The organism is Clostridia bacterium (genome assembly GCA_017394805.1).
Lineage (GTDB): Bacteria > Bacillota > Clostridia > Christensenellales > CAG-1252 > RUG14300.
On the sequence record JAFPXC010000003.1, the window covers coordinates 57,672 to 113,973 of the forward strand.

Here is a 56,302-nt window from a genome sequence, read left to right on the forward strand (position 1 = left end):
GCTTCGGCCGCTGCTTTTGCCAATTCGATGGCCATACGCATATATTTTTCGTCCATATTACTCCTTGTACGCCGCCATATACGACGCAACGTCTTTGTGCGCCGCGACGAGGGCGGGCAGTTCCCCGTAGGGGAATGGGTGTGCGAAGTCGTCCGAGCCTATCTCCACCGTCAAGGCTATGCCTTGGGGGTAGTTCAGGGCATACCAGTCCTTGTATCCGCCCGCACTACCGACGCTACGCGAATAGGCGTACCCCAGCCGCTCGGCGAGATAGCGGGCCGCGCCTTGGCTATGCGCCGCCGCTTCCCCTTCGCCGAACCCGTAGTAGATCACTTCGCCCTTGCAATGGTAGCTGAGCGTCAGGCGGTATCGTCTATTCCTCGTCAGGCGTACCAAGCACCGCGCCTCGGGCGAGGACAGCGGATAGGGGCCGACGTAGTTCGCGGGTGCGGGACGGCGGACGTTTTGTTTGCCCGTACCCCACCGCGCGTCGAAGTTGACGTTGACGTCCACCCCTTCGCCGTTGGCTTTCCACAAAGCGAAGTCTTCTCCGCCGTTCAGGGCGAGCAACCGTTCGCGGGCGAGGAGCGGCGCGGACGATACGCCCTTGGCGCACAGTTCCACCCCGTCGGGGTTGACCATGGGCACGAAGTCGCAAGGGGGCAGTCCGCCCACGGCGTAGGCCTCCCGATAGGCGCGCGCCATCGCCACTACGACGGGCGCCGTAATATGTTCGCGCGCGTGGATGGCGCCGTGTATCAGCATACCGCCGCCACGGCCTACCGCGATGACGTAGATAGGCCGTCCAAACGCCGAACGCCCCGCCGTGTACACGGTGGGGAAATCTTGTATATCTCGTCGCAAACTGTCGTAATCGTATATGGTCATACGACAGTATATGCCGTGGTCAGTCGCTACGCAAAGGTATGGTGGCCACGGCGTCCAGCGTGTTGGGCGCAAAGGGCGCACCCGCGCGGATCTGCACCAAAGCCTCCATGCCGATCATCGAAGCATTGTCCGTGCAGAAGCGCTTGGGCGGGAATAGGGTAGCGATACCCTTGGGATAGGCGTAGTTGTTGAGCACCTCGCGCAAGCGACCGTTGGCGCCCACGCCGCCCGCAACGGCTATGGTACGTATACCCCTTTCTTCGGCCAAAGCCACCGCGTGTTCGGCCAAAACCGATACGGCCGCGTCTTGGAAAGAGGCCGCCACGTCCGCTTTGGAATAGGGCTCTCCTTTTTGCTCCTTGGTGTGTACGTAGTTGATGACGGCGGTTTTGAGACCGCTGTAACTGAAGTCGTATTTGCCCGCCATCTTCGCCTGCGGCAGGGGAATGCACGCTTTGCCTTCGCGCGCCGCTTTTTCTATTTCGGGGCCGCCGGGGTAGGGCAGTCCCAGCACCCGCGCCACTTTGTCGAAGGCTTCGCCCACGGCGTCGTCCGCCGTAGAGCCGTAGATTTTTAAGTGGGTGTAGTCGGTCACTTCGGCCACCGCCGTGTGTCCGCCCGATACGATGAGTGCCACGTAGGGGGGCCTCAGCTCGGGGTGCGCCAGGTAGTTGGCGGCGATGTGCCCGCGAATGTGATTGACGGCCACGAGGGGCTTGCCGTAGGCGAACGCGAGGCCTTTTGCGTAGGATACGCCGACCAACAGAGCGCCGATGAGTCCCGCACCGTAGGTGACGGCGACCGCGTCCACGTCGGGGATGGCGAGGCCGCTTTGGCGTAGCGCATCGTCGACCACCGCGTTGATATTGACGGCGTGATTGCGCGAGGCTATCTCGGGCACGACGCCGCCGAACGCGCGATGGATGGGTATTTGGGTGGAAATGCTTTCGCCCAAAACCACGCCGTCCCGCACGATGGCGCAGGCGGTTTCGTCGCAACTCGATTCGATGGCGAGTACTGTCAGATTGGTCTTGTTTTGCAAAGCATTCATGCTATCCTTCTTGCGCCCCGTTATAGGGCGGCTTACTTTATGATTTCCGCAGATATTCGGTGATGAAGGGATCCAAGTCCCCGTCCATCACGGCTTGCACGTTGCCGGTCTCGTACCCCGTGCGGTGGTCTTTGACCATCGTGTAGGGGCAAAAGACGTAACTGCGAATCTGGCTGCCCCATTCGATGCGCTTCAGTTCGCCCTTGATTTCGTTGGCTTTTTCCAACTGTTCGCGCTCTTTCTTCTCGGCGAGGCGTGCGCGCAGCATGGTCATGGCCACTTCGCGGTTTTGTATTTGCGAGCGCTCGTTTTGGCATTGTACCACGATGCCCGTAGGCAGGTGTGTGATACGTACGGCGCTGTCGGTACGGTTGACGTGCTGGCCGCCCGCGCCGCCCGAGCGATAAGTGTCGATTTTGAGGTCTTCGGGGTTGATGACGATGGCGCCGTCGTCGGGTATGACGGGCATGACCTCGAGGGAGGCGAAAGAGGTATGACGGCGGCTGTTGGCGTCGAAAGGCGATATACGTACCAGCCTATGCACGCCCTTTTCGGCTTTCATGTAGCCGTAAACGTTGTCGCCCGAGAGCTCGAACGTCACGGATTTAATGCCCGCTTCGTCGCCCGCTAAGTAGTCGATGGTCTTGCATTGATACCCCTTCTTTTCGGCGTAGCGCGTGTACATACGATAGAGCATACTCACCCAATCCTGCGCCTCGGTGCCGCCCGCGCCCGCGTGCAAGGTGAGAATGGCGTCGCACGCGTCGTATTCGCCTTTGAGTAGCGCCGCCAAGCGCATTTCTTCGATGTCGGCGGACAGTCTAGTCAGTTCGGCGCTCAGTCCGTCCAACTCTTCCACGGCTTCCATTTCGTCCGCCATGTCCAGTAGGACCAAAGCGTCCGCTATCCCCGTTTGCAGTTTGCGATAGGCGTTCAACTTGTTGTTGATTTTCTTGGCTTCCTGCGCGATTGCTTGGGCTTTGGTCATATCCGTCCACAGATTTTGGTCGTCGAGTTTCGCCTGCAATTCGGCGCTCTTCTTCTCCAACTCCTCTATGCCCAAAGACACGCCCACACCGTCAAGTATGCGCTGCTGCTCGTTGAATTTGGCTTTCAGTTCTTCGAATGCGATCATGTCGTACTCCTTGCCGCTATTGAAGCGGCGCCGTGCGGGGCTTGTTGCCTCCGCGCGGATATTGCGAGGGGGTGGCGGCGGTTTTTTCGTATACCAACAGACACCGCGCCGCGTCCTCTATGGTGTAGTCGAAGGTTTCGACGAGCGCAAGGTGCAGCAGTTCGGCGGCTTTGCGCCCCGAGGTCGCTTCTTCTTCCGCGTTCGTCTTATATACTACCACACGTCCGCCCGTTTTGGCAAGCGGCGAGAGGTATTCCAGCAGGGTGGCGATGGGGGCGACCGCGCGCGCCGTCACCACGTCGAACGCGCCACGGTACGCGCCTTTGCCCGCGTCTTCCGCGCGGATATGCACGGCCTTGGCGTTTCGCAAGCCCAAATCCTCAATGACCGCCGTCTGGAAGGTCACCTTCTTGTTGACGCTGTCCAAAAGCGTGAATTCCACGTCGTTTGCGGCGATGGCGAGGGGCAGAGAGGGAAATCCCGCGCCCGCGCCCACGTCGCACACCTTGCCGCGCATATACCGTAACCCAGCCAGACTGTCGGCGAAGTGCTTTTGATACACGGCGTCGCGCTCGGTGACCGCGGTCAGGTTGAAGCGCTCGTTCCATTCGGTAAGAAGCGCGTAATATCGCTCGAATCGTTCGAGTTGCGCTTCGGTCGGCACGAAGCCCCATTCGGATAGTTGTCGTACGAAATCCATAGCGTTCGGGTTCTATTGCTTGGTTTGGCGCAATAGGTAGATGATGAGCACGTTGATATCGGCGGGGGATATGCCGCTGATACGCGCGGCCTGCCCCAAGGTGAGCGGGCGCACGGCGTTGAGTTTTTGTCGCGCTTCCAATCGTAGATTGTCCAGAGTCGCGTAGTCGACGTCGGCGGGCAACGCCTTGTCTTCCAAGGCCATCGCCTCTTCGCGCATCGTCGCCTCTTGTTGCAGATAGCCCTCGTACTTGCAGTCGATGGCCGCCTCTTGCATGACGGCGGGCGAAAACGCCTCGAACGGCGACAGGGCGTACACGTCCCGCCAAGTGACCTTGGCGTGTTTGAAGAGGTCTTTTGCGCGGATGCCCGATTTGGGCTCCTGCTCGCCGCCTTTAAGGAGAATGGGCTTCGTTACCGAGGGCGGCAGAATGGTCTCCAACGCCTCGTCCAATGCGGCCCGTTCTTGCTGTTTGGCTTGAAAAGCCGCCCAACGTACCCCGTCTACGAGGCCTATTTCGCGCCCTAACGGCGTTAAACGGCGGTCGGCGTTGTCCTGTCTTAGTGTGATGCGGTATTCGGCTCTCGCCGTCATCATGCGGTAGGGCTCGTTAGTGCCTCGCGTCACCAAATCGTCTATCAAAACGCCTATATAAGCCTGGTCGCGGCGAAGCACGACGGGCGGCTTCCCTTCGAGCGTTCGCGCCGCGTTGACGCCCGCCATCAGGCCTTGCGCCGCCGCTTCTTCGTAGCCCGAACTGCCGTTGACCTGTCCCGCGAAGAACAGCCCTTTGACGACTTTGCTCTCCAAGGTGGGATACAGCGACAAAGGGTCGATGCAGTCGTACTCGATGGCGTAGGCGTATTTGAGGAAGCGGCAATGCCGCAATCCCGGCAGGGTGCGGTACATGGCTTCCTGCACGTCGCGCGGCAGGCTGCTGCTCATACCCTGTATATACATACTTTCGCCGCCCAAGGTCTCGGGTTCGACGAAGATTTGATGCCGTTTGTGGTCGGGGAAGCGCACGACCTTGTCCTCTATGGAGGGGCAGTAGCGCGGCCCGACGCCTTTGATGTTGCCGTTGTACATGGGCGCACGGTGCAGGTTGTCCAGTATAATGCGGTGCGTCTCCTCGTTGGTGTAGGTGAGGTAGCACGGCTCTTCCTCGAACACCCGTTTTTCGGTCAGGAAGGAGAAACTGTAGACGTCCTCGTCCCCCTTTTCCACTTCCATCTCGTCGAAATCTATACTGTCGCGCGCGATACGTGCGGGCGTGCCCGTCTTGAATCGGCGGATGGGAATGCCCGCGGCCACCAGCGACGCCGTCAGCCGTTCGGCCCTTGCGAAGCCCGACGGCCCCTCGAAATACTCCTCTTCGCCGCGAATGATACGCGCGTTGAGGTATACGCCCGACGCGATCACCACCACGGCGGCGGTATATAATACGTCCCCTACGTACACCCCTTTTATGCGACCGCCCTCGATGAGAAGCGCGGTCGCTTCCCCTTCCGCGAGGGTAAGGCGGGGCGTTTGCCGCAGGGTATCCAGCATATTGCGGTGATAGACCGCTTTATCCGTCTGACCTCGCAGGCTTTGCACGGCGGCGCCTTTGGTGGCGTTGAGCATCTTGATTTGCAGTAGGCTACGGTCGGCGTTCAACGCCATCTGCCCGCCCAAAGCGTCGATCTCGCGCACCAGATGTCCCTTGCCCGTGCCACCCACGTTGGGATTGCAGGCCATATAGGCCACCGAGTCTATACTGATGGCCAATAGCAGGGTTTCGTGCCCCAATCGCGCGAGGGCCAATGCGCTTTCCACCCCCGCGTGTCCCGCGCCGATTACGATTGCGTCGAATGCGGTATTCATATCACTTCCCCACGCAGAAGGACGCGAAAACGCGGTCTATCACGTCTTCGGTGGCGGTGGCGCCGTCCACTTCGCCCAGCGCCTGATAGGCGGCGCGCAAGTCTACCAATACGCAGTCGAGGGGCATATTTTCATAGGCCTCGGCTGCTCGCTTCAAGTGGTCGAGCGCGCGCTTGACCGCCTCGATGTGCCTGTCCTCGGACAGCATACCGCCGTAGGCGCGATCCACCTTGGCGATGGCGGCCACTTCGTGCAGAAGCGCCTCTACGCCCGCGCCCGTTTTGGCGCTCACCGAGGGGTGATCCGCCGTCGGCGCTTCGGCCACGTCCGTCTTGTTGTAGACCACGAATAGGTGCTTCTTTTTGAAACGGCGTAGCCACGCGGGGTTGGGCGTTTCGCCCCGTTCCGCGTCCAAGAGGTAGACCACGGCGTCGGCCTTATCCGCGGCCGAGTAGGCGCGTTCCACGCCCATTTTCTCCACCGCGTCCTCGGTTTCGCGCAGGCCCGCGGTATCCAAAAGGTTCAGACGTACCCCGTCTATCGATACACTTTCGCACAGCGTGTCTCTCGTCGTACCCGCGATGGGCGTGACGATGGCTCTGTCCTCGTGCAGAATGCAATTCAAAAGGCTACTCTTGCCCGCGTTGGGCGTGCCGATGAGGGCGACGGATACGCCGTGCCGCACCAGCTTGCCGTTTTCCGCTCCCTCGTCGAGCGCGGTCAATTCGGCTATGAGGGTTTGCATGGTCGGCGCAAAATCCCGTTCGATCTCGTCCGCCATCTCGTCGGGGTAGTCCAACCCCGCCTCCAACGTGGCCGTCAACGCCGCGAGAGAGGCCAAGGTGGGGGCGAGCCTTGCGCCCAAACTGCCCGCCATCATTTGATAGGACAGGTTGACTTCGGCGCGGCTCTCGGCGTTGATAACGCCCAATATGCCCTCGGCTTGGCTCAACGTCACCTTGCCGTTGAGGAAAGCGCGCCGCGTAAATTCGCCCGCCTTGGCGAGCCTCGCGCCGTCCGCCAAAAGGGTGCGCAGCACCAAGTCGGCGAGGGTGACGCCCCCGTGGATCTGAAACTCCACGATATCTTCGCCCGTGTAGCTTTTGGGCGCGGCGAAGTAGACCATCATACATTGTTCCTCGAATCCGTCGCCCGCGAAGCGTCCCAAATACATACGGTTGGGTTGCGGCGCGGCGGGCATAGCGCGCGAAGAAAAGCGCCGTAGAGCATAGGATAGACTATCCTCTCCCGACAAGCGGACGATGCCGATGGCGCCCACGCCTATGGCTGTTGAAATGGCTACGATGGTTTGCATACCTGTCTTAATATGTCAATAGCCGATTTGCTGGTACAAATCGGCTATCGGTTTTCGGCTGTTTGCCGTAGTGGTCAGAATCTTCTCTTTTTGCCGCCGAAAGAGCGGGTTTTCATACCGCCCGTGCGGAAAGACTTGTTGGTGCCGTAGGTGATTTCCTTTTCCTTGGGAATGATGACCACGTAGCGGTTGGGCTCGTCCCCGAAGGATTCGGTGCGCACGCGCTCGTCGTCGGCTAAGGCCTCGTGAATGACCTTGCGGTCCTGGTTGTTCATGGGCTCCAACTCCACCTGTTTCCCTTCGCGCACCGCTTTGTCCGCCAAGCGCAACGCCAAGGCGTGCAAGGTATCGGTGCGTCTCGCGCGGTAGCCCTCCACGTCGATGGTGACGCGGGTATAGGACGCGTCGTCTTTGTTGATATGGATGGTGGTGAGGTATTGAATGGCGTCCAACACTTCCCCGCGGTAGCCGATGACCGCGGCGCTGTCCTTGCCGCTCACTTGGGCCAGGAAGCCGCCCTCCACGTCTTCGACCGTTACGTCGCAGTCCAATCCCATACGCTCAAGTAGCCCCGCGATGAAGTCGCACACCTCGTCTTTTGGGGTGCTCTTGACGGTCAAGCGCACTTTGGCGCCGGCGAACAAGCCGCCTTTTTTGAGGACTTCGATTTCCACCTCGTCCTCGGTCATTCCCAACTGTTCCAAACCGATGGCGATGGCCTCTTCTACGGTTTTGGCTTCTTTCTCTATGGATATCATATCGTCTCCTTTTCGTTTAGGCGTTGCCCTTGGCTTCTTCCATAGCGTCTTTCTTCTTCGTGACCGCGTTGTAAATAAGGTTTATCGCAACCGTTATGAACGAGTTGGTAAACATATAGATACAAAACGCGGCGCTGTAGAAGAGCGAAAACACGCCTATCATAATGGGCATCAGCCACATCATATATTTCATACTGTTAGCCGCACCGCCGCCGACGGGCTTGCCGTTCTGGTCGTATTGGGTGGGCGTTTCGGGTTGGTTGCCCTTGGTGAGTCGGGTGCTGATGATAGAGAGCGCCAAGCTCAAGATGGGCAGGATGAGGTAGCCGTTCCAATGCTTCATATCGAAGAAGGTCTTGAACGCGCTGCCCTTGTCGACCTTGTTGTACTTTTGCATCGCGGGCATCAAAATGGCGTCGTAGGCGTTGCCGTACTTGGAACTGTAGGGGAAGTTGACGTCGGTCAACACCGCGTTGAGTTTGCCCATACCCGTACCGGCGTAGGTGCCGATGTCGGGCACGACGTCCGCCCAGGTGTCGGGCATAAAGACGTTGTCGATCCACAGCCATTTCCACTTTTCGCTGCCGTCCTCGTTGACTTTGAGTTTCTCGTAGGACTCCAACATAATGGCGTCGATCTCGTCGTCCGTCTTGGTGTCGAGGTAGCCCGTGTCCACTATTTCCGCTTTGTAGGTCTGCGTCAACTCGTACACCATCATCTGGTTTTCGTACTTGACGCAGGCGTTGAAGCCCGAGAAGACCACCAAGAAGATGACCAAGGTCAGTAGAGAAGGCAAGCAAGCGCCCCACATCGAGTAGCCGTATTGCTTGTACAACTCCATTTGCTTCTTTTGAATGACTTGGGGATTGCCGGCGTAGGCCTCGTTGATGCGGTCCAATTCGGGCTTCATCAACTTCATCGCCTTGTTGTTCTTGCGGGTGGCGGCCTTTTGCCACAAGTCGAAAGGAGAAACTATCGCCTTGAGAATCAAGGTAAAAATAACGACCGTCCAACCGAAATTGCCGATTTGGTGATACAATAGGTCCACCAATTTGCCTATCCAGTTGGTCAGTTCGGGTTTCGCCAAAAATAAGAGACTCAAATCAACCATTTTGCCTTTCCTCTATAATTTTCGCGCACGGGATCGAACCCGCCTTTTGCCCACGGATTACACCGCAATATGCGGCACCCACCTAAAAAGCATCCTATGCAAAAGCCGTACTTCTCTATGGCCTGATAGGTATAAGAGGAACAAGTGGGTACGTAAATACAATGCGCCGCGATTGCCGGCGATAAGTATTTTTTGTAAAAGCGCAACAAAGCGCGTGCTAACCATTTCATTCGCGACGCAACTTGTCTGCTTTGACCAAGAGCGCGGTCAAAGAACGGCGCAATTCGTCAAAACTTCGCTGGGAGGACAGACTGCGTGCCACCACTACGTACGAGGTATGCCCTTTCACGTCGGGCAGAAGAGCGCGGAATATCTCGCGAAGACGGCGCTTGACCTTGTTGCGCACGACGGCTTTGCCCACCTTTTTGCCGACCACGAAGCCGACTTTCGGCAGGGGAAGTTTGCCGTCCAAGCACAAAAGCACCAAATTGTCGTCCGAATAACTCTTTCCTCGTCTGTAGATGACGTCGAAACTGCTTCTTCTACGCAGTCTGTACACCTTTTGCATCATTAGGCGGACAACTTCTTTCTACCTTTCGCTCTGCGGCGGGCCAACACGTTGCGGCCGCCCTTGGTCGCCATACGCGCACGGAAACCGTGCACTTTGCTTCTGTGTCTTTTCTTGGGTTGATACGTTCTGAACATTGCCATACATCTATCCTCACTTTGTAGTTTTTCAATCAAAAAGCACTATTCATGCGGTGAACAGTCTTCCCTATTATAACCAACCCGTCCCCGCTTGTCAATTATTTTTTGGCCTATTATTCTCTATTAATATTCTCGGCGCGTGGGTATATGTGCGCGTGTGCCGTCATACAGTAGAGAGAACGAATGGTCAAAGGAGTGTAAACGATGGATTTCGGAACGGACGGAATACGGATGCAAAACGTAGAAGAACTATGCCGAGTGGGCTACGGTATGGGCGTCGCACAGCGCGGCAAGAGCAAGATAGTTTTGGCCGAGGACAATCGCCCGACTTCGCGGCGCGTCGCGGCGGCGGTGGCGGCGGGGCTGGAAAAGGCGGGGTGCGACGTGCTCTATGCGGGCGTGGCGCCCATCGCGGCCCTGCAATACGCCGTGCGCTATTTCACGGCGGACGGGGGTATTATGGTGACCGCCTCGCACAATCCGCCCAAGTACAACGGGTTGAAGTACGTCGACGCGGAGGGGCGAAAACCGTCCGACGAGGAGTTGTCCGCCCTTGCCGCGGCGATGGAAGGAGTGCCCTATGCGGGCGAGGAAGTCGCGCTCTCGCCCTCGGACGTCGTGGCCAAGGCCTATCTCGGCAAATTCCGCGCTATGGGCGAGATCCCTCTGCGCGTGGCCGTGGATTGTGCCAACGGCGCGGCCTATCCCACCGTCAAACGCGTCTTCGTGGGCAAGGTGCGGGACGCCGTCTTTTTGCACCACGGCGAGGGCAAGTTCATCAACCGCGACTGCGGCGCTTTGCACCCCGAAACGCTTTTGGCGGTCGAAGACGCGGATATGGGGTTCGCCTTGGACGGCGACGGGGACAGGTGCGTGGCCGTCACGCGCGGACGGCGTATCGTGCGCGGCGACGAAATACTGTACCTCTTGGCCAAGTACTATCGGCTGCGGCATATGGATTTGGGCGCGGGGCTGGCGTCTACCGTGATGGCCAACGGCGCGTTGAGCAAAGCGCTGTCCGCCTTGGGACTGCGGCTGTACCGCACGGACGTGGGCGACCGCAATGTGTGGGAACTAATGCAGGCGCGGGGTTGCGTGCTGGGCGGCGAGCCGTCGGGGCATATCCTCGCGGCGGACGGCGTGTCGGACGGCATTATGACGGGGTTGACCTTGGCGGGCATCGCCGCCGAGATGGACTTGGACGAGGCGTTGGCGGACTATCGTCCGTGGCCGCAGTATCACACTGAGATTCCGTTGACGCCTACGGCGTTGCGCTACGCCAAGGCCGCCGAATCCAAGTGGCAGGACTATCTCGGCGAAACGGGCAGGGTGGTGGTGCGCCCCTCGGGCACCGAACCCGTGGTACGCGTCATGGTCGAGTGCGAAAGTATGCATTTAGCCGAAAATATCGCGGTATCCATCGTCCAAGCCGCAAAAAAACAAGGGCAGTCGTAGACGCCCTCTTTTTTCGTTTCGTACCGAGCGGGGCGGTTGCGGCGCGGCACGCTGCGATTACGGTTAAAAAACGCCGCGAAGTACCTCGGAGCGCGTCGCGGCGGCAAATTATTTTTCGATTGCGGCGTTACAGATATTTGCGCACGTCTTCGAGAACGGCCTCGGGCGTCATGCGGTTCGCCTCGATTTGTTGCTCGTAGGTCTTGCGGTCGACGAAGGTCTTGGGTGCGCCCCGCAACAGCACTTTGCAGTCCTTGTCGGCGAGATACGCCGCGACTTTTTGACCGAAGCCGCCCGAAAGTATGCCGTTTTCGAGGGTGACGAATAGGTCGTGCGTCGGCAGCAAAGCGTCCAGCGCTTTTTCGTCCACGTCCGAGTAGCGGTCGCACGCCACCAATGTGGGCTCTACGCCGTTTTGGCGCAAATAGGCGCATACGTCCACGGCTTTTTCGGCCATATCGCCCAAAGCGAGCAGGGCGACACGGGCGCCCGTTTGCCATACCTGCCAACGGTTAAAGCCGTCCGACGGGCGGGTGCTATCGGCGTAAGCGTAGGGTACGCGAATGACGACGGGCGTTTCGGTTTGGTCTATCGCCCAGTCGAGCGTATCGAGTAGTTGCGCTTTCGAGGTGGGCGCCAGGCACAGCAGTCCCGGCACGTTGGACATCATGGCCATATCGTACAACCCCGCGTGCGTGGGATCGTAGTAGCCCATACCGCCGTTGTACACCAACACGACGGCGGGATTGCCGTTCAAAGCCAAGTCCTGCATCAGTTGGTCGTAGGTGCGCTGTACGAAGGAACTCAACACCGCCCACACGGGTTTCGCGCCGCGCCGCGCCAACCCAGAAGCCAACGCCACGGCGTGTTCTTCGGCGATGCCCACGTCCACGAAGCGGTCACCCACGCGTTTACGCCAAGCGGGCGTCAGTCCCGCGGCGCCGGGCGTGGCGGCGTTGACCACGACGATATTCTCGCCCCGTTCTATTTTTTCGGCCAGACGGTCGGCGATTTGTACGCTGAGGGGCGCCTCTTTCGGCGGCACCCACGAAGCGGCCGATATCCAATGGCCGCGCTCTTTGTCGCGTTCGGCCCAAGCGAGGCCTTTGCCTTTTTGGGTATGCACGTGCACGACGATGGGGTGGTCGCAGTCCTTTACCCGCTCGAAAGCGTCTATGAGCGCGCCCACGTCGTTGCCGTCCTCTACGTAGACGTAGTCCAGCCCCAACGCGCGGAAGAGATTGGGTTCGCCCTTTCCCTTCGTGCGGCGCAAGACGGCCAACCCTTCGTACAGACCGCCTTTGTTTTCGGCGATGGACATTTCGTTGTCGTTGAAGAGCACGATCAGGTTGCCCTTGACCGTGGCCGCGTTATTGAGCCCCTCGAATGCTTCGCCGCCCGACAGGCTGCCGTCGCCCAATACGGCGACCACGCGCTCGGTGCCGCCCAACACGTTGCGGCCCGTGGCAAGCCCAACCGCCAAACTGACGGCGGTGGACGTGTGCCCGACCATGAATTGGTCGTGCTCGCTTTCGTTGGGGTTGGTGTAGCCCGACGTCTTGCCCGCCATAAAGTCCTCGTAGCGGCCGGTGATCATCTTGTGCACGTAGCTTTGGTGGGATACGTCTAAGACGAACTTGTCCCGCGGCGAATCGAACACATAGTGCAAGGCCACGGTGGCCTCGACGAGCCCCAGATTGGAGCCTATATGGCCGCCCGTGCGGGTGACGCGCTCTATGAGGTCTTGCCGAATCATGGCGCACAAGTCTTTGAGCGCCGCAAGGTCGAGTGATTTGATATATCGTGGGGTGAGGTCTTTTGCCGAAATGGTCATACGCGCTCCTATCGGATGAGTTTGCCTTCCATATAATAGCGTTTTTCTTCCGCTTCGCCCAAACTGAAGGCCTTTTTGGGTAATACGCCGTGCGCTTGCACGTAGGGGAACAGGTCGCTTTTTTGCATACAGGGCATCACGACGCCGATACCGTCGGTCGCCGCGCATACCGTGTTGAGGTGTTCTTCGCCGTGGATATAATCCACCGATACGGCGGGATGCCGCGCCAGATAATCGGCAATAAACGCCGCCATCTTTTCTATGACGGCGGTGGCGTCGCGGTCGCAATCGACGGTGTACGTACCCCCCTTATACAGTACGTTCAGCTTGCCTTCGCCGTGGAAAGCGCCCTTCATTTCGCGCAAGAAATCCTCGAAGTCCGCGCCCGTCACCACGCGGTGAATGGGGTGGAAGGTCAGCCCATCCGAATGCAGGTTGATGAGCTCTACGGTGGCGTATCTCGCGGGGTGCGTCAGCCTTTCTTCGGGCGAAAGCCCCGCCTTGATCTTTTCCCAGTACTTTTTGGCCGAAGCGATGGAGTGATTGCCGTCGCCCACGGCGAATTGGAAGTCTTTGCCTTGGGTAATCGCCGTCAGTTGAGACAGCACTGCTTCGCTGTCGGTCACGCGGTATCCGCGAAGGTGTCCGCCCCCCATGTTGAGTTCGAAGTCGTAGAGGAGAGGCAGATCGTTGCGCCTTGCGTACACCCGTTCGACCACGCCCTCTCGGCGGTCGTCCACCAATAGTAGAGCGTGCGTAAATTCCAACCGTGCGCCGTCGCGTATGCGCACCCGAATGGGCAGGCGCGATTCAACCGTGGCTTCGGTGGCGCGGATATGCGCCGCGGCCTCGGGGCGGTAGTCATATTCTTCCAGGTCGATGGCCACCACGAGCCCTATGCGCACGCCGCCCGTAGGCAGGGTACGCTCGACCAGCACGAAGTCGTCCACCTCGTCGAAGACCGCGCTATGAACGTAGTCGTTCATACGGGCGTGAATGGCCGCGATGCGCGCCGCGATCTGCTCCTCGTTCGAGACGGACAGATAGTATTCGGGAAAGATGAGCCGCAAAGTGGACGTGTCGCCCGAGATGGCGTCCAACTTCTCCCAATAATCCTTTTGCGAGGTGAATTGGTCGCAGGCGATTACCGCCCATTTGCGATAATCGTATTCCTTTTTGGGTACGAGTAAGCGGGGTACGTTGACGATAGCCATAAATCCTCCAATGAGCGCTCGCCCGTATTCGGGCGCACGCGATACAATGATTATACCCCAAATGTACGGGCATTGTCAATGAGGATATTGACTTTGAAAAAAGAGTAGTATATAATGAATATATCACGAAATTACGGAGATATCGATGATGGGTACTATCAAAATGATGATTAAGTTGATGAAATCCACCGACGAGAAGCGGTTCGCCGTTATCAACGCGGCGGAGGGCGTGGCGGTCACCCCCAACGTCCCTTATATAGACGACGGCAATCCCTTGCACACGCTCACCGTCTACCGTGCCGAGGACGCCGTCGGCCCCCAACCCGTGATGGTGGAGGTGCACGGCGGCAGTTGGGTGTACGGCGACAGCCAACTCAACCGCTATTCCAACCATTGGGTGGCCAAGCGCGGCTTCACGGTGTTTTCGCTGGGGTATAGAATTTGCCCCGAGGTCAACTACGCGGGCGGGTTGGAAGATATTTTCCAAGCCTTTCAATGGGTGTACGAGCACGGCGCCGAGTACGGCGGCGATATGAACAACGTCTACCTTTGCGGAGACAGTTCGGGCGGGCACTTGTCTTCGTTGGCCGTGGAGTGTATGGCCGACGCGGACAAAGCCGAGGCCTTCGGCGGGCTCAAAACCGACCTTCGATTCAACGCCGTCAACTTTTCCTGCGGCGCGTTCTATCTGCGCGATATGTGCGAGATCCCCTGCGCCCGTGCCTATTTCGGCAAGATTATCGGCAAGGGGTGGAAAAAGAGCAAGTATTACGACCTCGCCAACTTCGACCTGAAACCCGGTCTCGAGGTGCCGCCCATGCTGTTTTCTTCCTGCTACAAGGACTTTTTGCGCAAATACGTGCTCAAAGCCTACGAGGCGGTCAAAGCGGCGGGCTACACCTGCAAGTTGATTTACCGCGACGCCAAGACCGAGAACGAGCTCGAGCACGTCTACAACGTGCACTGGCCCGATTGGCCCGAGTCGGAAGAGACCAATCAAGGTATGCTCGACTGGTTTTTGCAGTACAAGAAGTAACTAAGCATACGGAATGCTGTTTGAAATACAATCTTTACAATTCGGTTACGACGACTTCGTCCTATTGGAAGACGTCAATGCGGTCATGAACGAAGGGGACCGTATAGGTCTTATCGGCGCCAACGGCGTGGGTAAGACCACTTTATTACGCCTTCTTTTGGGTGAATTGACGCCGGACAAAGGCACCATCGTCAAGCGGCGCGGCCTGCGCGTGGGCGTTTTGCGCCAGCACGATGCCTTGTTGGGCGAGGGCACCGTGTGGGACGAGATGCAGTCGGCGTTCGGCGAAGTCGTCGCCGCCGAAAAGGAAATGCGCCGCATCGAGGGCGAATTGCAGACCGTCAAAGAGGGCGACTCTGCGTATCGCGCGCTTGCGCAGGAGCACGACCGTTTGGAGAAATATATTTTGTCCCGCGACGGCTACCACCGCGACGTGCGCGTCAAGACCGTCCTCAACGGCATGGGCTTCGCGGATTACGATATGCCCGTCGCGCACCTTTCGGGCGGGGAGAAGACGCGGCTCGCTCTGTCCAAACTGCTCTTGTCCGACCTCGAATTGCTCGTGTTGGACGAGCCGACCAATCACTTGGACGTGGACACGGTGGAGTGGTTGGAGAAGTATTTGGAAGGGTACAAGCAAGGGTTGCTCATCGTGTCGCACGACCGTTATTTTTTGGACAAAACAGTCGGGAAGATATGGGATATCGAGGGAAAAACCCTCTTCGAGTGGCGCGGCAACTATACCAAAGCCGTGGCCACCAAGCGCGACGTGGCGGCCTACCAAGCCAAGCAGTACGAGCGTCAGCAGGCGCAGATCGCCGAAATGCGCGAGTACGCCGAGCGCAATATATGCCGCGCTTCCACGTCCAAAAGCGCCAAGAGCCGCCTCAAACGCATAGAGGGTATGGACTTGGTGGACAAGCCCCTTCCCCCCATTCGGTCGCCGCACATCGCCTTCGACGTGGTGGGCGAGAGCAACCGCGACGTGCTCAAGGTCTCGGATTTGTGTCTCAAAGCGGGGGATACCGTCCTCGTACCGCACCTTTCTTTTGAGGTGCGCAAGGGGGAACGCGTCGCCGTCGTGGGCAAAAACGGCATAGGCAAGAGCACCCTCATCAAAACGCTTTTGGGGCTCGTCAACGCCGAGACCGACCACTACAACGTGTTGCCCGATCCGCAGAGCAGTTGCCAAGTGGGCGGCGCCAACGCCGTCCGCAACGTCAACGGCGCCGTGTGGTACGGCAAAAATCTGCGGGTGAGTTATTACGACCAAGAAAACCTCAACCTGTCCCCCAACGCCGAGGTGTTGGGCGAGTTGTGGTTCCGCTTCCCCTCTATGACGCAGACCTACGCGCGTAGCAAGTTGGCCAATCTTTTGTTCTCCGCCGAGGATATGGACAAGACGGTGGGCAGTCTTTCGGGCGGCGAAAAGGCCAAGTTGGGCGTGGCCATCGTCACCTGCGAGGGGAGCAATCTGCTGTTTTTCGACGAGCCGACCAATCACTTGGACCTCGCTTGCCGCGAGGCGTTGGAAACGGCGCTCAAGCGCTACCAAGGCACCGTCTTTTTCGTATCGCACGACCGCTATTTCGTCAACGCCGTAGCCACCAAAGTGTTGGAATTGACGCCCACGGGCGCGAGGACGTACGAGGGCGGTTACGACGCCTATCTCGCCGCAAAAGAAAAGGAAAAAACCCTCGTCAAAGAGGCCGTCAAGGACGCCCCCGTCGAGAAGACGGCGGGCGGCAATTATCGCAGCAAAGAGGAACGCAAAAAAGAGGCGCAGCGCCGAGAGGCCGTCGCCCGCACCGAGAAACGGTTGGAGGCGTTGGCGGTGCAGATCGCCGACCTGACCGCAAAACTGTCCGCGGGCGGCAGCGATTGGCAACAGCTTGCCGAATGGGACAAGCAACTCGCGGCGGCCCAACAAGAGGAAGAAGAACTGTACGCCTTGCTGGAAACGCTTTTGACCGATTGAGATAAAGGGCGAACGATTGACAAGCGCCCCCTTTCGTGCTATAATCAAACTACAACCGAATATCCGCCTTGGTTTAGAAGCGCGGGGCAACCTCGCGCAAGCTATCAACAGTGGGAATGGTGGTGCAAATCCACCGCAACAGCCATTACCGTAAACGCGAATTTTCGCAAAGTCGGAAGACCTGCCTTGGCGGCAAACCGCAACGATTTTTTTGGGGCAAGAGCAAAAAAACGGTGCAAAAACGTGGGGTACGTGCCCCAAGTTTTGCGTCATTTTGCCTTTTCCGTTGTGAAAAGGCTTTTTTCTCTTTGCCCGCCACGGCGGGCTTTTTGTTTGCTCCGTCCCAAAAAGCACAATGCGGTTTCGCTTTTCCCCCGCCGTATGCTTGCGCGAGTCTAACGCGGCTTCGGCGTCGAAAGAAAGACAAAATAACGTCGAAAGACGAAAAAGGAGAACATTATGAAAAACTTCAAGAAATTAGCAATCGTACTGATGGTACTCGTCCTCGCCGCCTCTTTGGTGGTCGGCGCTGTCGCTTGCGCAAAGAAAATCGGTGACAAAGGCACCGTAACCGTCGTGGTCGAGTCGGGGAAAGAAGGCGTGGCCGCAACCGAATACGTGGTGGATTTGTCCAAACTGTCCGGCAACAAGGGGCTTGTCACCGTACTGGATTATCTCAAAGAAAACGAGTCTCTTACTTATGCCATTTCGGGCGGCATGTTGACGGAAGTCAACAATTTGAAAAACGCCAGCGACTGGAATCCTTATATCTCGTTGTGGACGTCGGTAGAGGCGGATAAAGCGCCTGCGGAAGACGAATATGCTACCAACAAAGAATACAAAAAATATGCGTTGCGTTCTTCCAATTTGGGCGCGCTCAGCATGACCATCGACGACGGTGCGGTCATATACATCGGATATGCCTATATGAGTTAGTGGATATGTCCGCAAATCTTGCTCGAGCGCGTACGCAAAAGGGTGCTTTACGAGTGGCCTTGATCGCCGTGATGGCGGCGACCGTAGAGGCCGGCAAATGGGCGTTGGCGGCCATCCCGAACGTGGAGATCGTCACGCTCTTTACCGCACTCTACGGCTACGTGTTCGGGTGGATGGGCATGGCGGCCACGCTCGTCTTCGTATGGCTCGAGAGTATGATATGGGGCTTCAATACTTGGGTGTTGGAGTATATCGTGCATTGGTCGGCGGTATGCGGCGCGTTTTGGCTCTTGGGCAGAATGCGCGTCAAAAATCGCGTGGTGCTGACGGCGGTCGCGGTGATTTTGACCATCGCTTTCGGCGTCCAGAGTTCCCTCGTCGACGTGCTTTTGTATATGCGTGACGGTACTTTTATCGTCAAAACCACCAACTACTGGAGACGGTTTGCCGTCTATTATATGAACGGCATATGGTTTTATGTGGCGCAGGTTGTTACCAACCTGGTGGTCTTCCCCTTGCTCTTTATCCCCATGCAGCGGCTGTTGCACCGATTGGGCGGCCGCTACGAGATATGCGTGGGCAGGCGCAAAGACGACGAGCCGCGCGAGCCTGCGGATTTGCCTTTCGACGCCGCCCCGGCGGACGAGCCTGTCGGCGGAGAAGACGCGCAATAATCGTCGTTATGCCAAAAAAAGAGGGACGCGTCGTGCGTCCCTCTTTCTATAACCCGCATATCACCAATCGTCGTAGGGGCTGGTCTTGATATCGTCGTAAAACTGCAAATATTTATTTTTGAACGCGGCGGCGTCCTCGTCCCCTTGGGGCAACAAGTCCTCGGGGGCGAAGTCGGCGAGGGACACGGCGTCCTCGTCCATCATATCCGCCAATTTGCTCAGTTCGTAGTCGTTCATAATTTCCGTAGATATTATAGTCCTTCCTTTCGCTTTTGTCAAGAAGTGTGCGTGTTGACAATTCGACTTTATCATATTATAATATGGGTATGAAACGCTCGATATGGATGATAACGATAGTAGTGGTTTTGGCGGCTGTGGCCGCTTGCCTCTTCGCCTGCGAAAAGGTCAAGGTGACCGGCGTCGAGGTGGACCAAATGCCGCAGAAGACCAAGTATTATACGGGAGAGCAGCTGGATTTGACGGGATGCACCTTGAGCGTCCTGTATTCCGACCATTCGGTCAAGACCGTGGATGTCACCGCGGATATGGCTTCGGCCTTGGACACCAAGAACGTAGGCGTCAAGACGGTCATTCTCACCTACACCGAGGGCGGGCTCAACTACACCGCGTCCATGACGCTGCACGTCATTTCCCGTCCGCCCGCTTCGTTGCGCGTGGCCACCCCGCCCGCCAAGACCGAGTACGTGGAGGGGCAAACGATCGACCTCACGGGGTTGACGGTCGAGGTGGTGTACACCGCCGAGCAGAGTATGATCGTCACCGAGCGTGATTTGACTTACGCCAAAGGCGCGGCGGTTTTGGGCGAAAACGGCGTGCAAGTGTCCTTCGCGGGGCTTACGCTCACGGTGCCCGTTCGCGTGGTGCCTTTGGCCGTGGTCGGGTTGGAGGCCGAGCCGATCGGCGGGTGCGTCTATCGCAATCAGCGTTTGCACGTCGGTATGTTCGACGTGTATTATCTCTACAACGACGGCACCAAGTCGCCGTGTACCCGCGCGGTATTGGAAGAGAACGGTGAAGTCGTCCGCGACACGGGGACTATGACCGTGCATATCGGCGCCGTAGACGACGCCGACGTGCCGTTCTCCTGCACCGTGGACGTTCGGGCGGTAGAGGATGAGGTATCTCGCGTATCGTTATATTCCGCGCCTCTCTCTTACGAGGTGGGCGCCACCTTCGATTGGCGCGAAATCGTCCTTACCGTGGACTTTGCGCACGCTACGGGCGTACGCTATACGATGGGGCGCGACGCGTATGCGTCGCTTGCGCTGTCCGTCGCCGACGGCGCCGTGCTTGACCGAGAGGGCGCGGTGGACGTGGTCGTATCCGTGGGCGAGCGCACGGTCGGGACTTTCCGCATAGGCGTAGGCGCGCCCGTACCCGTTCGGTGGCGCGTCGCCGAAGGGGAGAACGAAGTGGTGGAGGTCGCGGCGGGCGATGTGCCGCGCCCCGTTACGCTTATGTTGTACGCCGTGCTGTCCGACGGCACCGAGCAACTCGTGTGGCACAGATGGCGGGCCGAAGCTGGCGTCGAGGTGACCTTGCCCGACGCGGCGACGGCGGGGCAGACCACGGCCGCGTTGACCTATATGGGTATGGGTTACACCTTCGCCATTCGCGTAATCGAAGAGTAGGTATTGCACCCCCGCTCTTGCAAATACTAACCGCACCGACATTTTTTTGTCGCCAAGCGGTCAAAATACAGTTGAAGTCGGCACGCGTCTTATGATATAATATCTATTGCGCATCGGCGCGTCGCGCGCCGTAACGCGCGTGCAAAATCAAAATTATCTTTCTTCCTTCGGGAGAAAGCGGAGGTTACGTTGAAAAGAAGTACCATCTTTCGTATCGTCGTCATCGTGGCGGTAGTCGCGGCTATCGTGCTTTTGGCGATGTATGCCGCCAACGTGTTCGGCGCCAAGAACGAGATTACCTACGGCCAATTCGTCGAGAAATTGTACGCGGGCGAGATCGCCGAGGTCGCCGTGGACGGCAATTATTCCGTATATTTGCTGTACAAAGACAGCAAGGTCAATGCCAATCGCTTCCCCAATCAATACGACGCGTTCGTCTACGTGGACCATCGTACCAGCGTGCCAGATTTGGTGCGCGAGTACAACGCGGCGCACGCGGACGCCGCGGTGGGGTTGCGCTTCGACAATCCCTCGTCGGGGTCCATTTGGTCGTCCATTCTGCCCATGCTCATCATCGTGGGCTTGTCGGGCATTTTCCTCGTCATCTTGCTTCGTCAAAGCACCAACGCCAACAACAAGGCGATGAATTTCGGCAACAACCGCGCCGTGATGGTGCGCTCGTCCAAGGTGCGCTTCACCGACGTAGCGGGCGCCGAGGAAGAGAAAGAGGAACTCAAGGAGATCGTGGAGTTCTTGTCCAACCCCGCCAAGTTTACCAAGGTGGGCGCGCGCATTCCCAAGGGCGTCTTGTTGGTCGGCCCTCCCGGCACCGGTAAGACCTTGTTCGCCAAGGCCGTAGCGGGCGAGGCGGGCGTGCCTTTCTTCTCCATCACCGGTTCGGACTTCGTGGAGATGTTCGTGGGCGTGGGTGCTTCGCGTGTGCGCGATTTGTTTGCGCAAGCCAAGAAGTGTATGCCCTGCATCGTCTTCATCGACGAGATCGACGCCGTCGGCAGACAGCGCGGCGCGGGCTTGGGCGGCGGCAACGACGAGCGCGAGCAAACCCTCAACCAACTTTTGGTGGAGATGGACGGCTTCGACGCCAACGACGGCATCGTCATTATGGCGGCCACCAACCGTGCGGACATTCTGGACCCCGCTTTGATGCGTCCGGGGCGTTTCGACCGTCAAATCTACGTCAACGTGCCCGACGTCAAAGGCAGAGAGGAAATTTGCAAGGTCCACGCGCGCAACAAACCCCTGTCGGGAGATATCGACTTCCACGCCATCGCCCGTCTTACCGTGGGCTTCACGGGCGCGGATATCGAGAATATGCTCAACGAGGCGGCCATCTTGGCGGCCAGGCACAACCGTTCGGTCATCTTGATGGAAGACATCCTCGAAGGCATCAACAAGGCGATGATGGGCCCGCAGAAGAAGAGCCGCATCGTCACCGAGGTAGACAAGCGCATCACGGCCTACCACGAGTCGGGACACGCCATCTTGGCGCGCGTATTGGAAAATTGCGACGACGTGCAAGAGGTCTCCATCGTGCCGCGCGGCGCGGCCGCGGGCTACACGCTCACCCGTCCCGATGCGGACGATATGCACCTCTCCAAAGGCAAATTGCTGGATATGATCTGCATGATGCTGGGCGGTCGTGCCGCCGAGGAAATCGTCATCAAGGATATCACCACCGGCGCTTCCAACGACATCCAACGCGCCTCGCAAATTGCGCGTAGCATGGTCACCGAGTGGGGCATGAGCGATTTGGGATGTATCTATATGGGCGGTGACCAAGAGGTCTTCGTAGGCCGCAGTTGGGGCACGCATTCGGACATTTCGGACGATATGAGCAGCAAAATCGACGCCGAGATCAAGAAGATTATGGACGGGGCGTATCAACGCGCCTTGGCCGTGCTCAACGCGCACCGCGCCGTGATGGACGCCATGGTGGGCGAACTCTTCGAGCGTGAGACCATCTACAAAGAGGACGTGGACCGTCTCTTCCGAGAGGGCGGCAAAGGTGCGGACTCATCCGCCGAACCCGTCGCAAAAGACGAAACTCCCTCGGACGCTTCCGCCGAGCCCGCGAACACCATCGAGCCTCGGCAAACCGACGTCGCCAAAGACGCACCCAAAGACGACGCGGGCGGCGACTGACAGACGCTTCGCGGACGAACGACGCGGCTTTCAGTCGCGTTCGAAATCATATAAATACGCGCACGCATCTCGCGTGCGCGTATTTTCGCAGTACGGCGCGTAGCGGCAAATATGGCGAAAAAACGATTAAAATTATGCGCAAAAACACTTTGTTTCGGTTGCCTGTCAGGCGCAATGGTGATACAATGAACGTATACTGAAAAGGAGGCACGAACTATGGATATCAAACAATTTTACAAATGGTTCAATCAACAAAGCGTTTTGCTTAAAGTGATTTTGTTAATCATTCCTTTCGTAGGTTGGGTAGTGGAATTGCTTGTCCGTGGTACCCGAATGATCGACAAGAAGGACACCTTGAGCATCGTCGTGTTCATTTTGTTCCTCGTCGTCGGCTGGGGTTGGTTCCTCAACCTCATCGACATCATCTACATGATCATTTCCGGTCACCTTATTTTGGCGGACGACTGAGAAAGTCAAACGAACGAAAACAGCGCAACCCGTGTGGTTGCGCTGTTTTTCGTTTGAAAATAATTACTTTTTGAGGGGTTTCATCGTGGGGAACAACAAGACGTCCCGAATGGACGCGTTGTCCGTAAACAGCATCACCATGCGGTCGATGCCGATGCCCATACCACCCGTGGGGGGCATACCGTACTCCAACGCCGTGAGGAAGTCCTCGTCCAGCATCTGCGCCTCGTCGTCGCCGGCTTGCCGCGCCCTCACTTGCGCCATAAAGCGTTCGCGTTGGTCCAAGGGGTCGTTGAGTTCGGAGAACGCGTTGCCGAATTCGTGTCCCAAAATGAAGAACTCAAAGCGCTCGGTCAGGCGTTTGTCGGTGGGCTTTTTCTTGGCCAAGGGGGAAATCTCCACGGGGTAGTCGGTGATGAAGGTGGGTTGCACCAAAGTCTCTTCCACGTAGGCGTCGAACAACTCGGCCAACGCCTTGCCCCAACTGAGGTTGGGGGCCAACTCCAGCCCTTTCTCCTTGACGGCGGCGTACACGTCCGTGACGGTGGACGTCATAAAGTCGATGCCCGTCCGCGCCAACACGGCCTCGGCCATCGTCATACGCTGCCATTCGCCCGCGATATGGATCTCGGTGCCTTGGTAGGTGATATTCTCGGTATTCAGCACGTTTTTGGCGATGGAGTGGAACAGGCCCTCGGCGATGTCCATCATCGTGTGGTAATCGGCGTACGCCTGATACAATTCGACCGTAGTGAACTCGGGATTGTGGGTGGTGTCCATACCCTCGTTGCGGAATTGACGCCCGATTTCGTACACCTTTTCGTAGCCGCCCACGATGAGGCGTTTGAGGTGCAACTCGGTGGCGATACGCATATACATATCGATATCGAGGGCGTTGTGGTGCGTGATGAAAGGACGCGCGTTCGCGCCGCCGGGAATGGTGTTGAGCATAGGCGTTTCCACTTCCAAAAAGCCCAACCCGTCGAGGTAGCGGCGCACTTCCGAATTGATGCGACTACGCAAAATGAACGTGTTTTTGACCTCGGGATTGGAGATGAGGTCCACGTAGCGCATACGGTATCTTAGGTCGGTATCTTTGAGACCGTGGTATTTCTCGGGCAGCGAGCGCAGGGCTTTGCTCAACAGCACTACCTCGGTGGCGTGCACGCTGATCTCCTGCGTTTGGGTTTTGAACACGATGCCCTTTACGCCCACGATATCGCCGATGTCCATCTGCTTGAAATAGCGGTAGGGCTCCTCGCCCACGTCGTCGCGGCGCACGTAGAATTGCAGACTGCCTGCCCCGTCCAAAAGGTGCGCGAAAGAGGCCTTGCCCATCACGCGCTTATTGGTCATACGCCCCGCCACCACGACTTCTTTGCCTTCCAACGCCTCGTAATTCTCTTTGATTTGGTTGGAATCGTGCGTTTTGGGAAAGGTGGTGATTTCGTACGGGTCTCTACCTTCGGCGACCAGGCCCTGCAGTTTTTCCAAACGGACGCGGCGCGCCTCGTTTTGTTCTAATTCTTCGTTGAAGATCTCGTCAGGCATAGTTGCTCCTTATTTGCCTACGCGCACGATGCGGAAGGTCGAGGTGCCGGCGGGTGCTTTGACTTCCACTTCGTCGCCCGCTTTCTTGCCGATAAGGCTTTGCCCCAAGAGGGATTGGTTGCTGATTTTGCCGCTCATAAAGTCGGCTTCGACCGTGCTGACGATGGACACTTCCATCTCGCTTTCCATATCTTCGTCGTACAAAACGACGGTGGAGCCTACCATCACGACGTCCGAATCCGCGCTCTCCAGAATGCGGGCGTTGTGCAGCAACTCCTGCAATTCCTTGATGCGATCTTCCACGCGGCCTTGCTCGTCCTTGGCGGCGTCGTACTCGGCGTTCTCGCTGAGGTCGCCGAACTCACGCGCGATCTTGACCGCTTCCACGGTTTGGGGACGCTTCACTTCGACGAGGTAATTCAATTCTTTTTGTTTTTCTTCGTAACCTTCTTTGGTCAGATAAACGATTTCTGCCATATTTTCCTCCTAAAAGGGTGTATTCTTTCGCCTGCGGCGAACAAAACGATATTATTTGGTGATGGTGACGCGTTTGAGATTTCGAGGGAAATCGGGATCCAAGCCTTTCTCCACCGCGACGAACATGGCGAAGAGGTGCACGGTCATACCGTACACAAAGGCCGACGTCACGATATTGGTGGAGGGCATCTTCATGCCTTCCTTGGCGTAGTCCAGCACGCGGTCGCTATCCGAGAAGATATAGAGATTGGCACCCAACAAATTGGCGCGGGTGGCGATATCGTAGTAGTTTTCCGCACACTCGTTTTCGGGGGCGAGCAACACCACGTTGACGCCTTCTTCCAACAGGGCGAAGGGGCCGTGCATAAAGTCGGTGATGGAGTAGAACTGCGAAAAGCTGTAGCAGCATTGGTTGAATTTGAGCGCCAACTCCTTGCCGATACCCTGCATAATGCCGCGCGACAGCACGATGAACTCCTTTTCGTCCTTTACGGCGCAAGCCATACGGCGGATAGCCGGCACGGCGTCGATGATGGTTTCGAGGGCTTGGGGCACTTCTTTGAGTTGGTCGAGGTAACTATTATTGCCTGCCAGACACGCGGACAGTTGGAACAAGACCGCCAACGCCGCGGCGAACGTCTTGGTGGCGGCGACCGCCGTACCCGTACCCGCCGAGAGGTCCAGGGTGTAGTGCGCCGTTTGAGCCAAAGGCGAGGTGGGCTCGTTGGTAACGGCCACGGTGAGGGCCTTTTGTCTGCGGGCGTTGTCCATCACGGCCACCGTGTCGATGCTTTTGCCCGATTGGGAGATGGCCACGACCAAGTGGTCGCAGTAGTTGACCTTGGCGCCGTACATCGTCACCACCGAGGGGTGGGCCGTGCCGACGGGAATACCCGTCAGTATTTCGGTGAAATACTTAAAGCAGAGGCCTGCGTTGTCGGACGAGCCGCGGCCGATGACCGTAATGTTCTTGATACCGCGCGCTTTGACCTCGCGGGCGATTTGCAGGCTCGTCTTCAGGTTGACCGCCAAAGCCTTGACGATGACTTCGGGCTCGGAAAATAATTCTTGTTGCATCAACATAGCGTATAGTTTCCTTTATACTGATTTATTGTATTATATAGCAACCCCCCTCGAAAAAGCAAACGAATTTGCCCCCAAATAGGGGGCATTTCGCGCTGTTTTTGCGAGAATATCCGCATTTCGGGCTATTTTTGCTTGCCGCCGCCCACTTTTCGACGAGAGTAGGGCAAGCGCTTGCCAACGCGCCGCGGGCGTGATATAATATTTGTACTGCCTATTGGGCATATCCCTTTCATTCGGGGAGAAGGAGTTAGTATGGACAAGAAACCCTATTATATCACTACCGCCATCGCCTACGCTTCCGCCAAACCGCATATCGGCAACGCCTACGAGATCGTCTTCGCCGACGCTTTGGCCAGATGGAAACGGTGGGAAGGCTACGATGTGTTTTTCCAGACGGGCACGGACGAGCACGGCGAGAAGATCCAGCTCAAAGCCGAGGCCAAGGGCGTCAGCCCCAAGGCCTACGTGGACGAGGTCAGCGCGACCATTCAATCCGTGTGGCGTTCGTTGGGCGTGGAATGGGACAAGTTTATCCGCACGACGGACGAGTACCACGAGCGGCAGGTGCAAAAGATGTTCCGCAAGTTCTACGAGCAGGGCGACATCTACAAGGGCGCCTACGAGGGGTGGTATTGCACGCCTTGCGAGAGTTTTTGGACGGAGAGCCAGTTGGTGGACGGCAAGTGCCCCGACTGCGGCCGCGAGGTCAAGAAAGCGCAGGAAGAGGCCTATTTCTTCCGTATGAGCAAGTACGCGGACAAGTTGCTCGCCTACTACGAGGCTCACCCCGAGTTCATCACGCCCGCCTCCCGTCGCAACGAGATGATCAACAATTTCCTCAAACCCGGCTTGCAGGACTTGTGCGTGTCGCGCACGTCTTTTACGTGGGGCATTCCCGTGGACTTCGACGCCAAACACGTCACCTACGTTTGGCTGGACGCTTTGACCAACTATATCACGGGTATAGGGTACGACGCGGACGGCTGTCACGACGAGAAATATCGCCGCTATTGGCCCGCCGACGTGCACGTCATCGGCAAGGATATCGTGCGCTTCCACACCATCTATTGGCCCATCTTCCTCATGGCGCTGGGCGAGCCTTTGCCCAAGTGCGTGTTCGGGCATCCGTGGCTGTTGTCTTCGGGCGGCAAGATGAGCAAGTCTTTGGGCAACGTGCTCTATCCCGACGATATGGCCGAGATATTCGGCTGTGACGCGGTGCGCTACTATCTATTGTCGCAGGTGCCGTTCGACAACGACGGGCTGGTGGCACTCGATATGCTCACCGACGTATGCAATACGTCTTTGGCCAACGTGTACGGCAATTTATTGAGCCGCACGGTGGCGATGTGCCGCAAGTATTTCGGCGGCAAGGTCGTGGACAAGGGTGTGGCGGAGCCCGTGGACGAGGAACTCAAGGCGGTGGCCACCGCCGCTTTCGCCAAGGTGAAAGCCAAGGTGGAGGAGTACCGTTTCGCCGACGCGTTGAGCGAGATTTTCGCGGTGTTTACCCGCGCCAATAAGTATATCGACGAGACCGCGCCGTGGGTGCTTGCCCGCGACGAAGCCTCGATGGACAGATTGTCCACCGTGTTGTACAATTTGGTGGAGGCCTTGGTCATCGGCACTTCTATTCTTAGGCCGTTTTTGCCCTCTACCGCGGACAACGCCTTGGCGCAACTTGGTGTAGCGCCCCGCGCCTTTACCGACCTCGGCGAGTGGGGGTTGTATCCCTCGGGCAACGAGGTCAAGGAAGGCGAAAAACTGTTCGTCCGTATGGACGGCAAGGACGTGGAAGCCAAGTACGCCGAGATTATGAAGAAATACGAGCCGAAGGAAGCGCCCAAGGCCGAAACGCCGGCCAAGCCCACAGTGGGCATCGAAGATTTCGCCAAGTTGGATTTGCGCGTGGGCAAAGTGTTGCATTGTGAGAAACTGCCCAAGGCCAAGAAACTGTTGGTCAGTCAAGTGGATCTGGGCGAGGAGAAGCCGCGCACCATCGTCAGCGGCATCGCTTTGTACTACACGCCCGAGGAGATGGTCGGCAAGACCGTCGTGGTGGTGGCCAACCTCGCGCCCGCCAAGTTGTGCGGCGTCACGAGCGAGGGCATGATTTTGTGCGCCACCGACGCCGAGGGCAAGGTCGTTTTGGTGTCGCCCATAGCGGACGTTCCCGCGGGCGGCGAGGTGCGCTGATGTACTTCGACGCGCACGCCCATCTGGACGACGAGAAGTTTGATGGGGATATTGCCGAGGTGTTGCCCACCATCGTAGCGGCGGGGGTAGAGGGCGTGGTCAACGCGGCCTGTGACCTCAAAAGTTGCCGTACGTCGGGGGCTCTATCGCGCCAAGTACCTTGGATTTGGTGTACGGCGGGGGTGCATCCGCACTACGCCGACGAGGTGACGGCGGACGCTTTGGCCGAGGTCGCCCGCTTCGCCGCGAACCCCAAATGCGTGGCCATCGGCGAGATAGGGCTCGACTATCACTACGATTTCAGCCCGCGCGACCGCCAAAAGGCGGCGTTCGCGGAGCAGTTGGCTTTGGCGCACGCGTTGCACCTGCCCGTCGTGTTGCACCTTCGTGAGTGCTACGGGGACGCCAACGAGATCTTGCTCGCCAACCGTTCGCTCCTTACGGACGGCGTCTTGTTGCATTGCTACGGCGGCTCGGCCGAGTTGGTGCGCGACGTGTACAACGGGTTGGATTGCTACTACAGTTTCGGCGGGGTGGTCACCTTCGCCAAGCACAAAGACGAAGTCTTGCGGGAGATACCCGCCGATAGGCTTTTGTTGGAGACGGATTGCCCGTATATGACGCCCGTGCCTTTGCGCGGACAGCGCAATACGCCCGCCAATATCCCTTTGGTGTGCCGCAAAATTGCCGAATTGTTGGGCGAGGACGAGACCGAACTCGCCCTTCGCACCACCCGCAACGCCAAGCGTTTTTACAGACTATGAACGTCAAGGATATCCTCAACGCCAACGATTTCACTTTCAGCAAGCGGTTCGGTCAAAACTTTTTGACGGACGGCAATCTGCTTGCTGCCATCGTCGCCGACGCGGGCGTCACCTCGGAGGACGTGGTGCTCGAAATCGGTGCGGGCGCGGGCACGTTGACGGCGGCTTTGGCGGCCAAAGCCAAAGAAGTGGTCGCCTACGAGATAGACCGTAGGCTCGAGCCAGTCCTTCGCCAAACGCTGGCCGATTGCGACAATGTAGAGATCGTCTATCAAGATTTTATGGAAGCCGACTCGGACGAGTTGCGCCGCCGCTTCGCCCACGCCAAGGTGGTGGCCAATCTGCCTTACTACGTCACCACGCCCATTCTCATGCGGTTGTTGGAAGAGGGCATAGGCGACAGCGTCACCGTCACCGTGCAGAAAGAGGTTGCCGACCGATTGACCGCCGAGCCAAATACCAAGGACTACGGCAGTATCACGGTCAAGATAGATTTAGTGGGCGAGGCCACTACGTGCCGCGTGGTAGGGCGCAATATGTTCTACCCCGTGCCCAACGTAGATAGCGCGGTGGTGCGCATAGACCGAATCGAAGGCAAATACGCGGACGCCTATCCCGCGCTTTCCGCTCGCATTGCCCGCGCCGCCTTTGCCATGCGCCGCAAGACCTTGGTCAACAACCTAATGGCGATAGGCATAGCGCGCGACGTGGCCGAGCGGGCGCTCCAGGCGGTTGGCTTGCCCCTCACCGTGCGCGGCGAAGCCTTGGGCGCCGAGACCTACGTCAGGCTTGCGGCGGCTTTGGTCGAAGAGGGCGTGTGTGCCCAATAGCCCACCACGTATGGGGTTATTGGATACCATCGCCCGCAAAATAATCGTCAATACTATATAATCTACGCGCGATATTGCGCCCTATAGGAGAATAATATGAGCGACGTCACCGAATTGTTTTTGCAGTACGTAGGGTACGACACCACTTCCCAAGAGGAGTCGGACACCTTCCCCTCCACTTTGAAGCAGTTGGACCTTTTGCGCCTTCTCAAATCGCAGTTGGACGAGATGGGGCTTGCGGCCGAGATGGACGAATGGGGGTACGTCACCGCCACTTTGCCCACCAACCAATCCGCCCCCCAACCCGCCGTGTGCTTGTTGGCGCACGTGGACACTTCGCCCGCCGTGTCGGGCAAAAACGTCAAGGCGCGCGTGGTGGCGTACGGCGGCGGCGACGTCGAGTTGGCGGGCGGCTACGTTTTGTCCCCCGAGAAGTACCCGCACATGAACGATTACGTGGGGCAACACCTCATCGTGACCGACGGCAGCACCCTTTTGGGCGCGGACGACAAAGCGGGTGTCGCCGAGATCATGGCCGCTCTGCGGTTTTTGCTAACGCACCCCGAGGTCAAACGCCCCACCATCCGAGTGGCTTTCACCCCCGACGAAGAGATCGGCGCGGGCATGAATCACTTCGACGTCAAGAAGTTCGGTGCCGACCTTGGCTACACGGTGGACGGCGGCAAATTGGGCGAGATCAATTACGAGTGCTTCAACGCCGCGGCGTGCAAGGTGCGCGTGGTGGGCAAGAGCATTCACCCCGGCGACGCCTATGGCAAGATGGTCAACGCGGTGGACGTGTTCTGCGAGTTCCACATGGCGTTGCCTTTGGACGAGCGCCCCGCCACGACCTACGGCTACAAAGGGTTTTATATGGTGGACGAGGTGGCGGGCAACGTGGACGAGGCGGTGGCCAAATACATTCTCCGCGACCACGACAAGGCCAAATTGGCCGACAAAAAGGCGTTCGTGCAAGGTATCGCCGACCGCTTGAACGTCAAATACGGCTACGAAGCGGTGCAGTTGGAAATTCGCGACCAATACGCCAATATGGCGTTTGCCGCCGACGAGCACCCCGAGTTGGTCGCCAATGCCAAGGCGGCTTTCGAGGCGGTGGGGGTTGTGCCTTTCGTCCAACCCATTCGAGGAGGTACGGACGGCGCGGCGTTGACCTATCGCGGGCTTCCATGCTTCAATCTGTCTACGGGCGGCCACAATTTCCACGGTCGCTACGAGTATATCCCCGTCGAGAGCATGGAGAAGATGGTGGATATGTTGGTCGTGTTGGTGGGCTTGTTCGTGCGATGAGAAGCATCGTTTTCGTTTGTCACGGCAATATCTGTCGCAGTCCCATGGCCGAGTTCGTGTTCAAGAAGATGCTAAGGGAGCGCGGCATCGAGGGCGTGCGGGTGGAGTCCCGCGCCACCTCGGACGAGGAGATATGGAACGGGGTAGGCAATCCCATCTATCCACCTGCCGCGAAGACCTTGCGCGCGCACGGCGTGCCGTTCGACGGCGACAAACGCGCCCAACTGCTGACGGCGAGGGATTGCTACGAGTTCGACTTGGTGGTGGTGATGGACGACAACAACCGCCGCAACCTCATCTGGACGTATCCCGAGATGGTGGCCAAAGTCACCAAACTATTGGACTTCGCGGGCGGCGGCGACGTGGCCGATCCGTGGTACACGGGGGATTTCGAGACGGCCTGCCGCGATATAGAGCGGGGGTGCAAGGCCATTCTGGACAGCATAGGCGCTTTGCCCAGATGGCGTTAATAAAGCGAAAAAGGATAAAAAATCGGCCGTTGATGAGTATCAGCGGTCGGTTTTCGTTTGGTTTTCGATGGATTACAGCACGTCGATGAGGTCGGCGAGTTCGTGGTGCTCGGTAAATTCGATGACGCCTTGGTCGCAGTCGGCGGCAAAAGCGGGATCGATGGGCAACCGCGCGATATGCTTGATGCCGTACTTCTCGGCGATGGCTTCGAGATGGCTTTCACCGAAGATGGCGTGTTGCTTGCCGCAGTCGGGGCAGGTGAAGTAGCTCATATTCTCCACCAACGCCACGACGGGCACCTTCATCGCCTCGGCCATTTTGACCGCTTTTTGCACGATCATACCCACCAACTCTTGGGGACTCGTCACCACGATGATGCCGTCCACCGGCAGAGATTGCATCACGGTGAGGGGCACGTCGCCCGTGCCGGGAGGCATATCCACGAACATATAGTCCACGTCCTGCCATATCACGTCCGTCCAGAATTGTTTGACCACGCCCGCGATCATCGGTCCGCGCCAAATAACGGGATCGGTGGGGTCGTCCAGCATATTGTTGACGCTGATGATTTGCACGCCGCCTTGGCTCGTCACGGGCAGGATGCCCTCGTCGGTGCTCATAGCCGGCTCGTTCGCGCCGAACATCTTGGGAATGGACGGACCGGTAATATCCGCGTCGAGAACGGCCGCGCGGAAATTTTTACGCTGTGCCTCTACCGCCAATAGGCCCGTCACGAGGGACTTGCCGACGCCGCCTTTGCCGCTGACGACGGCGTAGACCTTGTCGATGGTGGACAGCACGTTGGGTTGCTCTTTCTCGATGCCCGAGGGGCACTTCGACGAGCAGTTTTCGCAATCGTGGTTGCATTGTTCGCTCATAGTAGTCTCCTTTTTTGTAGTATGTCGAGGGCGTCGACGCCTATCCTATGGTATCGAATACCCCCATACGTATATGGTTTAATGTGCCGATAGGTGCTCGTGCAGGTCATCTAACAGGCGTTCGAGGTCGGCCTTGGACAGACACAGGGTATATTCCTCCCGTTCGTTCAGTCCGCGTATCGCCACCAAGGTGATTTGGCCGCACCCCATCTTGTCGTAGATCTTCGAGGGCTTGGTGCGATAACTTTCCATGCGTTGATAGGCGAAGTGATGCACCTTTTTGCCGAACACGCCGTCCGTAATGACGAGCGCGTCGCCCGCTGGGTTGTGTCCGACGCGTACCTTTGCGGTGTTGACGGTGTTGTAGAGCATAGCCAGCACGACGAGGACGACGATGGGGACGTACAGCGTGTACCATCGTATCTTCCACAGGTATTGGGTAAGGAAAGACAGCCCTACCGCAACGGCAAGGATGCTCACCGCGTATATCCAGCGCATGACCAACGCGCCCCAATGTGACCGAAGATTCAATTCCACCTTTTCATTATACCACCTATCCCGCCAAAAGGCAACGGTTCAAGCGGATTTGGGCGGAATACCCGTTCGCGCGAAAAGTCGAATAACGCAAACAAACTGTTCAAAACCAATCAAAGTGTGCTATACTGTATATATGAAAAAGACGGCCTTGCTCCTTGTCCTCGTTCTATTGCTCTCGGTAGCGTTCGCTTGCACGCCCAAATCCGTGCAAAGTTTTACGGTAGAGGCGGGCAAAGCGGCTTTCGTGCAAGAAGAAAACGCGCGTCCCACGCGAGTGACCGCCACGGTCGACCTGCCCGCGGGCAAGTCCTTCGTCGCCGATTGGGGCGAAGCGGGCGTGTTGGTAGCCGACGTCATGGACGAGGAAACGGGCGCCGCTTTGTACGGCGTATGGCGGGACGGCGCGTACCTATTGCCGTGTACCTTCCGTCGCGTCGACTACGCCGCGCCCTACTACGTGGCGCAATACCGCGATATGGAGTCGCAAGGCATAGAAGTGTACGACCGCACGGGCCGAATGCTCGTCGGTTCGCAGGATACGAGCGCCCGCGTCGTCGTGGTTTCGGACGAATACTTCGCGCTCTATACCACCCAAAACGCCCAACTGTTCGACGCCGAGGGCGAGGCCTACTTCGGCGAGGGCATTATGCAGCCCACCGAGAGCGTGTCGGCGTGCGGGCAGTACGTCCTCACCATAGATACGGCCCTCGGCAGTTGTCGCGTATGGGACGGCAAGAACGTGCTAAGACGCCGTTTTTACGAGCAAGACGTGCGCTACGTCGCAGCCTATATCGACGGGCGGTTTTTTGTGACTGCCCTCGGCAAAGGCACCCAAAACAACTATACCTATATCGAAAAAACCGCAGACGAAACCGTCTATATGCGCCAAAGAGCCTGGTGGTACTATCCCGAGACCGACGTGTTGGAGCCAACGACGATCGATTACGTGCTGCTGTCCGTCGTCAACGCCTGTACGGCGGGCGTAGACGCGACCTCGTGGCGGACTTACGGGCTCAACGAGGGCTATTCGGCGGCCGTGGTGGCCGAGCTCGACCGCGATAAGGTACACGCGGGCGAACGTTACTATGTGCTCGACAAGGACGCCCGACCGGTGGTGCGCTATCCCGTGGACGTCAATCCCACGGCCATTCGCTTCCGCGACGACGTGGGCTTTGCCGGCTCGTCCCTCGTTTCGGGCGCGGCGGCTTTGTACGACCTTGCCTGCAATATGCTGTGGCAAAAGAACGACCGCCGCTACGCCACCATGCGTTGGCAATGGGGGCGGCTGGTGGCGTCCTATCGCGAGGACGGGCGCACCCTCTACGGCGCGTTCGACGCAGAGGGCAGCGTGGCGGTGGACTTCGTCTACGACTATATGTCGCCCTACTTCGGCGACAGGTGCGCGGCCAAGACGGACGGGCGGTACGTTTTGCTCGATGGCGCGGGAACCCCCCGTACGTCCATCGAAATTGCGTGTCCCGAGCATTGGTTGGGCTACGGTGTGTACGCTTTCCGCGCGGGCGCGTCGGTAGGCGTAAAGAACTTCGCCGAGGAGACGATTGTCGCGGCGGAATGGGACGAATTGACCGCTATCGGCAGGAATGCCGACGGCACTTTGTATATCGTAGCACGAAAGGGGGATACCCAACGGGTATTGAGGATACAATGAACGAACTTATCTACATCAACATGGACGAAATCGTGCCCAACGCTTCACAGCCTCGGGCCACGTTCAGCGAAAAGTCGCTCGTCGAATTGGCGGACAGCATCCGCGCGCACGGCGTATTGGAGCCTATTTTGGTGGTCAAAGCGGGCGCGGGCTACAAAGTGATCGCGGGCGAGCGCCGCTATCGGGCGGCGTGCATCGCGGGGCTTACGCGCATTCCCGCCATCGTCCTCAAAGCGGGCGAGCGGGAGTTGTGGGAGATCGCCATCGTGGAGAATCTCCAACGTCAAAACCTCAATCCCATCGAAGAGGCGCAGGCCATTCAGGCGCTCATCGAGGTGCACCACCTCACCCAGCAGGAGGCCGCCGAGACCTTGGGGCGCTCCCGCCCCGCCATCAGCAACCTCTTGCGCATACTCACGTTGCCCTTGGACGTGCAGGAATTGGTGCGGCAGGGCAAGTTGAGCCAAGGGCACGCCCGCGCGTTACTCACCTTGAGCGATCCGCAGAAGATCGTCGTCATGGCCAACCTTTGCGTAGAGAACAAGTGGAGCGTGCACGCCCTCAACGAGGAGATTGCCCGCGCCAACGCCAAGGGGCAAAAGAAGAAGAGCAAGGTCAAAAAAGCGGAGCCCAAGCAATCCATCGAAATGCGCGACTTCGTAGAGGATATGGAACGCGTCTTTCAAATGCCCGTCAAGGTCAAGGGCGACGGACATCGCGGCACCCTCACCCTTCACTACGGCAGTTTGTCCGACCTACAGCGCCTCTATAATATCATCGAAGAACTCAAAAACACACCGCGCTAAGGTGTGCGGCAACAAAAACGGGCGACGGGAAACAAATCCCGACGCCCGTTTTTTCGTTGGCGACTATTGTTTGATCTCTTTTTCGGGCAAGGCGTTGTCGTCCGTCCGCTTGATACAATGGCGGGGGCACTTCTCCACGCAGGTCATACAGCCCGTGCACTTCGAGTAGTCGATGACGGGCAGGTTGTCCACCATCGTGATGGCGCCCGCGGGACATTTGCGCGAGCACATACCGCACCCGATACAACCCATTTGGCAGAAGGACATGGTCTCTTTGCCCCTGCAATGGGTACGGCAGGCGACGTACACTTTGGCCGAGGCGGGGATGCGGTCGATGCAGTTTTTGGGGCAGGCGTTGATGCACGCGCCGCACGATAGACATATTTCGCGCCGCACGAAGGCGATGCCGTTTTCGCGCACCGAGATGGCGTCCACGGGGCACACGCTCCCGCAGGTGCCGCCGCCCAAACACGCCGTCGCGCATATCTTGCGGCCGCCCTGGTAGACCATTTGGTTGGTACAGCCGGGATTGCCGATATAGTCGAACTTGTCCGCGGCGAGGTCGCCGCCCGAACAGCGCACCACGGCCACCGTGGCTTCTTCGGCCGTGAAGGGTAGCCCCGCTATCTCGGCGATGACGGCTTTGGCCTCGTTGGAGGTGGCTTTGCAGTCGTTGAGTTCGGCTTTGCCGCACGCTAAGCATTTGGCGAAGTCTTCGCAGCCCGTGTGACCGCAGCCGCCGCAGTTGGCGCCCGCCAGTTGTTCCAGTATTTTGAGGACTTTTTCGTCCTCGTGAACGCGGCATATTTTGGTGACGATGAGGATGAGGATGGCAAAGACGATGGCCAACCCCGCTATGATGCCCAATACGATGCCGACAGACGCCCAATTAACGGCTTTTGCAAGTATAATATCCATACGACACCTCCTACAGCGATATCAAGTTGAAGACGTAGAACGCCATGGCCATAAAGGCGGCCGTCACCATCGTGACGGGGTAGCCCTTGAGGCTCTTGCCGGGCGACAAGGCGTCCACTTTGACGCGGAGGCCGCTCAAAATGACGATAGCCACCGTGAAGCCCACGCCCGCGAAAAGGCCGTACAGCACCGCCACGCCCAGCCCGGACGCGCCGACCATCGCCAACATAGAGCCCTTGTCGATGACCATTTCGGCCACGCCCAGCACGGCGCAGTTGGTAGTGATGAGGGGCAGGTAGATACCCATCGCGCGATACAAAGGCGGCGCGAATTTCTTGATGAACTTCTCGAGCATTTGCACCAAAGCGGCGATGACGAAGATGAAGATGATGATTTCCAGATATTGCAATCCCAGCGGCACCAGCACGTAGGTGTACAGAGGATAGGTGATGAGGCAGGTAATCATCATCACCACCGTTACCGCCACGCCCATGCCCACAGCGCTCGACGTGGACTTGCTGAGGCCGAGGAAGGGGCAGATGCCCAAGAATTGCACGACGACGAAGTTGTTGACGAATACCGCCAATATGACGACCATCATGAAAGTTCCCATACTACTTCGCCTCCTCTTGCGCCGTCTCTTCGGGCGCTACGATGTATTTTTTCTCGAACGCGACTTTGTGGAAGTGGCTCTCCACCTTGGTGTACACCAGGTTGAACAACGCGATGCACAACCCGTACACGAAGAAGGCGCCCGCCGACGAGGAGAAGAACTCGATGCGGAAGTCCCACAGGGTATAGCCGAATAGTTGTCCCGCGCCCAGCACCTCGCGGATGATGCCCATAAAGGTCAGCGCCCAGGTGAAGCCCAATCCCGTGAAGAGGCCGTCGAAAGCCGAGTTGAGGACGGGGTTTTTGCTGGCGAAACTCTCGGCTCTGCCCAATATGATGCAGTTGACGACGATGAGCGGCAGGTACACGCCCATCGACTCGTATAGCGAGGGAATGAACTTGTCCAGAAGCATACGCAGCAGCGTGACGAAGGTGGCGATGATCAACACGAACGCGGGGATACGTACCTCGTTGGGAATGACTTTGCGCAAGGCCGATATGATGACGTTGGCGAAGATAAGCACGAACGTCACGGCCAATCCCATACCGATGCCGTTCATCGCGGCGGTGGTCAAGGCGAGGGTGGGGCAGGTGCCCAGCACCAAGCGGAAGGTGGGATTGTTGCGCAGCAAGCCGTCCGTTCCTATTTTTCTGATATCTGCGGGTTTAATCATTGTGCACCCCCTTCGAGCGATTTGACGTAGCGCAACGCGGCGTTTAGGGCGTTGTTCAACGCGTCCGACGAATAGGACGCGCCGCCCTCCACGTGGTTGAACGCGTCGCTGCCGCGATAGGCCTCGCTCGACAGCAAGCCCTTGGTAAATTTGCTCATGAGCGTTTGTTTGTCGTACTCGGCGACGCTCACGTTATCTATGCTGACGAACGCGCCGTTTTCAAACTTGGCGACGCACCACACGGATACCGAGCCTTGCTTGTAGCCTTGGAATCCCGTGGCCTTGACGAGATAATTGCCGTCCGCCAAGCGGTACACGTTGTCGATATGGCCGCCCAACTCCACCGTGGCGCCCTTGCGGTCTTTGCCGTCATATTTGTAGAACACCTGTTCGGCCTCGGGCTTTTGCATTTCTGCCTCTACGTCGTAGACGGTTTCGTACTCGATTTCCGTGCCGTAGATGCTCTTGATCGTGCGCGCCACGCGCTCGTCGGGCGACACGAACAACAAATCGTTCATAATGCTGAGGAGCGCGCCCGCGACGAGGGCGATGCACAGCAGCACCACGATGCACAGGAAGGTTTTGCTTTTGAAGAACGCTTTTACGGTCATTGCGCGTCACCCTCCTTCGCCTGTTTCGCCTGCTTTTTGGCGGCGGATTTGGCTTTTATCGCCTCGATCTTGCCTTTGACCACTTCTTTGACGGGCGCGGCGCCGAAGGGTCTCGGACGGATATACATATTGAGCAGAGGCACCACGAGGTTCATCAACAGAATGGCGAAACTCATCACTTCGATCTTGGTGCCGAAGCGCAGTAACGCCGTAATCACGCCCAATAGGAAGTAGTAGACGTAGGACGCGTACTTGTTGTTGGGGCTGGTGACGTAATCGGTGGCCATAAAGACGGCGCCCAGCAAGAGGCCGCCCGACAGGATGGACGGCAGGAAGTAGGCGATATCCTTACCCATGGCGCAACTGACCAAGCCGCACACGGCCACCACGATGACGGGCCATTGCCACTTGACGATGCGGCGCACGACCAGATAGACGAAGCCGACCAAGATGGCCACTTTGCACGTTTCGCCGATACAGCCCATCACGCCCGTGCCGAGGAACAGGTCGAGGTTGGACACGCCCAAAGCGCCCACGCCGTTGCCCAAAAGGGAAGTGAGCGGCGTGGCCTCGCCGACGACGGTGTTGCCCAAGGGGGCGAACGCAGGCGCCATCCAGCCCGACACCATGGGGCTTTGGAAGGAGATAAAGGCGAAGACGCGCCCCGCCACGGCGGGATTGACCACGTTTTTGCCCGTGCCGCCGAAGAGCATTTTGGCTACGCCCACCGCAAAGACGGCGCTTAAAAGGGGAATATAGAAGTATTTGTACTCGAAGGCGGGCAGGGACAAGCCGAGTAGCAGGCCGGTGACGCAACTCGAAAAGTCGAATTGCTTGGCTATCTCTTTGAAGGATTTTTTCTTGCAGAGGAGCCATACCCACTCGGTCGCCACGGATGCCGCGACGGAAATGACCAAAGTGACCGCCGCTCTCGCGCCGAAGTACACCAAGCCAGCTACGGTGGCGGGCAACAGCGCCAGCAAAACTTCCAGCATTATGCCCTTGGTCGTGCGTTTTCTGCGCGTGTGCGGGGTGCCGCTTATTTGCACGGTGTTCACTGTTTCTGCCTCCTTTCGTTGAGTTTTTGTTTGCACAAAGCGATGCTTTGGGTGAGGGCGCGTTTGGCGGGGCAAACGTAGGCGCAGCAGCCGCAACTGATGCAGTTGGCGACGCCGCCGAACTTGGCCGCCAAATCGTACTCGCCCGCTTGCGTGTAAAAGTCGATTTGCATAGGCAATAGATTCATGGGGCACACGTCCGCGCACGCGCCGCAATTAATGCACGCGTTGGGCTCGCTGACGTCTATCTCTTCGGGCAACAGCATCAAAAAGCCAGACGAGGTCTTGGTGGTGTAGACGTCCGTGCTGGCCATGGCGGGGCCCATCATCGGGCCGCCCGACACGAACATGGCCGCCTCGGGTTTGGCGCCGCAGTCCTCGCGGATGGCGCCGAAGTTGGTGCCGAATTTGACGAGGAGATTCTTGGGGTGGACGCAACCTCTTCCCGACACGGTCATCACGCGCTCGTAAAGGGGTTTGTTCAACTCCACCGCTTCGTAGACCGCGAGGGCGGTGGCCACGTTCTGCACGACGCACCCCGCGTCCGCGGGCAGTTTGCCCACGGGCACTTTGCGGCCCGTACAGCTGAAGATGAGGTGCTTCTCGCTACCCATCGGGTAGGCCTTTTTGAGTACGACCACTTGCATATCGTCGTATTTTTCAAATAGCGCGATGCAGTCGGGCTTATTGGCCTCTATGCCCACGTATATCTGCGTCACGCCCAAGGCTTTGGCCAGCAGGCGTATGCCCGCCGCCACGTCCTCGGTGCGCTCTATCATCAAGCGGTAGTCGCAGGTGAGGTAGGGCTCGCACTCGGCCGCGTTGATGACCAACGCGTCCACCGCGGTGCGGGGGCTCAACTTGACCTCGGTGGGGAAGCCCGCGCCGCCCATGCCCACTATGCCCGCCTCGCGGATACGCGCCTTGACGGTCGCGGGTTCGCGGTCGGCCAAAGGCTCCAACTCCATCTTGCGGTAGTGGTGGTCGTTCTGAATGACGATGTAGTCGGATTCGGTACCGTTGATATTTTTGCGTTTTTCCACGCCCATCACCGTGCCCGACACGCTCGAATAGATATTGGCGCCGATGTAGCCCGCTTCTTTGGCTATCAGTTGCCCCATATACACGTCGTCGCCTTGGGCGACCGTGGGCGTAGAGGGCTTGCCGCTGTGCTGTTGCACGCAAATAGCCACGATATCGGGAGCGTCCAATACCTCTATGGGCACGTCCTTCGACAGGTCTTTGTTGTCGGGGACGTGTATGCCCTTTGCAAAATACTTTCCTTTTTGCGCTTTCATTTGAACTCCTTGTATCTATGCGGCGGTTGCCCGCTCGCGTTTATTCGAGATGCACGGACAGGTCGTCCGCCGTACTGTATACCGCCAACCCGTCGTCCGTGCGGTACACGGCGACCACGCGGATGCCGTTCGCCTTGGCGTATTCGCCCGTGGCGAAGGCTTTGAGCCTATCCAATCCGCCCACCGTCAGCGCGGTGGACAGCGCGTCGCCCATACAGGCGTTGGGGGACAGGACGGTGACGGACAGCAAGTCCCCGTTCGCGGGCCGTCCCGTAGTGGGGTTGACGAGGTGCGAATAGCGCACGCCGTCCACCACGTAGTAGTTTTGGTAGTCGCCCGAGGTGGAGGCCGTGAGATCCATCGCCGGCAGGGTGCAGTAGGTGGGGTTGGTTTCGGTTCCTCTGGGGTGGGTGAGTGACAAGTCCCACGCCGCGCCCTTTCGATTTTTCAATAACAGCAGGCTGCTTGCGCCGAAACTTATATAGCCTTTGTCCACGCCGTGTGCGCGGCAGTAGTCGCGTATGCGGTCTACGACGTAGCCTTTGGCTATCCCGCCCAAGTCCACCCGCGCGTAGTAGGTCACGCCCTCGACGGTGGTGGCCGTGCCGTGTTTCACCAAGGCGTAGTCGTCCGTTCCCTCCGTGTGTATTTGCTCGATTTTGCGCATATCCGTCAACTGACGGAATGCCGCCACGTACCGTTCGTCGGGCAGGGGGAGCGCGCCGTCCTCGGTTTTGGCGCGGTCGTAGGGTGCCGTTGCGCCCTCTTTGCGGGGCAGGAAGCCCCACAAATCGACCAACCAATACACGGTGGGGTCGTACAGACCTTGGGTGAGGTCGTAGGCCTCTTTCGCCTTCGTCATTACGTCGTAGGTCAGGGCCGAAACGGGCACCGTTTCTTCGTCCGCGGCGGCGTTGAATCGCGCGATGTCCGAAGCGTCGTCCGTGACGTCCACGGCGCGTTGCACCTCGGCGACGAGGGTGCGGCAGTAGGCTTCCAACTCCGCGTTTCGCGCATAATCCACCACCTGTAGCACCGAGCCGAGCCCGAACACCGAATAGGATTGCCCTTGCGGCGTACAGCCCGCCGAGCAAACGCACGACGCAAGTATTACGAGCGTTACGCCCACCAATGCCCAATAGCCGACTTTACTCATACGTTTATATCATAGAATATCGCGCGCGAAAAATCAAGACCAAGCGCGTATTTTGTGTCGTTTGGGACAAAAAAAATTGCGCCATAGGCGCAATGAAAAAGCGACCGTCTGCGGTACGGCGGTGTCAGTCGGCGGGAATATACCCTTTGACCGACCGCAAGGGGCGCACCTTGCCGTGCGCCGCCAACACCGTGCCCGGGTTGAGTACGGCGTTCGCGCCCACTTCGGCGAAGTCGCCCACCAATGCGCCCAATTTGCGCAGGGTAGTGGGGTAACGTACACCCCCTATTTGCACCGCGACGGGGGCGTTGTCCTGGCGCAGATTGGATAGTATCACCCCCGCGCCGAGGTGCGCGTAGGCGCCCAGAACGCTATCGCCCACGTAGTTGAGGTGCGCCACCGTGGCGTGTGACAGTAATATCGTGTTTTTGAGTTCGGCGGCGTGCCCGACCACCGCGCCTTTGCCCACGTAGTTGGCGCCTCTCAGGTAGGCGTGGGGCTTGACGACCGCTCCTTCCGCAATGATGCACGGGGCGGACAAACGCGCGTCCTCGGCTATCCGCGCGGTGGGGTGCGCCCATATCTGCAACCCGATTTGTTCGTATTCGGCGGGGAGAGAGCGGGCGAGGTCTATGAGGGCGGCTTCGAGGTCGGACAGCACTTCCCACGGCAGTCCCGCCACGAGGCGGACGGCCATCGGTTCGTCCGACGCTTGCCAAAGATCGTAGAAATCCATACGCTATGTTATGCCCACAGGTGGGGCGGATATTCGCCCGCACGACGAAGTTTGGCGATGGCCGCCCGCACGCGGCGCAGATCTTCGGCGTAGGTCAGGCCGTACCAACGGCTCTTGGCCCGTACCACTTTGAAAAGGCTGTGCGTGCGCCCCACGAACTCGCTTATCACGTCGCCCAGATAACATTCGGGACGGGCGTTTTGGGCGAGGAAGGTGGCAAAGCACTTGGCGGCGGTGGGCACGATGGCGGGCTGCATGGCATAGAGGTTCATATTGACCGCGGTATTCTCGCTCACGTAGCGGCGGCAGGTGTCGTCCTCCGCGTACAGTTTGCCCACCGCGTCGCGGCATAGGGTGCATTCGCATATCCCCACGAGTTTATCCTTTTCGGTCAGGCAGATACCTCGGTGCACGGGCGTTCTCGCCACCGTTTTCCCTGCGGGATAGACCACGCAGCCGAATTCGCCCATGGCGGATAGGTCGACCGCTTGGGCGATGGCCTCACGGCCGTAGAAGTCGTCCGCGTTCATCACGACGAAGGGTTCTTTGAGTCCTTGCGCTCCGCACAAAAACGCGTGTCCCGTGCCCAAAGGCGGGCAATCTTCGTCGAAGCCGTACACGGCGGGCGGCGTTTGTTCGACGTACTCGACGGACAATTTTCCCCCTATACGTACCCCCACCGTTTGCGCAAAACGCGCCGCGTTTTCTTTCGCCACCACGATTACGGCGCGCGTTACGCCCGCTCTTATAGCGTCGTACAAGGCGTAGTCGACCAAGGTGCATTCGTCCTCGTCTACCGTCGCCAATTGCTTGTCGCCAGCTTGGTGCCCGCCGAAGCGTTTGCCCCAGCCTCCCGCCAAAATCAATGCTACCATATAGATAGCGTATGACGGGCGCCATACAAACGTGACGGGACAAAAAAACGGCCTCGACAAGAGTCGAAGCCGTTTGGTGGATCAGCCGATTATTATTTCTCGCTGATGGCGCCGACGGGACAGCTTGCTTCGCAAGCGCCGCAATCGATGCACTCGTTGGGGTTGATTTCGTATTTGCCGTCGCCCTCGGCGATCGCTTCTACGGGGCAGTTCGCCGCGCAGCTGCCGCAACTGATACATTCATTGCTAATGATTCTTGCCATAATGATTCTCCTTTTGGTTTTGGTAATTCCATTATATCACGCCGTGTGCCAAGTTGCAAACGTTTTTCGCCAATCTTCTCATTTTATTCGTCGCCTTCGCCGTCGGGAATCTCGTCCGTATCGTCTTGGTCGTCTGTTTCGTCCACGCCCGCGCTTTCGTAGCCCTGCAACTGGTTGAGCGGATAGCGCTTGATCTCCATAATGTCGTCGTGCGCTATACGCACCAACACTTCTTTGCGGATCATGTCCAAACTGTCCACCACGCCTTCGCCGTCGGGGGTGGTGACGCGGCTCTTGACCTTGGGCATCTCCTTGGCCACTTCCATATAGTATTCGCTCTCGTACTTCAGACAGCACATCAACTTGCCGCACATACCGCTGATCTTGGTGGGCGACAAAGACAGCCCTTGCACTTTGGCCATCTTGATGGTGACCTTCTCGAAGTCGGTCAAAAAGGCGTGACAGCAGCAGGGCCGCCCGCAGGGAGCCAACGCGCCGCGCATTTTGATATCGTCGCGTTCAAACAACTGACACAGTTCGATACGCGCGTGCAAGGTCGCCGCCAAGTCCTTGACCAACTCGCGGAAGTCCACTCTGCCGTCCGCGGTGAAGTACAACAGCACTTTTTTGCCGTCGAAGGTGTACACGCAGTCCACGAATTTGAGTTTCAGCTTGTGCTTTTCCGCCTTTTGTTGGGCGATTTTCATCGCGTCCTCGCGCATGCCCGCCAAGCGCACGGCCTGCGCTTCGTCTTTGGCCGTGGCCAGACGCAGGACGGGTTTGAGCTCGTGCTTGACGGCCTCGTCTTCCACTTCGCGGTTGGCTATGACGACGTGGCCGTACTCCAAGCCGCGCGCGGTCTCGACTATGACGTTGTCGCCCACGCGGAATTCCACGCCGTTGGGATTGAAATAATAGACCTTTTTACCAGTCGGATATTTTACGCCTACGATTGTGCGCATTGATGTTTTACCTCCAGCATAGTGAGTAGCAGGTTGTCCGCCACGTTGACGGCGGTGCAGTAGGCCGCTACCCGCAGTTTCGATTCGTTGATGACGTCCAATATCATCGGCAAGGAGCGCACGGGATAGAGGGGCGCGATGCGACGATAGACGGGCAGTTTGTCGCGATATACGACGAATTCCTCGACGCCTTCTTTGACGAACATAACGTCTTTGATGGCCAACTCCAGCACGTCGAGGGTTTTGGCCAAGGAGTCCTTGGCGAAGATGGGGCGATAGAGATAGAAGGGCACTTCGGCCACGCGGTTGAGCCCCGCCAGCACGTCCACCACCTCGTCGACGAGGGCGAAGTAGTCCTCGTCCCGTCCCAACTCGCACGCCAAGGTCAGGTTGCCCATGGCGGCTTTGGCGAATACGGCGGACGTGGCTATGCCCTCCGCTTCCAATATCGCCACCGTTTGTTCCTCCGAAAAGGGGGTGAGCGTCAGCGTCTTCACGCGCGAAAGAATGGTGGGCAATACCCCTTTTTCGCGCTCGGCGGATAGCAAAAACAGCACGTTTGCGTTGGGTTCCTCGAGCGTTTTCAAGAGTATGTTCTGCACGCGCTCGGTTTGCAGGTGCATATTGCGCAACACGTAGATTTTCTTGCCGCCCTCCAACGATCCGAGCATAGCGTCCTCCACGATATCTTGCGCTTTTTCCGCTTTGATGGTCTCGCCCTCGGGATTCGGCTCGGACACGTCCACCTTGTTGCGGCCGAACACTTTGCGGCACTCGGCGCAGGACAGACATACGGTCGGGCAGTACGCGCGGGCACACATCAGTAGAAGCAGTTGCTCCAAGGCCAACTTATCTTCGCTGAGTACCAAGTAGGCGTGCGACATACGCGCGGCCTCGCGGTCGAAAATGCGCCATACGTCGCTGTCTTTCAGCGCTTTGAGCAACGTCGCGTTCGTCCTTACTTCCATTGTGCCACCACCGTGAAGTTTTGGTAACCCCACTGTATCATTTCGTACGAAAGGCGGGTGACTACCGTGCCCTCCAACGTGAGCCTGACGGTCTCGCCGTCTACGACGAAAGTTTTGGGCGTCGTCCACACTTTGACTATCCAGCAGTCGAATTGCCGCCCGTTGGCCGAGGCGGGCGCGAGCGTCAAGGTCTCGCCCACGCGGTCGTACGTGGCGGGATTGGGATTGGTCACGTCGGACGGGTTGACGTCTTCGCCGTAGTCGTAGTTGATCCCGTACGCGCGGGGTTTGGGCGCCGTAAAGGTGAGGTCGCGCCCCGCGTTGGTGGGAATGCGCACGCAATGAACGCCCAGTTCTACGCAATATAGCCCGTCGTAATAGCCTTCCTTGTGCACCGTGGGCAGTTCGGCGCCCCCTTCGCCGTATTCCGAATATTGATAGTCGTACACGTATTCACCCCGCACGTCGAAGCCGTCGAGCCCCTCGTAACGGACGGAATAATGCTTGCCTATCTCATAGAGGTAGAGCGTCATATCTCCCATGACGGGGCGGGTGGTATCGTAGGGCGTGATGAGGGTTTCGTCCGCGAACCAGGCGAGGTCGTCGTGCGTATCCATGGGCACCGCGCCCTCGGGGAAGGGCAGGGTAGGCGTGGAGCCGATCGCCACGGTGATAGGCTCGGGGGCCTCGAAGATATACAATTCGGGATCGACTACGAACGTAATAACCGCGTACGAAACCTCGGGCGTCACCACCTGCGCCTCGCCTTTTTTGTCGCGGCAGCCCACGAGGGCGACCACCAATATAATACAAATAACAGCGATTATCAGTTTCTTCATAGTATCACCAAACTATATTATATCATAAAATATGCGTTTTGCAAATACTTTTTTGTGCCAGACGTCCGAGGGCGCGGCGGAAAGATATGGAAAAGCGCACCTTTTCGTGTGCAAAGGTGCGCTTCGCGTGGGTGCTTGGCACGCAAAAGCGGGTAACGTATGCCGCTTTTGCGTGCCGTTATGGAAAACTCAGTCGTCTTTCTTCTTTTTGCTTTCCTTGTATTCTTCGTACAAAGTCGGGCTGTCTTTCAGCAATTTGCGCATGGTGATATCTTCCACTTTGCGGTCGGCGATGTTGTATTGGCGTTGGGATTTCAAAAGGGATTCTTTGAAATCCAGCATATCTTTGATCGCCTTGTCGATGTTGTCGATGGCTTTGGTGAAGTGGTCGTTGGCGATGCGGCAGTTGTTACTGAAATCCTGCTTGAACGCCATTAGCTGCGTTTCCAACGCCGTCACGTCCACGTTTTGGCGCTGTAGCTGGATCAGCTCGCGTTTTTGCGCGACGTTGGCTTGTGCCGCGTTGCGCAAGAGAGAGATGATGGAGATGAAGCATTGCGGGCGTACCACATACATTTTTTCGTAATTGTACACTTCCACGATGCCGGCGTTGTAGTAGTCGCTGTCTGCCTCCAACGTGCTCACCAAAACGGCGTATTCGGCGTGTTTGTTGCGGCGGTCTTTGTCCAATTTGGCGAAGAAGTCCTCGTTTTTGTGCTTGGTCTTGGTCTCGTCCCCCTCGTTCTTCATTTCGAAGATGATGGAGATATACTCCACGCCGTCGTCCGTGCGGTCTACGTAGAGGAAGTCGGCTTTGGTGCCGTCCACCACGTCGTTATCCTTCTCGAAATAGGCGTTGCGGAAGGCCGTGGTGCGCAGTTTGTTGAATTCGTTGAGGCAATATTGTTCGAGGGACTCGCCCAGCATTTTGGTGGACAGTTTGCTCTTGTAGTCCTTGTAAAACTCCACCTCGCGTTCTTTCTCGGCGAGCTTTTGCGCGTAGGCGTTTTCTTGCTCCCGCATTTGCTCTTTCAATGCGGCCGTCTCTTGCAAACGCGTCTGCTCCAATTCGCCGCGCACTTCGCCCACGGCTTTTTCCTTCTCGAGTTCGGCTATTTTTTCCGCTTGTTGCAGTTTGGTCGTCAATTCGTCTATTTGCCGTTGCAACGCCGCCTGTTCCTCGATGGCGGTTCGAGCGGTGTCGCTGACGGCTTGCGCGTTGTCCGCTTGCAACTTCTGGATTTGCATTTCGTGCTCTTTGGCGGCTACCTGCAATTTTTCCTGCGCTCGTTTCTCTACGCTCCGTTCGAATTCGGCGTTCCGTATTTGCGTGACGATGGCGTTGTAGGCGTTCTCGTCGAGGTCGATGACCGTTCCGCAGTTGGGGCATTTGATTTGATTCATATTATTTCCTCCTTTCGGTACTATATTTCGTATGGATATGCGCATAAACGGCAGTTTTGTATTTTTATCAATATAAAATGCATAAACGCGATTATGCCCGAATTTGGGCGATTTACCCTTATCTGCTTAGATGATAGCACGGTTTTTGCCCGTTGTAAAGGGTTTTTATGCAAAAAATTGCAAAAATCCAAAAATATTTTGCTTAACGCGCGCTATTTCCCCCAAGTCGATTTGTATAAAAATTCATTCTTATAAAAGAATTTATTATATATATTTTTACGGCAAAAACGATTGAGAGAAACGGTTTTGCCGCTACTATGGAAAATAGAAAATAAGCAAAAATAAAAGAGCGAATTGACCGCAGTCAATCCGCTCTTTTCGTCGTGCGGAGATCAACCGATCTTGTCTATCTCGGTCGTGCTGGTCACCGTGATGACGGTTTGCGCGGCCTCGCCGTTGCGCTCGTAGTCGATGGTGATGACGTCGCCTTCACGCGCCAACAGCATGCTGTCGATGAGGACGAAGGTACGCGTCACGTCCAACTCCACTCTGGTCTTGCCGCTCGCGGGGTCCACGATGGTGATTTTCTTGAGGAGGTCGCCCTTTTGCAATTTGCCGTAGGCGGCCGCCGTTTCGGCCACGTTTTCGGACACCGTGACAGTCTCCACGATGTGTACGCGTTTTGTCTCCGTGTCGTAGTAAGCGTAACTGTCCGTCAAAGACACCGTGACGCCCAATAGGCACTTAGTTGCGGCGTATTGTCCCACTTTGCCCGCCGCCTCGAAGCGCTCGATGAGGCCGTCGGCCGTGTAGACGGCGATATTGACGGGTATGGCGTAGGCGATATTCTCGGCCGTGCTGCTGTTCATCTTGGCGTGTACGATGCCGATGAGTCGGCCGTACGAATCGAACAAACCGCCGCCCGAGTTGCCGCCGTTGATGGAGGTGTCGATACGAATGACGCGGAAGTTGACGTAGGTGCTACCGTCCGCGGCGAGCATACGATTGTTTTCGCTGTCCACCGAGATGACGCCGCTCGTCACCGAGATGCCGCCCGCTTCGGGGTTGCCGATGACGATGGCCGCTTGGCCGATGGAGAGTTCGGTGCTGTCGCCCACCGTCGCCGCCTTGGCGTCGCTTTCTTTGAGGATATCGCTATTCTCCACGTACAATACGGCGACGTCCAACTTCATACTGCCGCCCACGTACTTGGCGGGGATGCGGTAGCGGAAGGTGCTCTTGCCCGACTCGTCCGTATCCAGCACGCGCTCTTGGCCGTACAAGAGGACGTAAATATCGTCGCTTATGGTGGTCTTGGCGCTTGCGTTGAACACTACGTGGTAGTTGGTGATGATATAGGCGCTACCCGTTTCTTTGTCCAACTTGTATATGACGCCCGCGCCCGCCGAGGTAGCGGTCTCGCTCGTCTCCCGGTAGCCGCTCCAGGGGTTACCCGTATAGCTGACCACCTCGAAATTGCTATACACGCTCACGCAGCTGAATACGGCGTCCGCGACCATAGTTTCGGTGGACACGGTCTCGTAGGTCTGGGTGAAGTATTCTTGCAAAAACTCGATGAAAGAGCCGGTGTACTCGGTGCCGTTCTCGGCCAGATACTCGGCTTTGTAGGCCTCGTAGACGTCGTTGATGGTGTAGGACGCGTCTTTGCCGTCCTTTCCGTCCTTGCCTTTTTCGCCGTTGAGAGAGGCGAGCCATTGCTCTTCGGTGCCCACGTAGCCGTTCTTGACGGCCAACTCGTAGGCGGATTCACCTTGTTTGAGGGACTCCAACCATTGCGCCTCGGTGCCCACGTAGCCGTTCTTGACGGCCAACTCGTAGGCGCTCAAGCCGTTGCTTGCGGTGGCGGAGACGTTCTCACAGCCCACGAACGCGACGACGAGGGCAATCAACAGGATGCTTGCAATCGTTGCTGTCAATATGCGTTTTTTCATCATATCACTCCTTTATTGTCTGCAAACGGCCGCGCCTCATACGCCGCCCGTTGCCTTTGATGACACTATCTTACCGTCCCAACCTAAAAATAACCTTAAAAAAGGAGGGAAAAAGCAAAGTTTGTGCGACTTTGCGCGGCTATTCCAGCTCGAATGCGCCCGTGTACAGTTGATAGTAGGTGCCTTTGAGAGCAATCAATTCTCGGTGAGAGCCGCGCTCGATCACGCGCCCGTGGTCCAACACCATGATGGTATCGGCGTTTTGCACGGTCGAAAGGCGGTGCGCGATAATGAACACGGTGCGCCCGTGCATCAGTTGGTCGGTGCCGCGTTGTACCTGCAGTTCGGTACGCGTGTCGATGCTGCTGGTGGCCTCGTCCATGATCATCACGGGCGTATCGGCGATGGCGGCTCGGGCGATGGACAAGAGCTGCCGCTGTCCTTGGCTGAGGTTGGCGCCGTCCGCCTCGAGCATCGTGTCGTAGCCTTGGGGCAACCGCGTGATGAAGTCGTGCGCGTTGGCCAATTTGGCGGCCGCGTACACTTCTTCGTCCGTGGCGTCAAGTCGTCCGTAGCGGATATTGTCCATCACCGTCCCCGTGAAGAGGTTGGTGTCCTGCAAGACCACGCCCAGCGACCTGCGCAAGTCGTCTTTCTTTATCTTGTTGATATTGATGCCGTCGTAGCGTATCTTGCCGTCGGCGATGTCGTAGAAGCGGGTGATGAGGTTGGTGATGGTAGTCTTGCCCGCGCCCGTCGCGCCTACAAAAGCGTACTTCTCGCCGGGGTGCGCGTGCAGGCTGACGTCGTGCAATACCATCTTTTCGGGCACGTAGCCGAAGTCCACGTCGTGCATTTCGATATCGCCACGGAGCAGTTGATAGGTCACGGTGCCCTCGGCCTTATGCGGATGCCGCCACGCCCACAGGTCGGTGCGCTCCTCGGTGGGCACGAGGTTGCCCGCTTCGTCGTACTTGGCGTTGACCAAGGTGACGTAGCCCTCGTCCCGTTCCACTTCCTCGTCCATCAAAGCGAACGCGCGCGACGCGCCCGCCATACCCATGGCGATGGAGTTGAGTTGCTGGGACACGTTGCCGATGGTCTGCGAGAAACTGCGGCATTGTTGCAGGAACATGGCGATCACGCTGACATCCATCGCATAGCCCAAGATGGACGCGTTGCGGAACTTGTCGCCCGCCAAGACGAAGGACGCCCCGCATATCGCCAATATGACGTAGAGGATATTGCCCATATTGCCCATGATGGGCATCAGCGTGTTGGCGTAGCGGTGAGCGGCGCGCGCGTTGAAGAACCAGTCCTCGTTGACGCGGTCGAAGCCCTCGTTGGCTTGCCGTTCGTGCGTAAAGACCTGAATGACCTTTTGGCCGTTCATCATCTCCTCGATATAGCCGTCCAAACGTCCCATCGCGATCTGTTGCTCGCGGAAGTATTTGGCGGCGCCCAAGCCCAAGCGCGACGCCACGAAGAACATGACGACGGCCACGCCCAGCACGATGAGTAACATATAGACGCTGTAGAGCGCCATCACCACGATGACCGTGACGATGGTGACGGCGGCGCTGATGGCCATGGGGATACTCTGCGACACCATCTGCCGTATGGCGTCGATGTCGTTGGTGTAGATGCTCATGATGTCGCCCGATTGATGCGCGTCGAAGAAGCGGATGGGCAGGCGTTGCATCTTGGCGAACATACTCTTTCTGAGGTCGTTCAAGAGGCCTTGGGTGATGGTGGCCATCAATTCCTCGCGGCACAAAGCGGCCAGCACGCCCACGGCGAAGATGGCGCCCATGATGCCGCACAACACGTAGACCGAGTGCAATTCGGCCACGTCGGTCATACCCTCCATGGCGTAGATGACCTTTTGCATCATAATGCCGATAGCGCCCGCCGCGATGGCCGCCTGGACCAGAATGCTCACGAGCACCAATATCATGCGCCCCTTGTAGCGCGCCCACATAAAGGCGAACAGCCGTTTGAATGCGCCTTTGGTGAATACGGGTTGTTTTTTCGCGGGTTTCTTAGGCATTGTCTTCACCTCCTTCGCGGTTTTGCGAGAAGTAGACTTCGCGGTATATCTCGTTGGAGGCGAGCAGTTCTTCGTGCTTGCCCACGGCGTCTATCTTGCCGTTGTCCATCACCACGATGATATCGGCGTCCTGCACCGAGGCGATACGCTGTGCGATGATGATTTTGGTCACGTCGGGGATATAGTCGCGGAATCCTTGGCGGATAAGGCTGTCCGTCTTGGTGTCCACCGCCGAGGTGGAGTCGTCCAATATGAGTATCTTGGGGTCTTTGAGTAGCGCCCTCGCGATACACAAGCGCTGGCGCTGACCGCCCGACACGTTGGTGCCGCCTTGGGCGATGCGCGTATTATAGCCGTCGGGAAAACTCTCCACGAAAGCGTCGGCTTGTGCCAAGCGGCAGGCCTCGCGCAGTTGTTCGTCCGTGGCGTCTTCGTTGCCCCACCGCAGGTTTTCGGCGATGGTGCCCGAGAAGAGCACGTTCTTTTGCAATACCATGGCCACCTTGTTGCGCAAGACGTCGAGTTCGTATTTCCGCACGTCCACGCCGCCCACTTTCACCGCGCCTTGGCTTACGTCGTACAGGCGGGGAATGAGTTGTACCAAGGTGGATTTGGCGCTGCCCGTGCCGCCCAAAACGCCCACTATCGCGCCCGACGGCACGTGCAGATCCACGTGGCTCAACGCGTCCCTTTCGGCGGTCGCGGAGTAGCGGAAACTCACGTCGTCGAAATCGACCGAGCCGTCTTTGACCTCGCGGACGGGGTTTTCGGGCGATACGATGGTGGGTTGCTCGTTGAGCACTTCCACCACGCGGTCGGCGCTCGCCGTGGAGATGGCGATGATCATCACGCACATACCGATCATGATGAAACTCATCAATATCTGCATCACGTAGTTGATCATACTCATCAAACCACCCGTGGTCAGCGTGCCCGTGGTGATGATACCCGCGTTGGTCTTCACGACCACGGTCGCGCCGATGATAGCTATCATCAACATACACACGTAGATGGCCGCCATCATGATGGGGCCGTTCAACGCGATGATCTTTTCGGCTTTGGTGAAGTCGCGGCAGATATCGTCCGATGCCGTCGTGAATTTTTGCGTTTCGTAGTCCTCACGGACGTAGGCTTTCACCACTCTCGCGGCGTGCACGTTTTCTTGCACGGTCTCGTTGAGGCGGTCGTATTTTTTGAACACGCGTTGGAACAGTTTGTGCACCGTCTTCAGCAGGAAGTAGGCGGACACGGTCAGCACGGGCACCACCACGGCGAACACCCACGCCACGCGGGGCGAAGTGATAAAGGCCATCGTCATGGAGAAGACGAGCATCAAGGGACACCGTATGGCCATACGAATGATCATCATATAGCTCATCTCCACGTTGGTGACGTCGGTGGTCAACCGCGTGACCAAAGACGAGGTGGAAAACTTGTCGATATTGGCGAAGGAGAAGCGTTGCACCGCGCCGAACAGGTCGTGACGAAGGTTCTTTGCGTAGCCTTCCGCGGCCGAAGCGCAAAACCAACCCGAACCCATACCGCACAGCAGGCTCAATATTGCCATCGCCACCAAAATAGCGGCGTAGCACAGTACGCCCTCGATGGTCATGGCCTCGCCGTGCATGGTCGACGTGGCCAGATGGGGGAAGAAGTAGAACAAGCGCGTGACCTCGGTCTTGGGCGGGTTGATATAGTCTATCATCTCGGCCATGGCAAAGGGCAACAGACACTCGAGGATAACCTCGATAGCCACCAATACGGGAGTGAGAATGCTGTCGCGCTTGTAGTTGCGGATGCTTTTTGCCAGTGTTTTGATTACCATAGTTTACTCCGAAAATTCGATTGTCTATTCCTTATATATAATACGCGCTATGCGCGAGGCTATTTGTCTTCGTCCTCGCCGCCCAGATTGCGTTGAATGGCGTTGAGTACGTTGTAGAATACTTCGAGGTCTTTTTCGTCCACGCCCTCGACGGCCTGCGCGGCTATTCGTTCGAACGCGGATACGGTGTCACGGTGCAAGGCTTCGCCTTTTTCGGTCATGACGATGCGTTTGAGTCTGGCGTCTTCTTTGACCGAGTGGCGTTCCACGAGGCCGTTCTTTTCCATCAGCGTCAACACGTTGGAGGCGGACGAGCGGCGTATGCCGAAGTGCTGTTCGATATCCTTTTGGTATACGGGCGCGTCTTGGTGCTTGGCGAGGTAGCCCAATATATAGCCGTGCGTACCCGTCAACTGCTTTTCGTTGCGAATCTCCTTGGTGCGGTCGCCCGCGCGTTTGATCAAGAGGTCGGCTATATGTATTTCCAAACCCAATTTGCGACTGTTCATATCCTCTCCTTGTATTTGTTAGAAACCTAACAATCCAATTATAGGGATTTTTCCCCCCGTTGTCAACCGTCTGCAAGGCGATTTTGCAACGTTTTGAGGGGTTGCCAAAGGAGTGGCGCGTATGGTACAATGGAAAATGGCGAGTGGCAAACGCATTCGCCAATCAAATCACGAGGTGCGTTATGAATGATTTTAAAGCCAGGCCCAAGGGCAATTTCGCCGTACTCATCATCGTATGGCTGATTTTGGCGGGTGCCGTCGCGGCGGTGACGGCGATATGCCTTACGCAGGAAGGCTCCGTGCTCAATTATATCGTTATCCTCATGCCCCCCGTTTTCTTCGTCGTGCCCGCGTGCATGACCACCTATTCCACGGCGGTGTCGCTGGTTGAGGTACGGGGCGGCACGGTGCGTTGCGTGTACGTCGCGGGGATGAAGAAGGTGGTGTTGGAGATTTCGCTTGCGGACGTGGAGGCAGTATGGGGCTACCGCCGCACGGTGGCGCAGGGCAATCGGCTCCAAATCACCACGGGCTGTGCCTTCCGCAGGCACGACGGCTATCGGCTTTTTCTCGATATGGCCATGTACACCGTCAAGCAGCGCGACGACCTGTTGGACGCCGTGTGCGTCGCGTGCGAGGGTGTCGAGCGGTTGAGCGAAGTGCCCGACAAGGGGCGCGTGTACCGCGTCAATCCCATCGTGGAGTGGGAAGCGCCCGAGGGTGCGGAGGGGAGCGAACGGTCGGCTACGCGGAACGACGCGTCCGCCGAGGGCGTCACCGTCACCAAAGAGGGTGACGCGATCACGCTCACCCAAGAGGGCGAATCGGTTACCGTCGTCAAAGAGGGCGATACCGTCCGCATAACGCAAAGTGCCGCCGAAACGCCGAACGGCGAAGCGGCCACCGCGCCCGCCGCGACCAATCCCGCCGTACTCTATCACTATCGCGTGTACGAAAAAGAAGAGGGTACGCGGTGCAGTCTATGCGGCGCGCGCATCGCTTCGGCCACCGCGCCCGGCGACCACCAAACGGCGGGCTATCAATCGCACAACGGGCGCAAGTGGATTTGTCGGGATTGCTGGGATCGCTTCGCCGCCGACTACCATTGGGTGGCCGTGGACTGATTCAACCCGCCAGGTTGCGGAAAAAATCGAGGACGGGCGCGAGCACTCCGAAGTAGCGCAATCCCGTCAGGATATATGCGGCAAGAGCAAGGCAGCAGGACGACAATACGCCGAGGTCGAGCGCCTTGCTTTTTCGTTTGTTGCGGACCACGACCCCACGGACGGGTTGGCAGGATACGTGCGTTTCGGGTAAAGAATAGTCGTGCATAGGCACCTCCGCCGTATTATGTGACAGCACGCAAAACGGTATGACGTATATGGCTTTTTCGTGCCTTTTTCGGCAAATTTCGTAGCAATTCGTGCGTGCGTCGGGCGCGAAATACCGTATGATGGGGATATGGGTAGGATTATCGTCGTTACATCGGGAAAGGGGGGCGTCGGCAAGACCACGGTCACCGCGTCTTTGTCCGTCGCCTTGGCCTCTTTGGGCAAGCGCGTCGTGGCGATAGACGCGGACGTCAGCCTCAACAATCTCGATTTGGCGTTGGGGCTGGAGGGGGCGATCGCCTACGACCTCTACGACGTGGTCAGCGGTAATTGCCGCGTCAGGCAGGCGTTGGTGCGCTATCCCCCTTGCGAAAACCTGCAACTCTTGCCCTCGGTGCACCCCTTGGGCAACGTGGACGCGCAGGCCTTTCGCGAGCTTGCGGTCACCTTGTCCGAAAGCAACGACTTCGTCCTCGTGGATTGCCCCGCCGGCGTGGACGACGGGTTTGCGCGGGCCGCCCGTGCCGCCAACGAGGCCTTGGTCGTCACCACGCCGCACACTTCGGCTCTGCGCGACGCCGACAAAGTGCTGGGCATATTGGACGGATTCAACCTGTCGCGCTGCGGCTTGGTGCTCAATCGTCTGCGGGGGGATATGATCGTGGAGGGCAGTATGCTATCGCCCAAGCAAATCGCCTCGTTGCTCCACGTGCGGTTGGTGGGTTGCATTCCCGAGGACGACAACG

General features: G+C 57.9%; 56 protein-coding genes and 1 riboswitch (2 of these 57 only partly in view). Of the genes, 17 read left to right on the top strand and 39 right to left on the bottom strand.

What is annotated here, in order from left to right:
- The 12 genes from II896_00605 to rpmH form a co-directional block, all read right to left on the bottom strand.
- Positions 1–56 carry the beginning of a nucleoside deaminase gene (locus II896_00605; GenBank protein MBQ4443144.1) on the bottom strand. 394 nt of this gene lie to the left of the window's left edge, so 56 of the gene's 450 nt are visible here — the first part of the coding sequence; its start codon is at positions 54–56; the stop codon falls past the left edge of the window.
- Between the two features lies 1 nt (position 57).
- A complete protein-coding gene (locus II896_00610; protein ID MBQ4443145.1) occupies positions 58–888 on the bottom strand; it encodes a hypothetical protein in 831 nt (276 codons plus the stop codon).
- A 19-nt stretch (positions 889–907) separates the two neighbouring features.
- Positions 908–1,939 carry a tRNA (adenosine(37)-N6)-threonylcarbamoyltransferase complex transferase subunit TsaD gene (tsaD, locus tag II896_00615; protein ID MBQ4443146.1) on the bottom strand — a complete coding sequence of 344 codons (1,032 nt, stop codon included), beginning with the start codon at positions 1,937–1,939 and terminating at the stop codon, positions 908–910.
- A 37-nt stretch (positions 1,940–1,976) separates the two neighbouring features.
- Entirely contained in the window at positions 1,977–3,074 is a 1,098-nt protein-coding gene (prfB, locus tag II896_00620) for a peptide chain release factor 2 (GenBank protein ID MBQ4443147.1), read from the bottom strand.
- Between the two features lie 16 nt (positions 3,075–3,090).
- Positions 3,091–3,774, bottom strand: coding sequence for a 16S rRNA (guanine(527)-N(7))-methyltransferase RsmG (rsmG, locus tag II896_00625; protein ID MBQ4443148.1), 684 nt, complete (start codon positions 3,772–3,774; stop codon positions 3,091–3,093).
- A 12-nt stretch (positions 3,775–3,786) separates the two neighbouring features.
- Complete coding sequence (gene mnmG / locus II896_00630; GenBank protein ID MBQ4443149.1) at positions 3,787–5,640, bottom strand: tRNA uridine-5-carboxymethylaminomethyl(34) synthesis enzyme MnmG; 1,854 nt, start codon at positions 5,638–5,640, stop codon at positions 3,787–3,789.
- Position 5,641: 1 nt separating this feature from the next.
- The gene (gene mnmE / locus II896_00635) at positions 5,642–6,955 is read right to left on the bottom strand and encodes a tRNA uridine-5-carboxymethylaminomethyl(34) synthesis GTPase MnmE (GenBank protein MBQ4443150.1); all 1,314 of its coding nucleotides are present in this window, start codon (positions 6,953–6,955) and stop codon (positions 5,642–5,644) included.
- A gap of 74 nt (positions 6,956–7,029) precedes the next feature.
- Positions 7,030–7,713 carry a protein jag gene (locus tag II896_00640; GenBank protein MBQ4443151.1) on the bottom strand — a complete coding sequence of 228 codons (684 nt, stop codon included), beginning with the start codon at positions 7,711–7,713 and terminating at the stop codon, positions 7,030–7,032.
- Positions 7,714–7,729: 16 nt separating this feature from the next.
- Entirely contained in the window at positions 7,730–8,824 is a 1,095-nt protein-coding gene (gene yidC, locus II896_00645) for a membrane protein insertase YidC (GenBank protein ID MBQ4443152.1), read from the bottom strand.
- Entirely contained in the window at positions 8,812–9,054 is a 243-nt protein-coding gene (yidD, locus tag II896_00650; protein MBQ4443153.1) for a membrane protein insertion efficiency factor YidD, read from the bottom strand. The genes yidC and yidD overlap by 13 nt, the downstream gene beginning before the upstream one ends.
- Positions 9,051–9,395, bottom strand: a complete 345-nt coding sequence (gene rnpA, locus II896_00655) for a ribonuclease P protein component (GenBank protein ID MBQ4443154.1) — start codon at positions 9,393–9,395, stop codon at positions 9,051–9,053. The genes yidD and rnpA overlap by 4 nt, the downstream gene beginning before the upstream one ends.
- The gene (rpmH, locus tag II896_00660; protein MBQ4443155.1) at positions 9,395–9,529 is read right to left on the bottom strand and encodes a 50S ribosomal protein L34; all 135 of its coding nucleotides are present in this window, start codon (positions 9,527–9,529) and stop codon (positions 9,395–9,397) included. Before rpmH ends, rnpA begins: the two co-directional genes overlap by 1 nt.
- A gap of 207 nt (positions 9,530–9,736) precedes the next feature.
- Here rpmH and II896_00665 point away from each other — a divergent pair, with 207 nt between their 5' ends.
- Positions 9,737–10,987 carry a hypothetical protein gene (locus II896_00665; GenBank protein ID MBQ4443156.1) on the top strand — a complete coding sequence of 417 codons (1,251 nt, stop codon included), beginning with the start codon at positions 9,737–9,739 and terminating at the stop codon, positions 10,985–10,987.
- A gap of 127 nt (positions 10,988–11,114) precedes the next feature.
- Here the strand turns inward: II896_00665 and II896_00670 are convergent, their stop codons facing one another.
- Entirely contained in the window at positions 11,115–12,821 is a 1,707-nt protein-coding gene (locus II896_00670) for a 1-deoxy-D-xylulose-5-phosphate synthase (protein MBQ4443157.1), read from the bottom strand.
- Between the two features lie 8 nt (positions 12,822–12,829).
- Positions 12,830–14,035 (bottom strand): DUF1015 domain-containing protein, encoded by a 1,206-nt coding sequence (locus II896_00675; GenBank protein ID MBQ4443158.1) that lies wholly within the window; start codon positions 14,033–14,035, stop codon positions 12,830–12,832.
- Positions 14,036–14,180: 145 nt separating this feature from the next.
- Between II896_00675 and II896_00680 the strand changes: the two genes are divergently transcribed.
- The 4 genes from II896_00680 to II896_00695 all read left to right on the top strand — a co-directional run bounded on the left by II896_00680 (position 14,181) and on the right by II896_00695 (position 18,659).
- Positions 14,181–15,071 carry an alpha/beta hydrolase gene (locus tag II896_00680; GenBank protein ID MBQ4443159.1) on the top strand — a complete coding sequence of 297 codons (891 nt, stop codon included), beginning with the start codon at positions 14,181–14,183 and terminating at the stop codon, positions 15,069–15,071.
- A gap of 13 nt (positions 15,072–15,084) precedes the next feature.
- A complete protein-coding gene (locus II896_00685) occupies positions 15,085–17,049 on the top strand; it encodes an ABC-F family ATP-binding cassette domain-containing protein (GenBank protein MBQ4443160.1) in 1,965 nt (654 codons plus the stop codon).
- Between the two features lie 52 nt (positions 17,050–17,101).
- A riboswitch (cobalamin riboswitch) is annotated at positions 17,102–17,253 on the top strand.
- Between the two features lie 255 nt (positions 17,254–17,508).
- A complete protein-coding gene (locus II896_00690) occupies positions 17,509–17,985 on the top strand; it encodes a hypothetical protein (GenBank protein MBQ4443161.1) in 477 nt (158 codons plus the stop codon).
- Positions 17,986–17,990: 5 nt separating this feature from the next.
- Positions 17,991–18,659, top strand: a complete 669-nt coding sequence (locus II896_00695) for a hypothetical protein (GenBank protein MBQ4443162.1) — start codon at positions 17,991–17,993, stop codon at positions 18,657–18,659.
- A 60-nt stretch (positions 18,660–18,719) separates the two neighbouring features.
- Here the strand turns inward: II896_00695 and II896_00700 are convergent, their stop codons facing one another.
- Entirely contained in the window at positions 18,720–18,896 is a 177-nt protein-coding gene (locus II896_00700) for a hypothetical protein (protein ID MBQ4443163.1), read from the bottom strand.
- Positions 18,897–18,985: 89 nt separating this feature from the next.
- Here II896_00700 and II896_00705 point away from each other — a divergent pair, with 89 nt between their 5' ends.
- From II896_00705 to II896_00715, 3 genes are all read left to right on the top strand, one after another.
- Positions 18,986–20,311, top strand: coding sequence for a bacterial Ig-like domain-containing protein (locus II896_00705; protein ID MBQ4443164.1), 1,326 nt, complete (start codon positions 18,986–18,988; stop codon positions 20,309–20,311).
- A gap of 258 nt (positions 20,312–20,569) precedes the next feature.
- The gene (ftsH, locus tag II896_00710) at positions 20,570–22,474 is read left to right on the top strand and encodes an ATP-dependent zinc metalloprotease FtsH (protein MBQ4443165.1); all 1,905 of its coding nucleotides are present in this window, start codon (positions 20,570–20,572) and stop codon (positions 22,472–22,474) included.
- A gap of 216 nt (positions 22,475–22,690) precedes the next feature.
- On the top strand, positions 22,691–22,942 hold the full coding sequence (locus II896_00715) for a hypothetical protein (GenBank protein MBQ4443166.1): 252 nt from the start codon (positions 22,691–22,693) through the stop codon (positions 22,940–22,942).
- Between the two features lie 63 nt (positions 22,943–23,005).
- On the opposite strand, the gene lysS is transcribed toward II896_00715, so the two are convergent.
- The 3 genes from lysS to II896_00730 are packed head-to-tail and all read right to left on the bottom strand — an operon-like array spanning position 23,006 to position 26,047.
- Positions 23,006–24,493 carry a lysine--tRNA ligase gene (gene lysS / locus II896_00720; GenBank protein ID MBQ4443167.1) on the bottom strand — a complete coding sequence of 496 codons (1,488 nt, stop codon included), beginning with the start codon at positions 24,491–24,493 and terminating at the stop codon, positions 23,006–23,008.
- A 9-nt stretch (positions 24,494–24,502) separates the two neighbouring features.
- A complete protein-coding gene (greA, locus tag II896_00725; protein MBQ4443168.1) occupies positions 24,503–24,970 on the bottom strand; it encodes a transcription elongation factor GreA in 468 nt (155 codons plus the stop codon).
- Between the two features lie 51 nt (positions 24,971–25,021).
- On the bottom strand, positions 25,022–26,047 hold the full coding sequence (locus II896_00730; protein ID MBQ4443169.1) for an SIS domain-containing protein: 1,026 nt from the start codon (positions 26,045–26,047) through the stop codon (positions 25,022–25,024).
- 261 nt (positions 26,048–26,308) lie between these two features.
- Here II896_00730 and metG point away from each other — a divergent pair, with 261 nt between their 5' ends.
- The 5 genes from metG (at position 26,309) to II896_00755 (ending at position 31,624) form a co-directional block, all read left to right on the top strand.
- Positions 26,309–28,252 (top strand): methionine--tRNA ligase, encoded by a 1,944-nt coding sequence (gene metG, locus II896_00735; GenBank protein MBQ4443170.1) that lies wholly within the window; start codon positions 26,309–26,311, stop codon positions 28,250–28,252.
- Positions 28,252–29,016 (top strand): TatD family hydrolase, encoded by a 765-nt coding sequence (locus II896_00740; GenBank protein MBQ4443171.1) that lies wholly within the window; start codon positions 28,252–28,254, stop codon positions 29,014–29,016. The genes metG and II896_00740 overlap by 1 nt, the downstream gene beginning before the upstream one ends.
- Positions 29,013–29,846: a 16S rRNA (adenine(1518)-N(6)/adenine(1519)-N(6))-dimethyltransferase RsmA gene (rsmA, locus tag II896_00745; GenBank protein MBQ4443172.1), complete on the top strand. Its 834-nt coding sequence runs from the start codon at positions 29,013–29,015 to the stop codon at positions 29,844–29,846. Before II896_00740 ends, rsmA begins: the two co-directional genes overlap by 4 nt.
- A 96-nt stretch (positions 29,847–29,942) precedes the next feature.
- Positions 29,943–31,154: a peptidase T gene (gene pepT / locus II896_00750; protein MBQ4443173.1), complete on the top strand. Its 1,212-nt coding sequence runs from the start codon at positions 29,943–29,945 to the stop codon at positions 31,152–31,154.
- A complete protein-coding gene (locus II896_00755) occupies positions 31,151–31,624 on the top strand; it encodes a low molecular weight phosphotyrosine protein phosphatase (protein MBQ4443174.1) in 474 nt (157 codons plus the stop codon). The genes pepT and II896_00755 overlap by 4 nt, the downstream gene beginning before the upstream one ends.
- A 72-nt stretch (positions 31,625–31,696) precedes the next feature.
- On the opposite strand, the gene II896_00760 is transcribed toward II896_00755, so the two are convergent.
- Together II896_00760 and II896_00765 are read right to left on the bottom strand one after the other, a co-directional pair.
- Complete coding sequence (locus II896_00760) at positions 31,697–32,503, bottom strand: Mrp/NBP35 family ATP-binding protein (protein MBQ4443175.1); 807 nt, start codon at positions 32,501–32,503, stop codon at positions 31,697–31,699.
- A gap of 78 nt (positions 32,504–32,581) precedes the next feature.
- Positions 32,582–33,040, bottom strand: coding sequence for a hypothetical protein (locus tag II896_00765; protein MBQ4443176.1), 459 nt, complete (start codon positions 33,038–33,040; stop codon positions 32,582–32,584).
- Positions 33,041–33,173: 133 nt separating this feature from the next.
- On the opposite strand from II896_00765, the gene II896_00770 reads away from it, so the two are divergent.
- Both II896_00770 and II896_00775 read left to right on the top strand, forming a co-directional pair.
- Positions 33,174–34,709 (top strand): WG repeat-containing protein, encoded by a 1,536-nt coding sequence (locus tag II896_00770; GenBank protein ID MBQ4443177.1) that lies wholly within the window; start codon positions 33,174–33,176, stop codon positions 34,707–34,709.
- Positions 34,706–35,515, top strand: coding sequence for a ParB/RepB/Spo0J family partition protein (locus II896_00775; protein MBQ4443178.1), 810 nt, complete (start codon positions 34,706–34,708; stop codon positions 35,513–35,515). Before II896_00770 ends, II896_00775 begins: the two co-directional genes overlap by 4 nt.
- A 63-nt stretch (positions 35,516–35,578) precedes the next feature.
- Here II896_00775 and II896_00780 read toward each other — a convergent pair whose 3' ends face one another.
- From II896_00780 to II896_00865, 18 genes are all read right to left on the bottom strand, one after another.
- Positions 35,579–36,433, bottom strand: coding sequence for an RnfABCDGE type electron transport complex subunit B (locus II896_00780; GenBank protein MBQ4443179.1), 855 nt, complete (start codon positions 36,431–36,433; stop codon positions 35,579–35,581).
- 10 nt (positions 36,434–36,443) lie between these two features.
- Entirely contained in the window at positions 36,444–37,046 is a 603-nt protein-coding gene (locus tag II896_00785; GenBank protein ID MBQ4443180.1) for an electron transport complex subunit RsxA, read from the bottom strand.
- Between the two features lies 1 nt (position 37,047).
- On the bottom strand, positions 37,048–37,719 hold the full coding sequence (locus II896_00790; GenBank protein MBQ4443181.1) for an electron transport complex subunit E: 672 nt from the start codon (positions 37,717–37,719) through the stop codon (positions 37,048–37,050).
- Positions 37,716–38,330, bottom strand: coding sequence for a hypothetical protein (locus tag II896_00795; GenBank protein MBQ4443182.1), 615 nt, complete (start codon positions 38,328–38,330; stop codon positions 37,716–37,718). The genes II896_00790 and II896_00795 overlap by 4 nt, the downstream gene beginning before the upstream one ends.
- Entirely contained in the window at positions 38,327–39,388 is a 1,062-nt protein-coding gene (locus tag II896_00800; GenBank protein ID MBQ4443183.1) for an RnfABCDGE type electron transport complex subunit D, read from the bottom strand. The genes II896_00795 and II896_00800 overlap by 4 nt, the downstream gene beginning before the upstream one ends.
- Positions 39,385–40,686 (bottom strand): electron transport complex subunit RsxC, encoded by a 1,302-nt coding sequence (gene rsxC, locus II896_00805; GenBank protein MBQ4443184.1) that lies wholly within the window; start codon positions 40,684–40,686, stop codon positions 39,385–39,387. The genes II896_00800 and rsxC overlap by 4 nt, the downstream gene beginning before the upstream one ends.
- Positions 40,687–40,726: 40 nt before the next feature.
- Entirely contained in the window at positions 40,727–41,842 is a 1,116-nt protein-coding gene (locus tag II896_00810; protein ID MBQ4443185.1) for an FAD:protein FMN transferase, read from the bottom strand.
- A gap of 124 nt (positions 41,843–41,966) precedes the next feature.
- Positions 41,967–42,578 (bottom strand): UDP-N-acetylglucosamine pyrophosphorylase, encoded by a 612-nt coding sequence (locus II896_00815; protein MBQ4443186.1) that lies wholly within the window; start codon positions 42,576–42,578, stop codon positions 41,967–41,969.
- Positions 42,579–42,586: 8 nt separating this feature from the next.
- Positions 42,587–43,453, bottom strand: coding sequence for an NTP transferase domain-containing protein (locus II896_00820; protein ID MBQ4443187.1), 867 nt, complete (start codon positions 43,451–43,453; stop codon positions 42,587–42,589).
- A gap of 92 nt (positions 43,454–43,545) precedes the next feature.
- On the bottom strand, positions 43,546–43,716 hold the full coding sequence (locus II896_00825; GenBank protein ID MBQ4443188.1) for a 4Fe-4S binding protein: 171 nt from the start codon (positions 43,714–43,716) through the stop codon (positions 43,546–43,548).
- Between the two features lie 83 nt (positions 43,717–43,799).
- Positions 43,800–44,678, bottom strand: a complete 879-nt coding sequence (locus II896_00830) for a stage 0 sporulation family protein (GenBank protein ID MBQ4443189.1) — start codon at positions 44,676–44,678, stop codon at positions 43,800–43,802.
- A complete protein-coding gene (locus II896_00835) occupies positions 44,663–45,646 on the bottom strand; it encodes a hypothetical protein (protein MBQ4443190.1) in 984 nt (327 codons plus the stop codon). Before II896_00835 ends, II896_00830 begins: the two co-directional genes overlap by 16 nt.
- Positions 45,637–46,485, bottom strand: coding sequence for a hypothetical protein (locus II896_00840; GenBank protein MBQ4443191.1), 849 nt, complete (start codon positions 46,483–46,485; stop codon positions 45,637–45,639). Before II896_00840 ends, II896_00835 begins: the two co-directional genes overlap by 10 nt.
- 189 nt (positions 46,486–46,674) lie before the next feature.
- Positions 46,675–47,889: a DUF2130 domain-containing protein gene (locus II896_00845; protein MBQ4443192.1), complete on the bottom strand. Its 1,215-nt coding sequence runs from the start codon at positions 47,887–47,889 to the stop codon at positions 46,675–46,677.
- Positions 47,890–48,281: 392 nt separating this feature from the next.
- On the bottom strand, positions 48,282–49,841 hold the full coding sequence (locus II896_00850; protein ID MBQ4443193.1) for a serine protease: 1,560 nt from the start codon (positions 49,839–49,841) through the stop codon (positions 48,282–48,284).
- A gap of 139 nt (positions 49,842–49,980) precedes the next feature.
- Positions 49,981–51,891, bottom strand: coding sequence for an ABC transporter ATP-binding protein (locus tag II896_00855; GenBank protein MBQ4443194.1), 1,911 nt, complete (start codon positions 51,889–51,891; stop codon positions 49,981–49,983).
- Positions 51,884–53,716, bottom strand: coding sequence for an ABC transporter ATP-binding protein (locus II896_00860; protein ID MBQ4443195.1), 1,833 nt, complete (start codon positions 53,714–53,716; stop codon positions 51,884–51,886). Before II896_00860 ends, II896_00855 begins: the two co-directional genes overlap by 8 nt.
- A 59-nt stretch (positions 53,717–53,775) precedes the next feature.
- On the bottom strand, positions 53,776–54,225 hold the full coding sequence (locus tag II896_00865; GenBank protein ID MBQ4443196.1) for a MarR family transcriptional regulator: 450 nt from the start codon (positions 54,223–54,225) through the stop codon (positions 53,776–53,778).
- A 182-nt stretch (positions 54,226–54,407) separates the two neighbouring features.
- Here II896_00865 and II896_00870 point away from each other — a divergent pair, with 182 nt between their 5' ends.
- Positions 54,408–55,349 (top strand): hypothetical protein, encoded by a 942-nt coding sequence (locus II896_00870; protein MBQ4443197.1) that lies wholly within the window; start codon positions 54,408–54,410, stop codon positions 55,347–55,349.
- A 1-nt stretch (position 55,350) separates the two neighbouring features.
- Here the strand turns inward: II896_00870 and II896_00875 are convergent, their stop codons facing one another.
- Positions 55,351–55,557 carry a hypothetical protein gene (locus tag II896_00875; protein ID MBQ4443198.1) on the bottom strand — a complete coding sequence of 69 codons (207 nt, stop codon included), beginning with the start codon at positions 55,555–55,557 and terminating at the stop codon, positions 55,351–55,353.
- 129 nt (positions 55,558–55,686) lie between these two features.
- Here II896_00875 and minD point away from each other — a divergent pair, with 129 nt between their 5' ends.
- A protein-coding gene (minD, locus tag II896_00880) for a septum site-determining protein MinD (protein MBQ4443199.1) crosses the window boundary here: on the top strand, positions 55,687–56,302 show its 5' portion. 161 nt of this gene lie beyond the right edge of the window; the window shows 616 of its 777 coding nt (coding positions 1–616); it begins with the start codon at positions 55,687–55,689; the stop codon falls past the right edge of the window.

Excerpts from the sequence above, each read along its gene's own strand:
- II896_00610 (MBQ4443145.1), bottom strand. The coding sequence starts at position 888 with ATGACCATATACGATTACGACAGTTTGCGACGAGATATACAAGATTTC.
- tsaD (MBQ4443146.1), bottom strand. The coding sequence starts at position 1,939 with ATGAATGCTTTGCAAAACAAGACCAATCTGACAGTACTCGCCATCGAA.
- prfB (MBQ4443147.1), bottom strand. The coding sequence starts at position 3,074 with ATGATCGCATTCGAAGAACTGAAAGCCAAATTCAACGAGCAGCAGCGC.
- rsmG (MBQ4443148.1), bottom strand. The coding sequence starts at position 3,774 with ATGGATTTCGTACGACAACTATCCGAATGGGGCTTCGTGCCGACCGAA.
- mnmG (MBQ4443149.1), bottom strand. The coding sequence starts at position 5,640 with ATGAATACCGCATTCGACGCAATCGTAATCGGCGCGGGACACGCGGGG.
- mnmE (MBQ4443150.1), bottom strand. The coding sequence starts at position 6,955 with ATGCAAACCATCGTAGCCATTTCAACAGCCATAGGCGTGGGCGCCATC.
- II896_00640 (MBQ4443151.1), bottom strand. The coding sequence starts at position 7,713 with ATGATATCCATAGAGAAAGAAGCCAAAACCGTAGAAGAGGCCATCGCC.
- yidC (MBQ4443152.1), bottom strand. The coding sequence starts at position 8,824 with ATGGTTGATTTGAGTCTCTTATTTTTGGCGAAACCCGAACTGACCAAC.
- yidD (MBQ4443153.1), bottom strand. The coding sequence starts at position 9,054 with ATGAAATGGTTAGCACGCGCTTTGTTGCGCTTTTACAAAAAATACTTA.
- rnpA (MBQ4443154.1), bottom strand. The coding sequence starts at position 9,395 with ATGATGCAAAAGGTGTACAGACTGCGTAGAAGAAGCAGTTTCGACGTC.
- rpmH (MBQ4443155.1), bottom strand. The coding sequence starts at position 9,529 with ATGTTCAGAACGTATCAACCCAAGAAAAGACACAGAAGCAAAGTGCAC.
- II896_00665 (MBQ4443156.1), top strand. The coding sequence starts at position 9,737 with ATGGATTTCGGAACGGACGGAATACGGATGCAAAACGTAGAAGAACTA.
- II896_00670 (MBQ4443157.1), bottom strand. The coding sequence starts at position 12,821 with ATGACCATTTCGGCAAAAGACCTCACCCCACGATATATCAAATCACTC.
- II896_00675 (MBQ4443158.1), bottom strand. The coding sequence starts at position 14,035 with ATGGCTATCGTCAACGTACCCCGCTTACTCGTACCCAAAAAGGAATAC.
- II896_00680 (MBQ4443159.1), top strand. The coding sequence starts at position 14,181 with ATGATGGGTACTATCAAAATGATGATTAAGTTGATGAAATCCACCGAC.
- II896_00685 (MBQ4443160.1), top strand. The coding sequence starts at position 15,085 with ATGCTGTTTGAAATACAATCTTTACAATTCGGTTACGACGACTTCGTC.
- II896_00690 (MBQ4443161.1), top strand. The coding sequence starts at position 17,509 with ATGAAAAACTTCAAGAAATTAGCAATCGTACTGATGGTACTCGTCCTC.
- II896_00695 (MBQ4443162.1), top strand. The coding sequence starts at position 17,991 with ATGTCCGCAAATCTTGCTCGAGCGCGTACGCAAAAGGGTGCTTTACGA.
- II896_00700 (MBQ4443163.1), bottom strand. The coding sequence starts at position 18,896 with ATGAACGACTACGAACTGAGCAAATTGGCGGATATGATGGACGAGGAC.
- II896_00705 (MBQ4443164.1), top strand. The coding sequence starts at position 18,986 with ATGAAACGCTCGATATGGATGATAACGATAGTAGTGGTTTTGGCGGCT.
- ftsH (MBQ4443165.1), top strand. The coding sequence starts at position 20,570 with ATGTATGCCGCCAACGTGTTCGGCGCCAAGAACGAGATTACCTACGGC.
- II896_00715 (MBQ4443166.1), top strand. The coding sequence starts at position 22,691 with ATGGATATCAAACAATTTTACAAATGGTTCAATCAACAAAGCGTTTTG.
- lysS (MBQ4443167.1), bottom strand. The coding sequence starts at position 24,493 with ATGCCTGACGAGATCTTCAACGAAGAATTAGAACAAAACGAGGCGCGC.
- greA (MBQ4443168.1), bottom strand. The coding sequence starts at position 24,970 with ATGGCAGAAATCGTTTATCTGACCAAAGAAGGTTACGAAGAAAAACAA.
- II896_00730 (MBQ4443169.1), bottom strand. The coding sequence starts at position 26,047 with ATGCAACAAGAATTATTTTCCGAGCCCGAAGTCATCGTCAAGGCTTTG.
- metG (MBQ4443170.1), top strand. The coding sequence starts at position 26,309 with ATGGACAAGAAACCCTATTATATCACTACCGCCATCGCCTACGCTTCC.
- II896_00740 (MBQ4443171.1), top strand. The coding sequence starts at position 28,252 with ATGTACTTCGACGCGCACGCCCATCTGGACGACGAGAAGTTTGATGGG.
- rsmA (MBQ4443172.1), top strand. The coding sequence starts at position 29,013 with ATGAACGTCAAGGATATCCTCAACGCCAACGATTTCACTTTCAGCAAG.
- pepT (MBQ4443173.1), top strand. The coding sequence starts at position 29,943 with ATGAGCGACGTCACCGAATTGTTTTTGCAGTACGTAGGGTACGACACC.
- II896_00755 (MBQ4443174.1), top strand. The coding sequence starts at position 31,151 with ATGAGAAGCATCGTTTTCGTTTGTCACGGCAATATCTGTCGCAGTCCC.
- II896_00760 (MBQ4443175.1), bottom strand. The coding sequence starts at position 32,503 with ATGAGCGAACAATGCAACCACGATTGCGAAAACTGCTCGTCGAAGTGC.
- II896_00770 (MBQ4443177.1), top strand. The coding sequence starts at position 33,174 with ATGAAAAAGACGGCCTTGCTCCTTGTCCTCGTTCTATTGCTCTCGGTA.
- II896_00775 (MBQ4443178.1), top strand. The coding sequence starts at position 34,706 with ATGAACGAACTTATCTACATCAACATGGACGAAATCGTGCCCAACGCT.
- II896_00780 (MBQ4443179.1), bottom strand. The coding sequence starts at position 36,433 with ATGGATATTATACTTGCAAAAGCCGTTAATTGGGCGTCTGTCGGCATC.
- II896_00785 (MBQ4443180.1), bottom strand. The coding sequence starts at position 37,046 with ATGGGAACTTTCATGATGGTCGTCATATTGGCGGTATTCGTCAACAAC.
- II896_00790 (MBQ4443181.1), bottom strand. The coding sequence starts at position 37,719 with ATGATTAAACCCGCAGATATCAGAAAAATAGGAACGGACGGCTTGCTG.
- II896_00795 (MBQ4443182.1), bottom strand. The coding sequence starts at position 38,330 with ATGACCGTAAAAGCGTTCTTCAAAAGCAAAACCTTCCTGTGCATCGTG.
- rsxC (MBQ4443184.1), bottom strand. The coding sequence starts at position 40,686 with ATGAAAGCGCAAAAAGGAAAGTATTTTGCAAAGGGCATACACGTCCCC.
- II896_00810 (MBQ4443185.1), bottom strand. The coding sequence starts at position 41,842 with ATGAGTAAAGTCGGCTATTGGGCATTGGTGGGCGTAACGCTCGTAATA.
- II896_00815 (MBQ4443186.1), bottom strand. The coding sequence starts at position 42,578 with ATGGATTTCTACGATCTTTGGCAAGCGTCGGACGAACCGATGGCCGTC.
- II896_00820 (MBQ4443187.1), bottom strand. The coding sequence starts at position 43,453 with ATGGTAGCATTGATTTTGGCGGGAGGCTGGGGCAAACGCTTCGGCGGG.
- II896_00825 (MBQ4443188.1), bottom strand. The coding sequence starts at position 43,716 with ATGGCAAGAATCATTAGCAATGAATGTATCAGTTGCGGCAGCTGCGCG.
- II896_00830 (MBQ4443189.1), bottom strand. The coding sequence starts at position 44,678 with ATGCGCACAATCGTAGGCGTAAAATATCCGACTGGTAAAAAGGTCTAT.
- II896_00835 (MBQ4443190.1), bottom strand. The coding sequence starts at position 45,646 with ATGGAAGTAAGGACGAACGCGACGTTGCTCAAAGCGCTGAAAGACAGC.
- II896_00840 (MBQ4443191.1), bottom strand. The coding sequence starts at position 46,485 with ATGAAGAAACTGATAATCGCTGTTATTTGTATTATATTGGTGGTCGCC.
- II896_00845 (MBQ4443192.1), bottom strand. The coding sequence starts at position 47,889 with ATGAATCAAATCAAATGCCCCAACTGCGGAACGGTCATCGACCTCGAC.
- II896_00850 (MBQ4443193.1), bottom strand. The coding sequence starts at position 49,841 with ATGAAAAAACGCATATTGACAGCAACGATTGCAAGCATCCTGTTGATT.
- II896_00855 (MBQ4443194.1), bottom strand. The coding sequence starts at position 51,891 with ATGCCTAAGAAACCCGCGAAAAAACAACCCGTATTCACCAAAGGCGCA.
- II896_00860 (MBQ4443195.1), bottom strand. The coding sequence starts at position 53,716 with ATGGTAATCAAAACACTGGCAAAAAGCATCCGCAACTACAAGCGCGAC.
- II896_00865 (MBQ4443196.1), bottom strand. The coding sequence starts at position 54,225 with ATGAACAGTCGCAAATTGGGTTTGGAAATACATATAGCCGACCTCTTG.
- II896_00870 (MBQ4443197.1), top strand. The coding sequence starts at position 54,408 with ATGAATGATTTTAAAGCCAGGCCCAAGGGCAATTTCGCCGTACTCATC.
- II896_00875 (MBQ4443198.1), bottom strand. The coding sequence starts at position 55,557 with ATGCACGACTATTCTTTACCCGAAACGCACGTATCCTGCCAACCCGTC.